Source organism: Streptomyces sp. NBC_01429, from assembly GCF_036231945.1.
GTDB lineage: Bacteria > Actinomycetota > Actinomycetes > Streptomycetales > Streptomycetaceae > Streptomyces.
In genome coordinates this window covers 1,552,291-1,609,961 of sequence record NZ_CP109599.1, presented here as the reverse complement: position 1 = coordinate 1,609,961, position 57,671 = coordinate 1,552,291, and the positions used below count along the sequence as shown (strand labels likewise).

General features: G+C 71.1%; 45 protein-coding genes and 1 pseudogene (2 of these 46 only partly in view). 27 read left to right on the top strand and 19 right to left on the bottom strand.

What is annotated here, in order from left to right; genetic code table 11:
• Positions 1-303: the 3' portion of a tyrosine-type recombinase/integrase gene (locus OG627_RS06640; RefSeq protein WP_329062385.1), read on the top strand. The gene continues 870 nt to the left of window position 1, outside the view; the window shows 303 of its 1,173 coding nt (coding positions 871-1,173); its start codon lies beyond the left edge, outside the window; its stop codon occupies positions 301-303.
• A 136-nt stretch (positions 304-439) separates the two neighbouring features.
• On the opposite strand, the gene OG627_RS06635 is transcribed toward OG627_RS06640, so the two are convergent.
• Positions 440-1,969, bottom strand: coding sequence for a helix-turn-helix domain-containing protein (locus OG627_RS06635; protein WP_329062383.1), 1,530 nt, complete (start codon positions 1,967-1,969; stop codon positions 440-442).
• A gap of 476 nt (positions 1,970-2,445) precedes the next feature.
• On the opposite strand from OG627_RS06635, the gene acnA reads away from it, so the two are divergent.
• The 5 genes and pseudogenes from acnA to OG627_RS06610 all read left to right on the top strand — a co-directional run bounded on the left by acnA (position 2,446) and on the right by OG627_RS06610 (position 6,638).
• Entirely contained in the window at positions 2,446-5,160 is a 2,715-nt protein-coding gene (gene acnA, locus OG627_RS06630) for an aconitate hydratase AcnA (protein WP_329062381.1), read from the top strand.
• A 192-nt stretch (positions 5,161-5,352) separates the two neighbouring features.
• The gene (locus OG627_RS06625; RefSeq protein WP_329062379.1) at positions 5,353-5,622 is read left to right on the top strand and encodes a hypothetical protein; all 270 of its coding nucleotides are present in this window, start codon (positions 5,353-5,355) and stop codon (positions 5,620-5,622) included.
• A pseudogene (locus OG627_RS06620) lies at positions 5,615-5,935 on the top strand (DUF6879 family protein); the annotation flags it as partial. The gene OG627_RS06625 and the pseudogene OG627_RS06620, both read left to right, overlap by 8 nt.
• Positions 5,936-5,981: 46 nt before the next feature.
• The gene (locus OG627_RS06615; RefSeq protein ID WP_329062377.1) at positions 5,982-6,242 is read left to right on the top strand and encodes a DUF6879 family protein; all 261 of its coding nucleotides are present in this window, start codon (positions 5,982-5,984) and stop codon (positions 6,240-6,242) included.
• Positions 6,243-6,389: 147 nt separating this feature from the next.
• Positions 6,390-6,638, top strand: a complete 249-nt coding sequence (locus tag OG627_RS06610; RefSeq protein WP_329062375.1) for a hypothetical protein — start codon at positions 6,390-6,392, stop codon at positions 6,636-6,638.
• Between the two features lie 78 nt (positions 6,639-6,716).
• Here the strand turns inward: OG627_RS06610 and OG627_RS06605 are convergent, their stop codons facing one another.
• Positions 6,717-10,583 carry a GH92 family glycosyl hydrolase gene (locus tag OG627_RS06605; protein WP_329062373.1) on the bottom strand — a complete coding sequence of 1,289 codons (3,867 nt, stop codon included), beginning with the start codon at positions 10,581-10,583 and terminating at the stop codon, positions 6,717-6,719.
• 495 nt (positions 10,584-11,078) lie between these two features.
• On the opposite strand from OG627_RS06605, the gene ngcE reads away from it, so the two are divergent.
• From ngcE to OG627_RS06560, 9 genes are all read left to right on the top strand, one after another.
• Positions 11,079-12,524, top strand: a complete 1,446-nt coding sequence (gene ngcE / locus OG627_RS06600) for an N-acetylglucosamine/diacetylchitobiose ABC transporter substrate-binding protein (RefSeq protein ID WP_329062371.1) — start codon at positions 11,079-11,081, stop codon at positions 12,522-12,524.
• 112 nt (positions 12,525-12,636) lie between these two features.
• The gene (locus tag OG627_RS06595; protein WP_329062368.1) at positions 12,637-13,560 is read left to right on the top strand and encodes a carbohydrate ABC transporter permease; all 924 of its coding nucleotides are present in this window, start codon (positions 12,637-12,639) and stop codon (positions 13,558-13,560) included.
• Positions 13,560-14,495, top strand: a complete 936-nt coding sequence (locus tag OG627_RS06590) for a carbohydrate ABC transporter permease (protein ID WP_329062366.1) — start codon at positions 13,560-13,562, stop codon at positions 14,493-14,495. The genes OG627_RS06595 and OG627_RS06590 overlap by 1 nt, the downstream gene beginning before the upstream one ends.
• A 259-nt stretch (positions 14,496-14,754) precedes the next feature.
• Positions 14,755-15,954: an ROK family transcriptional regulator gene (locus OG627_RS06585; RefSeq protein ID WP_329062364.1), complete on the top strand. Its 1,200-nt coding sequence runs from the start codon at positions 14,755-14,757 to the stop codon at positions 15,952-15,954.
• A gap of 133 nt (positions 15,955-16,087) precedes the next feature.
• On the top strand, positions 16,088-17,188 hold the full coding sequence (locus OG627_RS06580; protein ID WP_329072431.1) for a sugar ABC transporter substrate-binding protein: 1,101 nt from the start codon (positions 16,088-16,090) through the stop codon (positions 17,186-17,188).
• Positions 17,189-17,526: 338 nt separating this feature from the next.
• Positions 17,527-18,315, top strand: a complete 789-nt coding sequence (locus OG627_RS06575) for an ATP-binding cassette domain-containing protein (protein ID WP_329062362.1) — start codon at positions 17,527-17,529, stop codon at positions 18,313-18,315.
• Entirely contained in the window at positions 18,312-19,643 is a 1,332-nt protein-coding gene (locus OG627_RS06570) for a sugar ABC transporter permease (protein WP_443073423.1), read from the top strand. Before OG627_RS06575 ends, OG627_RS06570 begins: the two co-directional genes overlap by 4 nt.
• A gap of 275 nt (positions 19,644-19,918) precedes the next feature.
• Positions 19,919-21,826 carry a 1-deoxy-D-xylulose-5-phosphate synthase gene (gene dxs, locus OG627_RS06565; RefSeq protein ID WP_329072427.1) on the top strand — a complete coding sequence of 636 codons (1,908 nt, stop codon included), beginning with the start codon at positions 19,919-19,921 and terminating at the stop codon, positions 21,824-21,826.
• Positions 21,827-21,986: 160 nt separating this feature from the next.
• Positions 21,987-23,507: an amino acid permease gene (locus OG627_RS06560; protein ID WP_329062360.1), complete on the top strand. Its 1,521-nt coding sequence runs from the start codon at positions 21,987-21,989 to the stop codon at positions 23,505-23,507.
• Here the strand turns inward: OG627_RS06560 and OG627_RS06555 are convergent.
• The gene (locus OG627_RS06555; protein WP_329072425.1) at positions 23,504-23,887 is read right to left on the bottom strand and encodes an NTP pyrophosphohydrolase; all 384 of its coding nucleotides are present in this window, start codon (positions 23,885-23,887) and stop codon (positions 23,504-23,506) included. The two genes, OG627_RS06560 and OG627_RS06555, sit on opposite strands and share 4 nt — an antisense overlap.
• A 96-nt stretch (positions 23,888-23,983) precedes the next feature.
• On the opposite strand from OG627_RS06555, the gene OG627_RS06550 reads away from it, so the two are divergent.
• On the top strand, positions 23,984-25,039 hold the full coding sequence (locus OG627_RS06550) for a hypothetical protein (RefSeq protein ID WP_329062358.1): 1,056 nt from the start codon (positions 23,984-23,986) through the stop codon (positions 25,037-25,039).
• A 58-nt stretch (positions 25,040-25,097) separates the two neighbouring features.
• On the opposite strand, the gene OG627_RS06545 is transcribed toward OG627_RS06550, so the two are convergent.
• From OG627_RS06545 to OG627_RS06525, 5 genes are all read right to left on the bottom strand, one after another.
• Entirely contained in the window at positions 25,098-27,233 is a 2,136-nt protein-coding gene (locus OG627_RS06545) for a 3-hydroxyacyl-CoA dehydrogenase NAD-binding domain-containing protein (protein ID WP_329062355.1), read from the bottom strand.
• Positions 27,230-28,450, bottom strand: a complete 1,221-nt coding sequence (locus tag OG627_RS06540) for a thiolase family protein (RefSeq protein WP_329062354.1) — start codon at positions 28,448-28,450, stop codon at positions 27,230-27,232. Before OG627_RS06540 ends, OG627_RS06545 begins: the two co-directional genes overlap by 4 nt.
• Positions 28,451-28,594: 144 nt before the next feature.
• Positions 28,595-29,875 carry a ribonuclease D gene (locus tag OG627_RS06535; RefSeq protein ID WP_329062353.1) on the bottom strand — a complete coding sequence of 427 codons (1,281 nt, stop codon included), beginning with the start codon at positions 29,873-29,875 and terminating at the stop codon, positions 28,595-28,597.
• Between the two features lie 76 nt (positions 29,876-29,951).
• On the bottom strand, positions 29,952-30,611 hold the full coding sequence (locus OG627_RS06530) for a helix-turn-helix transcriptional regulator (protein ID WP_329062352.1): 660 nt from the start codon (positions 30,609-30,611) through the stop codon (positions 29,952-29,954).
• 261 nt (positions 30,612-30,872) lie between these two features.
• The gene (locus OG627_RS06525) at positions 30,873-31,562 is read right to left on the bottom strand and encodes a DUF3000 domain-containing protein (protein WP_329062350.1); all 690 of its coding nucleotides are present in this window, start codon (positions 31,560-31,562) and stop codon (positions 30,873-30,875) included.
• Between the two features lie 91 nt (positions 31,563-31,653).
• Here OG627_RS06525 and hemE point away from each other — a divergent pair, with 91 nt between their 5' ends.
• On the top strand, positions 31,654-32,718 hold the full coding sequence (gene hemE, locus OG627_RS06520) for a uroporphyrinogen decarboxylase (protein ID WP_329062348.1): 1,065 nt from the start codon (positions 31,654-31,656) through the stop codon (positions 32,716-32,718).
• 16 nt (positions 32,719-32,734) lie between these two features.
• On the opposite strand, the gene OG627_RS06515 is transcribed toward hemE, so the two are convergent.
• Both OG627_RS06515 and OG627_RS06510 read right to left on the bottom strand, forming a co-directional pair.
• Positions 32,735-34,111 (bottom strand): FAD-dependent oxidoreductase, encoded by a 1,377-nt coding sequence (locus tag OG627_RS06515; protein WP_329062346.1) that lies wholly within the window; start codon positions 34,109-34,111, stop codon positions 32,735-32,737.
• 68 nt (positions 34,112-34,179) lie between these two features.
• Positions 34,180-35,175, bottom strand: a complete 996-nt coding sequence (locus OG627_RS06510; RefSeq protein WP_329062344.1) for a DUF4349 domain-containing protein — start codon at positions 35,173-35,175, stop codon at positions 34,180-34,182.
• Between the two features lie 157 nt (positions 35,176-35,332).
• On the opposite strand from OG627_RS06510, the gene hemG reads away from it, so the two are divergent.
• The 3 genes from hemG (at position 35,333) to OG627_RS06495 (ending at position 39,489) form a co-directional block, all read left to right on the top strand.
• Positions 35,333-36,781 carry a protoporphyrinogen oxidase gene (hemG, locus tag OG627_RS06505; RefSeq protein ID WP_443073422.1) on the top strand — a complete coding sequence of 483 codons (1,449 nt, stop codon included), beginning with the start codon at positions 35,333-35,335 and terminating at the stop codon, positions 36,779-36,781.
• Positions 36,782-36,785: 4 nt separating this feature from the next.
• On the top strand, positions 36,786-37,502 hold the full coding sequence (gene hemQ, locus OG627_RS06500) for a hydrogen peroxide-dependent heme synthase (protein ID WP_329062340.1): 717 nt from the start codon (positions 36,786-36,788) through the stop codon (positions 37,500-37,502).
• Positions 37,503-37,926: 424 nt separating this feature from the next.
• Entirely contained in the window at positions 37,927-39,489 is a 1,563-nt protein-coding gene (locus tag OG627_RS06495) for a glycosyltransferase family 39 protein (RefSeq protein WP_329062339.1), read from the top strand.
• Here OG627_RS06495 and OG627_RS06490 read toward each other — a convergent pair.
• From OG627_RS06490 to OG627_RS06480, 3 genes are all read right to left on the bottom strand, one after another.
• Positions 39,437-41,098 carry an alpha/beta hydrolase gene (locus OG627_RS06490; protein ID WP_329062337.1) on the bottom strand — a complete coding sequence of 554 codons (1,662 nt, stop codon included), beginning with the start codon at positions 41,096-41,098 and terminating at the stop codon, positions 39,437-39,439. The genes OG627_RS06495 and OG627_RS06490 overlap by 53 nt on opposite strands.
• 233 nt (positions 41,099-41,331) lie before the next feature.
• Positions 41,332-42,693, bottom strand: a complete 1,362-nt coding sequence (locus OG627_RS06485; RefSeq protein WP_329062335.1) for a DUF692 domain-containing protein — start codon at positions 42,691-42,693, stop codon at positions 41,332-41,334.
• Between the two features lie 206 nt (positions 42,694-42,899).
• The gene (locus tag OG627_RS06480) at positions 42,900-43,691 is read right to left on the bottom strand and encodes a DUF4142 domain-containing protein (RefSeq protein ID WP_329062333.1); all 792 of its coding nucleotides are present in this window, start codon (positions 43,689-43,691) and stop codon (positions 42,900-42,902) included.
• Positions 43,692-44,067: 376 nt separating this feature from the next.
• Here OG627_RS06480 and OG627_RS06475 point away from each other — a divergent pair, with 376 nt between their 5' ends.
• Positions 44,068-47,991: a non-ribosomal peptide synthetase gene (locus OG627_RS06475; protein ID WP_329062331.1), complete on the top strand. Its 3,924-nt coding sequence runs from the start codon at positions 44,068-44,070 to the stop codon at positions 47,989-47,991.
• Between the two features lie 64 nt (positions 47,992-48,055).
• Positions 48,056-48,922, top strand: a complete 867-nt coding sequence (locus OG627_RS06470; RefSeq protein WP_329062329.1) for a TauD/TfdA dioxygenase family protein — start codon at positions 48,056-48,058, stop codon at positions 48,920-48,922.
• On the opposite strand, the gene OG627_RS06465 is transcribed toward OG627_RS06470, so the two are convergent.
• On the bottom strand, positions 48,919-49,668 hold the full coding sequence (locus tag OG627_RS06465) for a peptidyl-tRNA hydrolase (RefSeq protein WP_329062327.1): 750 nt from the start codon (positions 49,666-49,668) through the stop codon (positions 48,919-48,921). The genes OG627_RS06470 and OG627_RS06465 overlap by 4 nt on opposite strands.
• Before the next feature lie 95 nt (positions 49,669-49,763).
• Here OG627_RS06465 and OG627_RS06460 point away from each other — a divergent pair, with 95 nt between their 5' ends.
• Both OG627_RS06460 and OG627_RS06455 read left to right on the top strand, forming a co-directional pair.
• Positions 49,764-50,432 carry an AIM24 family protein gene (locus OG627_RS06460; RefSeq protein ID WP_329062325.1) on the top strand — a complete coding sequence of 223 codons (669 nt, stop codon included), beginning with the start codon at positions 49,764-49,766 and terminating at the stop codon, positions 50,430-50,432.
• A 98-nt stretch (positions 50,433-50,530) separates the two neighbouring features.
• Positions 50,531-50,743, top strand: a complete 213-nt coding sequence (locus OG627_RS06455) for a hypothetical protein (protein ID WP_329062322.1) — start codon at positions 50,531-50,533, stop codon at positions 50,741-50,743.
• A gap of 20 nt (positions 50,744-50,763) precedes the next feature.
• On the opposite strand, the gene OG627_RS06450 is transcribed toward OG627_RS06455, so the two are convergent.
• The 5 genes from OG627_RS06450 to zapE form a co-directional block, all read right to left on the bottom strand.
• Positions 50,764-51,642: a polysaccharide deacetylase family protein gene (locus tag OG627_RS06450; RefSeq protein ID WP_329062320.1), complete on the bottom strand. Its 879-nt coding sequence runs from the start codon at positions 51,640-51,642 to the stop codon at positions 50,764-50,766.
• A gap of 67 nt (positions 51,643-51,709) precedes the next feature.
• A complete protein-coding gene (locus OG627_RS06445; RefSeq protein ID WP_329072423.1) occupies positions 51,710-52,585 on the bottom strand; it encodes a PPK2 family polyphosphate kinase in 876 nt (291 codons plus the stop codon).
• Between the two features lie 186 nt (positions 52,586-52,771).
• Positions 52,772-54,139, bottom strand: a complete 1,368-nt coding sequence (locus OG627_RS06440) for an alkaline phosphatase PhoX (protein WP_329062319.1) — start codon at positions 54,137-54,139, stop codon at positions 52,772-52,774.
• A 197-nt stretch (positions 54,140-54,336) separates the two neighbouring features.
• Complete coding sequence (locus tag OG627_RS06435) at positions 54,337-54,762, bottom strand: OsmC family protein (RefSeq protein ID WP_329062317.1); 426 nt, start codon at positions 54,760-54,762, stop codon at positions 54,337-54,339.
• A gap of 104 nt (positions 54,763-54,866) precedes the next feature.
• Positions 54,867-55,967, bottom strand: coding sequence for a cell division protein ZapE (gene zapE / locus OG627_RS06430; protein WP_329062314.1), 1,101 nt, complete (start codon positions 55,965-55,967; stop codon positions 54,867-54,869).
• A gap of 37 nt (positions 55,968-56,004) precedes the next feature.
• Here zapE and OG627_RS06425 point away from each other — a divergent pair, with 37 nt between their 5' ends.
• The 3 genes from OG627_RS06425 to murC form a co-directional block, all read left to right on the top strand.
• Positions 56,005-56,778, top strand: a complete 774-nt coding sequence (locus tag OG627_RS06425; RefSeq protein WP_329062312.1) for a pyrimidine reductase family protein — start codon at positions 56,005-56,007, stop codon at positions 56,776-56,778.
• A gap of 181 nt (positions 56,779-56,959) precedes the next feature.
• Positions 56,960-57,430, top strand: a complete 471-nt coding sequence (locus OG627_RS06420; RefSeq protein WP_329062310.1) for an indole-3-glycerol phosphate synthase — start codon at positions 56,960-56,962, stop codon at positions 57,428-57,430.
• A gap of 58 nt (positions 57,431-57,488) precedes the next feature.
• A protein-coding gene (gene murC / locus OG627_RS06415; RefSeq protein WP_329062308.1) for a UDP-N-acetylmuramate--L-alanine ligase crosses the window boundary here: on the top strand, positions 57,489-57,671 show its beginning. The gene runs 1,233 nt beyond the window's last position; the window shows 183 of its 1,416 coding nt (coding positions 1-183); the start codon lies at positions 57,489-57,491; the stop codon falls past the right edge of the window.

The window sequence follows — 57,671 nt, the reverse complement described above, 5'->3', positions numbered from 1 at the left end:
ATCAACCGGAACTACTTCAACTCCTACGTGTGGAAGCCCGCTTTGGCCACGGCCGGTGTGATCGCCGCGCTGGAGGAGGGCAGCGCCGACGGCGCTCGCGTGTGGGAGCCGTCCCGGGAACACGGCTTCCACGCCCTGCGCCACTTCTTCGCCTCCGAGGAGTTGGAGGCCGGCGAATCGGTCGTCTCCCTGGCACGCTGGCTGGGCCACTCCGACCCCGGGTTCACACTGCGGAAGTACTCCCACTTCCTGCCCCGCGCAGGCGCACGAGGTAGCGCCGCCATCGACGCGATCTTCGCGTAGCCGCGACCGGTCCGCTGGGAGCGTGGCTCGTAGCCCGGCGCAGGCCCAAAGTCCCAGAGAAGTCCCAGACATGCCGCCGCACCCCTCCCTGACCCGCTAAATAGCAGGTCAGACGGGGTGCGGCGGCATCTTCGTGTCAAATGTCCCGGAAGATCTCGATCTGCGCGCCCACCGAGTTCAGGCGCTCCGCCAGGTCCTCGTACCCCCGGTTGATGACATAGACGTTCCGCAGTACGGACGTCCCCTCCGCCGCCATCATCGCCAGCAGCACGACCACGGCGGGCCGCAGCGCGGGCGGGCACATCATTTCGGCCGCGCGCCAGCGGGTGGGGCCCTCGACCAGGACGCGGTGGGGGTCGAGGAGTTGGAGGCGGCCGCCGAGGCGGTTGAGGTCGGTGAGGTAGATGGCGCGGTTGTCGTAGACCCAGTCGTGGATCAGCGTCTGCCCCTGCGCCACCGCCGCGATCGCCGCGAAGAACGGCACGTTGTCGATGTTCAGCCCGGGGAACGGCATCGGGTGGATCTTGTCGATCGGCGCTTCCAGCTTGGACGGCCGTACGGTCAGATCGACCAGCCGCGTACGGCCGTTGTCGGCGCAGTACTCGGTCGTACGGTCGTGGTCGAGCCCCATCTCCTCCAGGACCGCCAGCTCGATCTCCAGGAACTCGATCGGCACGCGGCGGATGGTCAGCTGGGACTCGGTCACCACGGCGGCGGCGATCAGGCTCATCGCCTCGACCGGGTCCTCGGAGGGGGAGTAGTCGACGTCGACATCGATGGAGGGCACGCCGTGCACGGTCAGGGTGGTCGTGCCGATGCCGTCGACCCGTACCCCCAGCGCTTCGAGGAAGAAGCACAGGTCCTGCACCATGTAGTTGGACGAGGCGTTGCGGATGACGGTCGTGCCGTCGTGGCGGGCGGCGGCCAGCAGCGCGTTCTCGGTGACGGTGTCGCCGCGCTCGGTCAGCACGATGGGGCGGTCCGGCGAGATCGAGCGGTCGACCTGGGCGTGGTAGAGGCCCTCGGTCGCCGCGATGTCCAGACCGAAGCGGCGCAGCGCGATCATGTGCGGCTCGATGGTGCGCGTGCCGAGGTCGCAACCGCCCGCGTACGGCAGCCGGAAGGTGTCCATCCGGTGCAGCAGCGGACCGAGGAACATGATGATCGAGCGGGTACGGCGGGCCGCCTCCGCGTCGATGGCCTCCATGTCCAGCTCGGCGGGCGGCACGATCTCCAGGTCCACGCCGTCGTTGATCCAGCGCGTGCGTACGCCGATGGAGCCCAGCACCTCCAGCAGCCGGAAGACCTCCTCGATCCGCGCGACCCGGCGCAGTACCGTACGGCCCTTGTTGAGCAGCGAGCCGCACAACAGCGCCACGCAGGCGTTCTTGCTCGTCTTGACGTCGATGGACCCGGAGAGCCGGCGTCCGCCGACGACCCGCAGATGCATGGGCCCGGCGTAACCGAGCGACACGATCTCACTGTCGAGCGCCTCACCGATGCGCGCGATCATCTCAAGGCTGATGTTCTGGTTGCCGCGCTCGATACGGTTCACGGCGCTCTGGCTGGTGGCCAGCGCCTCGGCGAGTTGACTCTGCGTCCAGCCCCGATGCTGACGGGCGTCGCGGATGAGCTTGCCGATGCGTGCGAGGTAGTCGTCTTCCATGGCGTCAGATTATCTCATCGATGAGATAAGGGCCTTGCTGGGGTGGGCCGTCGGTGTGTCGCCACCGCCGCCCGTCCATCCGATCGTCGGTGCCCGAAGTCGCCTCGGCAATCGCCGCGCGGCCGAACGGGCGAAGCGGTGGCGCCGCTCCGGCGCTCGCGGACCTGTCGGCCGAGCCTCTCGGTCGAACCGGTTGGCCGAAACTTGTCGGCCGGACCTGTCGGTCGGACCTGTCGGTCGAGCCTGTCGGCCATCGGGGCATCGATCGGCCGCCGGGGGCGCGGCGCGACCGGGCCCGGGCATGACCGGGAAGCGGTCATGTACTAGAGTTATCTCGACATCGAGATATCTGCCGAGGGCGTACCGCGGCCGCCAATCGGTAAGGGTTACCTAACTAAGCCTTACCTTAGCGGATCGGCGAGGAGCCGTGGCGGCAGCATGACGTAGGTACGCGCACATTGATGAAGGAGACTGTCGTGTCGGCGAACAGCTTCGACGCCCGCAGCACGCTGCGCGTGGGCGACGAGTCGTACGAAATCTTCAAGCTGGACAAGGTCGAGGGCTCCGCGCGCCTCCCTTACAGCCTGAAGGTGCTGCTGGAGAACCTGCTCCGTACCGAGGACGGCGCGAACATCACCGCCGACCACATCCGCTCCGTCGGCTCCTGGGACTCCCAGGCCCAGCCGAGCCAGGAGATCCAGTTCACGCCGGCCCGCGTGATCATGCAGGACTTCACCGGTGTGCCCTGTGTGGTGGACCTCGCGACCATGCGTGAGGCCGTCAAGGAGCTCGGTGGCGACCCGGCGAAGATCAACCCGCTGGCCCCGGCCGAGCTGGTCATCGACCACTCCGTGATCGCCGACAAGTTCGGCACGCACGAGGCGTTCGCCCAGAACGTCGAGCTGGAGTACGGCCGCAACCGCGAGCGCTACCAGTTCCTGCGCTGGGGCCAGACCGCCTTCGACGAGTTCAAGGTCGTCCCGCCCGGCACCGGCATCGTCCACCAGGTCAACATCGAGCACCTGGCCCGTACGGTCATGGTCCGGGGCGGCCAGGCGTACCCCGACACCCTCGTCGGCACCGACTCGCACACCACCATGGTCAACGGCCTGGGCGTGCTGGGCTGGGGCGTCGGCGGCATCGAGGCCGAGGCCGCGATGCTCGGCCAGCCGGTCTCCATGCTCATCCCGCGCGTCGTCGGCTTCAAGCTGACCGGCGAGCTGCCGGCCGGCACCACCGCCACCGACCTGGTCCTCACGATCACCGAGATGCTGCGCAAGCACGGCGTCGTCGGCAAGTTCGTCGAGTTCTACGGTGAGGGCGTCGCCGCGACCTCCCTCGCCAACCGCGCCACCATCGGCAACATGTCGCCGGAGTTCGGCTCCACCGCCGCGATCTTCCCGATCGACGACGAGACGCTGAAGTACCTGCGCCTGACCGGCCGCAGCGACCAGCAGGTCGCCCTGGTCGAGGCGTACGCCAAGGAGCAGGGCCTCTGGCTCGACCCGGCCGCCGAGCCCGACTTCTCGGAGAAGCTGGAGCTGGACCTCTCCACGGTCGTCCCCTCCATCGCCGGCCCGAAGCGCCCGCAGGACCGCATCATCCTGGCCGAGGCCAAGACGAAGTTCGCCGAGGACGTACGCAACTACGTCTCCGAGGACGAGGAGGCGGGCAAGGAGTCCTTCCCGGCTTCCGACGCCCCCGCCTCCACCAACGGCGTGCCGACCCGCCCGACGCTCGTCACGGCCCCCGACGGCTCGACGTACGAGATCGACCACGGCGCCGTCACCGTCGCCGCGATCACCTCCTGCACCAACACCTCGAACCCCTACGTCATGGTCGCCGCCGCGCTCGTGGCGAAGAAGGCGGTCGAGAAGGGCCTGACCCGCAAGCCGTGGGTCAAGACCACGCTCGCCCCGGGCTCGAAGGTCGTCACCGACTACTTCGACAAGGCGGGCCTCACCCCGTACCTCGACAAGGTCGGCTTCAACCTCGTCGGCTACGGTTGCACCACCTGCATCGGCAACTCGGGCCCGCTGCCCGAGGAGGTCTCCAAGGCCGTCAACGAGCACGACCTCGCCGTCACCTCGGTGCTCTCCGGCAACCGTAACTTCGAGGGCCGGATCAACCCCGACGTCAAGATGAACTACCTGGCGTCCCCGCCGCTGGTCGTCGCGTACGCCCTCGCCGGCTCCATGAAGGTGGACATCACCAAGGACGCCCTGGGCGTCGACCAGGACGGCAAGCCGGTCTACCTCCAGGACATCTGGCCCACCGAGGCCGAGGTCAACGACGTCGTGGCCAACGCCATCGGCGAGGACATGTTCAACAAGTCCTACGCCGACGTCTTCGCGGGTGACGCCCAGTGGCAGGCGCTGCCGATCCCCACCGGCAACACCTTCGAGTGGGACCCGCAGTCCACCTACGTCCGCAAGCCCCCGTACTTCGAGGGCATGACGATGGAGACCAGCCCGGTCGAGGACATCGCCGGCGCCCGCGTCCTGGCGAAGCTGGGCGACTCGGTCACCACCGACCACATCTCCCCGGCCGGTGCCATCAAGGCCGACACCCCGGCGGGCAAGTACCTCAACGAGCACGGCGTCGAGCGCCGCGACTTCAACTCGTACGGTTCGAGGCGCGGCAACCACGAGGTCATGATCCGTGGCACCTTCGCCAACATCCGCCTGCGCAACCAGATCGCGCCGGGCACCGAGGGCGGCTACACCCGCGACTTCACGCTCCCGGACGCCCCGGTCGCCTTCATCTACGACGCCTCCCAGAACTACCAGGCCGCCGGCACCCCGTTGGTCGTCCTGGCGGGCAAGGAGTACGGCTCGGGCTCGTCCCGCGACTGGGCCGCGAAGGGCACCGCGCTGCTCGGCGTCAAGGCCGTCATCGCCGAGTCGTACGAGCGCATCCACCGCTCGAACCTCATCGGCATGGGCGTCCTCCCGCTCCAGTACCCGGAGGGCGCCTCGGCCCAGGCCCTCGGCCTGACCGGCGAGGAGACCTTCTCCTTCACCGGCGTCACCGAGCTGAACAACGGCACCACCCCGCGCACGGTCAAGGTCACCACCGACACCGGCGTGGAGTTCGACGCGGTCGTCCGCATCGACACCCCGGGCGAGGCGGACTACTACCGCAACGGCGGGATCATGCAGTACGTGCTGCGCAGCCTGATCCGCAAGTAGCCGCGCGGGCAGGACGCAGGACGCTGAACGGCTGAGGGCCGTGTTCCGTACGTACGCGTACGGCACACGGCCCTCAGCCGTGCGCGGGCCCCGGTTGGCGGGAACTTGCCCCCGCCGTGCGTTGCTCTGTGTAATCAACCGCATATACAATGGACACCGGTTGTGTGCTCAACCAATTGAGTGGAGGCAGCGATGGAGCGTGCCTGGGAGGCCGACCCGTCGGCGTTATTCTCCCGTCGGCTGGGGAAGTCGGCGAAGGAATTGGGGAATTCCGACGGAAAAGACGAGTGCCCGGACATCTGGCAGCTGGACAACGGCGATATCGCCGTGATCGGCAGGGATCTCACCTCCCACTACGCGCCCCGGCTGCCGGAGGGCGTTGCTCTCGCGCCGGACGAACGGCTCGTCGTCATTCCCGGGAACATGCTCAGCGCGGCGAAACCGGACATCGCCGATGCTTGACCTGCGCGCGCCGGCTCTCCTCGCCGGGCAGGGTGAGAGGCTCGTACGAGAGGTCTACAAGCGGGAATTCCGGGAGCGGGACGCGGCGATCCACGACCGGGCTTCGTGGAAACTGGAGCGACGGCAGCATTTCGAGGAACAGGGCAGTCCCAGCCGTGACGCACTCTCCCGGGGGGACTGGGCGGAATCACTGCGACTCATGGAAGAGCGGCGCGAGAATATTCGCGCCGCCGCACGCGAGGACGAGCGCCGCAACTCCGTATTCCACCGGGTCAGGGTGGTCGAGCAGCCGCTGACGCCGTATCTGCAATGGGAGCTGAACTCGCTGCGCCAGCAGGCAGAATGCGGAATGCGGGTCCGTGTGGTCGGCGCCGGTGGTGACCCCGTCGGAGGGCGACGGCCCCCTCCCGGAACTGATCGTTCTCGGCGGAGACGTGCTGTACGAGGTGCTCTACACCGAGTCCGGCGTCCCGGACGGTGCGATCCGCCATACCGATCCCGAAGTGATCGGCGGCTGGGAAAGCTACATCAAGGAACTCTACCGGGTGGGTGAGGACGTGATGAGCTATTTCGACCGCGAGGTGGCGCACCTTCCTCCTCCGGCGACGAAGGCGGATTAGGCGATCAGCGAGTCCAGTAGCGGCGAGAACTACTCCGACAGGTCGCGGAACGACCTGTCGGGGGCTTCCCGTGATGTCGCACAGGCCGGAATCGTCACCGGAGGAATTCACTTCCATGGGCACCACCCGCAGGGTGAGGGAGGATTCATGAGCCTCACACCACGGCAACTCCATCGGCTGGCCGCCACGGCCCACCGGGAGCTGGGCGAGAGCTGGGAGGAGGCGCAGGCCCTGGACGGCCTCGCGGCCGCCCGGCTCGACGACGACCCGGCCGCGGCGCTGCGCCACTGGACGCGGGCGCTGCGGCTGCTCGACGGCTACGACGACCCCCGGGCGGCGGCCGCGCGCGAGCGCGTCGAGCGGGGGCTGGCGCAGGCTGAGGCGCCCCCCGGATGATCGTACGGAGAGGGCGGGGCACCGGTGTCGTCCGGTGCCCCGCCCCCCGTAACCGTTCGGGACCTGCCTACCGCTGACCTACCGCAGCAGCTCCACCTCCGCCAGGGTCGCCGGGGCGTCGCTCACCAGGCGGTAGTTGGCGTACGTACCGGGCTTGGCGATCGTGAAGGCGCGGGTCTGGCTGTCCCAGGTGAAGGACTCCTGGGAGCGGGTGTCCAGCGTCTTCCAGGATGTGCCGTCGGCCGAGCCCTCCAGCCTCCAGCCCGTCGGCGCCCGGTCCGCCGTCCCCGAGGTCAGGGTGTACTGGACCGCCCTGGTCGCCGAGGCGACCGGCAGGTCGACCGATTCGACCGGTGCCCGGGTCGCGGCCGAGTCGTCGAAGAGGGCTCCGGGGCCCGTCAGGGCGTCCGTACGGGGTGAGGGGACCTTGTCGTCCTGGGTGAGGGAGACGGGGCCCGCCTTCTTGCCCGTGCCCCACGACGAGGGGGCCGGACCCATCGCGAACTCCAGCCGGCCGCCGCGCGCCAGCACGTCGTGCGGGAGCGCGGTGGAGTTCCAGGACTTGCCGTTGACCTTGAGGCCCTGCACGTAGATGTTCCGCGCGCTGTTCTTGGGCGCCTTGATCTCCAGCGTGCGTCCGTTGTCCATGCGGACGGTCGCCTTCGTGAAGAGGGGCGAACCGATCGCGTACTCACCGCTGCCCATCACCAGCGGGTAGAAGCCGAGCGCGGAGAAGAGGTACCAGCCGGACATCTCGCCGTTGTCCTCGTCGCCCGGGTAGCCCTGGCCGATCTCGCTGCCGACATAGAGGCGGCTCAGCACCTCGCGTACCTTCTCCTGGGTCTTCCACGGCTGCCCGGCCGCGTCGTACATGTACGGGATGTGGTGGGACGGCTGGTTGGAGTGGCCGTACATGCCCATCCGTACGTCGCGGGCCTCCGTCATCTCGTGGATGACCGAGCCGTACGAGCCCTTGAACTCGGCCGTGGCCGTCTCGGGCGTCGAGAAGAAGGTGTCCAGCTTCTTCGCCAGCCCCGCCGTCCCGCCGTACAGGTTGGCCAGTCCCCGGCTGTCCTGGACCGCCGTGAACGCGTATCCCCAGCCGTTCGTCTCGGTGAAGTCGTAGCCCCACACCCTCGGGTCGAACTTCTCCGAGTCCACCCGCCAGTCGCCCTTCGTGTCGCGGCCCTGGAAGAAGTCGGCCTTCTCGTCGAAGAGGGAGACGTAGTTCCGGGCCCGGTTGAGGAAGTACGCGGACTCCTCCTCGTAACGCGCCTTGTCCCTTTTGTTCTTGGTCTTCTTGGCCAGCTGCTCGCCCATCCGCGCGATGCCGTAGTCGTTGAGGTATCCCTCCAGCGACCACGACAGGCCCTCGTGGGTGGCGGTGGAGGCGTAGCCGGTGAAGGTCGAGGTCTCCATGCCCTTGCGGCCGACGCCCGAACGCGGCGCGACCACCGTGGCGTTCTTCACCGCAGCCTCGTACGCGGCCTTCGCGTCGAAGTCGACGCCCTTGACGTACGCGTCGGCGAAGGCGACGTCCGAGCTGGTGCCGGTCATCAGGTCGGCGTAGCCGGGGGAGGACCAGCGCGAGGTCCAGCCGCCGTCCTTGAACTGCTGGACGAAGCCGTCCACCAGTTTGCCCGCCTTCTTCGGCGTGAGGAGGGAGTACGCGGGCCAGGTCGTGCGGTACGTGTCCCAGAAACCGTTGTTGACGTAGACCTCACCGTCGACGATCTTCGCGCCCGTCCGCGTCGGGGTGTCGGGTCCGGTCTGCGGGGAGAAGGGGCTGGCGTACTGCTGCTTCGGGCGGGCCTTCGTACCGGTGTTCTCGAAGCCGGAGTTGGGATACAGGTAGAGCCGGTAGAGGTTGGAGTAGAGCGTGGTCAGCTGGTCCTGGGTGGCCCCCTCGACCCGCACCCTGCCCAGGATGTCGTCCCAGGCGCGCTGGGCGCGGTTCTCGACCTGCTCGAAGCGGGTGGCGGCCGGGATCTCGTCGGCGAGGTTCTTCTTCGCCTGGTCGAGACCGATCAGCGAGGTCGCCAGCCGCAGGGTGACGGTGCGGTTCTTGCCCGCGTCGAAGCGCAGATAGCCGGTGACGTCCGCCCCGCCGCCCCCGCTCAGCTTGCCGCTCGCGGTGACGGGCGCGTCGAAGACGCCGTATACGAAAAGGCGCGTCGCGCCGGTGGACAGTCCGCTCTTGACGTCCGAGTAGCCGCTGAAGGAGCGGGTCGCCGGATCGAGGGTCAGACCGCCCGCGTTGGAGATGTTGTCGAAGATCATGCTGGCGTTGTCATCCGGATAGGTGACACGCACCATCGCCGCGTGATCGGTCGGGGCCATCTCGGTCTTGAGGCCGTTCTCGAAGGTCACACCGTAGTAGTGCGGCCTGGCCGTCTCGTTCTCGTGCCGGAAGGGCAGCGCCCTGGCCGTACGGGAGGCGTCGGGCGTTCCCGCGGCCGTCGAGGGCATCAGCTGGAAGGTCTGCCGGTCGCCCATCCAGGGGCTCGGCTCGTGGCTGGCGCTGAACGCCTGCACGGTGGGCAGGTTGTCGGCGTTGTTGGCGCGGCTGTACTCGTACAGCCAGCTGTTGGAACCGGCGTTGGTCACCGGCGTCCAGAAGTTGAACCCGTTGGGCACCGCGGTCGCGGGGAAGTTGTTGCCGCGCGAGAAGGAGCCGCTGGAGTTGGTGCCCCGGGTGGTGGAGGCGTAGTCCGAGAGGTGCGCCAGCGGCTTCTCCACCGGCTTCGGCTTCAGGCTGATGTCGTCGATCCAGCCCTGGAAGGACGCGGGCCCCTTGCGCGAGTCGTACGCCACCAGGATCCGGGCCACGGTCTTGCCGGCCGCGACCGCGCCGATCCGGGCGTCGACCTGGTTCCACTGGTTGACGTAGAGCCGCTTGGCGTCGCCCTGTCCCTGCGGAGTGAGCGCTCCGCCGTGCGCGTCGGTGGCCTTGAGGCCGCTCAGATAGGTGCCGTCGGTGAAGGCGAGGTCCACGGCCACGTTCGTGGCGGGGTAGGTGAGATCGGCCTCGGGCTGCGCCGGGAGCGCGGGGTAGATCCGGTACGAGAGCGCCGTGTCGGGACGCACCGGCAGATCGACGTCGAAGACCTTGTTGTACGAGTACGCGCGCCCGGCCGGCTCGTGCGTGCCCGCGTACTTCAGGGCGTTCCTGCCCGTGAACCCGGCACCGGACTTGGCGGTCGGGGAGCCGGTGGGGCCGCGGTCGGTCTGGGTGCGCATGTCGCGGGGCGCCGGGGTGCTCGTATCGCCGTCGGAGAACTGCACATCGGCCAGTTGGGTCGCGTCGGTGGCGCCGTTGTTCGCGGTGATGTCCAGCCGGTAGTGCGGGTAGGCCGCGGCGGCCGACGCGGCCACGTCGTAGGACTTGGTCTGGAAGCGCTGCCCGAAGGTCTCGCCCGTCCTGTGGTCCAGGTCCTTCCACTCCTTGCCGTCCACCGAGCCCTGGAGCGTCCAGTCCCGGGGGTCGCGCTCCGGGTGGTCGTTCGCCGAGGTCAGGGCGTACGTGACGACCTTGGCCGGTCCGTCGAGGTCGAACTCGACCCAGCCGGTGGGCCGGAAGGCGAGCCATTTGGTGGACGGCTCGACATCGACCAGATTCTCCTTGGTCTCACCGCCGGACGTGTTCTCGTCGCTGGCGCGCAGTTCCACCACACGGTCGGTGATATTGCCCGGAATTCCACTGCTGAAGCCGCCGTCGACACCGGATGCCCGCTTCTCTCCACCGGGCCCCACTTCGACGGTATTGCGCCAGTCCGGCTGGGGATCGTCCTCCTCGAAAGACGAAATGAATTCCTTTTGTGGCGGACGGGGTTGAGCGGGCTGTGCTATAGCGGCGGATTGGGCTGTCACGACGAGCAGTGAGGCAGCCGCCACCAGGGCGGCCGTATGCCATTGTCTGCTCCGGGTTCCGGTTCTCTGCTGCATGGCGAGCTTTTCCTCCTGCTTACCCAGTTGGACAACGTTGTCAAACGAGAAGCGCAGGGTCCAGTAGGAGCCAAGTGGCGATTGGTGTCAAGGGTGTTGACGCGACGGCGTGTCCGGAATGTATCGCCCGGGAGTGATTGACATGATCGAATGACAGCAGGACCGGCTCAGATATCCACGAGGTCTCAACTAGGGAAAGACTGCCGCCCAAACCTGCTTTCGATCTTGCTCAGTCGGCGGGAAGTGGACTATACCTGTCGGCGTCCGCCCCGGGCGGTCCGGAAGGCCCGGCGGACGCTCCGTGCGGGGGGACGGAGGACGGCGGGGAGGGCTCTGCCCGAGCGCGCCGGGCATTATCCGGACACATCGATCCTGCACGGCAATCCGGCACGACCAGCTTCATTCTGACCGCGGTGGCGGGGGCCCTTCTCCTCAAGTGAGAAGGACGGGTGACCGGTACACCGCCTGAGTCCTGAAGAAGGCGAGGACTTGAGCATGGGATCCACCTCCGCTCGGCACGACGGGGGCCTCGGCCGTCGAGATGTGATCAAGCGGTCCGCCGCGATCGGGCTGATCACCGTTCCCACCATGAGCTTCCTGGCCTCGTGCGCCAGCAGCGACAGCGGTGGCGGCGAGAAGGCCGAGAAGGGCGAGAAGTCCGCGAAGAACCCGCTCGGGGTGAACAAGAGCGCACCGCTCGACTTCGTCCTGTTCGACGGCGGGTTCGGCACGGAGTACGCCACCGACGCCGTCAAGCAGTACGAGAAGGCGTTCCCCGGGGCGAAGGTGACGTTCACCCCGACGCAGAAGATCCAGACCGAGCTTCAGCCGCGCTTCAACGGCGGCACCCCGCCCGACCTGATCGACAACTCGGGCGCCGAACAGATGGACATGGGCGTCCTCGCCGGCAAGAAGCAGCTCGCCGACTTCACCGCGCTGATGGACGCCCCCTCCTACGACGACCCGGCCAAGAAGGTCCGCGACACGCTGCGCCCCGGGGTCCTCGAAATGGGCCGGCTCGACGGCGACCCGGTGTGGATCATGTACTACGCGTACACGGTCTACGGCGTCTGGTACTCGCAGACCGCGCTGGACAAGCTCGACGCGCAGTACCCCGAGGACTGGGACGCGATGCTGGCCCTGTGCGCGAAGGCCAAGAAGAAGGGCATCGCGGGCTGGACGTACGCGGGCAAGTACCCGTACTACCTGCCCTTCTCGCTCTACCCGTTCATCGGCAAGATCGGTGGCCGCGAGGTCCTCGACTCCATCGACAACCTGGAGCCGAACGCCTGGAAGCACCCGGCGGTCAAGGCCGCCTTCGAGGCGTACTACGAGCTGTTCCAGAAGGGCTACATCCTCAAGGGCACCCCGGGGCTCGACCACATCCAGTCGCAGACGGCGTGGACCGAGGGCAAGGCGCTGTTCATCCCGAACGGTTCGTGGGTGGAGAACGAGGCGGCCAAGACGACGCCCGAGGACTTCCAGATGAAGGTGTCGGCGCCCTCCGGCCTCGACAGCTCCGACAAGCTGCCGTTCGGCACGATCTGGGCGTCGGGAGGCGAGCCGTTCATCGTGCCTGCCAACGCCAAGAACCCCGAAGGCGGCATGGAGCAGCTGCGCATCATGCTGAGCGAGGAGTCCTCGAAGAACTTCACCTCCAAGGTGAAGTCCCTCAGCGCCTTCAACGGCGGTACGGACGGACTCACCCTCTCCACCGCGCTCCAGGCGGGCGTCGACGCGCTCGCCAAGGCCGGTGACAACGTGCTCAACCCGCGCCTCCAGGACTGGTACGTGGCCCTCCAGAAGGAGAAGATCGGCTCGGGCGCGCTCGGCGAGATGATGGCCGGCCGCATGACGCCCGCGGAAGCCGTCAAGAAGTGCCAGGAGTTCGCGGACGCCGCGGCCAAGGACGACTCGATCAAGCACTACAAGCACCAGTAGGCGCTGCGGACACAGTGACCGGGAGCCCCGCCGGGGCTTCCGGTTCCGGCCCGTCCGACGGGCCGCCCCATGGCAGTACGGCGGCTTTCGCCGGAGATTCGGGGTCGGAGACATGCAACACGGCAAGTACCGGTTCATCGTGGGCTTCCTGATCGGCCCGCTGGCGCTCTACGCGCTGTTCGTCATATGGCCGTTCGTCCAGTCCATCTACTACTCGTTCACGAACTGGACCGGACTCAGCCCGGACTTCACGATGGTCGGTTTCGACAACTACAGCCGGATGCTCGACGACAGCACCTTCTGGAGCGCCCTGCGGCACAGCCTGGCCTTCGCGCTGCTGCTGCCGGTGGTGGTGCTCGGGCTCGCGCTGTTCTTCGCGTTCATGCTGAACGTCGGCGGGCGCCGGCGGAAGGGCGCGGCGGTCGCCGGGGTACGGGGCTCCGGCTTCTACAAGATCGTGTACTTCTTCCCGCAGGTGCTGTCGATCGCGATCGTCGCGCTGCTCTTCCAGTTCGCGTACAACCCGAACAGCGGCGCCATCAACTCCGCGCTCTCGGCGGTCGGTCTGGGGAGCGTGCAGCCGATCTGGCTGGGCGATCCGAAGCTGGCGCTGTGGTGTGTGATGGCCGTGCTGGTCTGGTCCACGACCGGCTTCTTCGTGGTGCTGTTCTCGGCGGGCATGGCCTCCATCCCCAAGGACTTCTACGAGGCGGCGCTGCTGGACGGCGCGAGCCGGGTGACCACCTTCTTCCGGATCACCCTGCCGCTGCTCTGGGACACCGTGCAGTCCGGCTGGGTCTACATGGGCATCCTGGCCCTGGGCGCGGAGTCGTTCGCGGTCGTCCAGATCATGACCGTGGGGCCCGGCGGTCCCGCGGAATCCACCAATGTTCTGACGTTGCTCGTCTACCAGAAGGCGTTCCGTGACGGTCAGGCCGGTTATGCGACCACGATCGGTGTCGCCCTCCTCGTCGTCACGCTGGCCTTCGCGGCCATCGTGATGCGGCTGGGCCGACGCGAGCGGCTGGAGTACTGATGAAGACCACCGACACCCCTCCGCCCGCCGACACCCCGCCGACGGCCGGCACGGTCACGGTCCGGCCCGCCGCGCCCCCGGCGCCCGCGCCGCCCGCCGCGGAGTCGCGCGGCGGCGGCGTACTCAACGTCTTCTCGCACGGCGTGCTGGTGATCTGGGCCCTGCTGGTCACCCTGCCGCTGCTGTGGGCCGTCATGACGTCCTTCAAGGACGACCGGTCCATCTTCACCTCGCCCTGGGCGCTTCCGGACAAGCTCCACTTCGAGAACTGGTCGCGTGCCTGGACCCAGGCGCACATGAGCGACTACTTCCTCAACACCATCCTGGTGGTGGCCGGTTCACTGTTCGGGACCCTGCTGCTCGGCTCGATGGCCGCCTACGTACTGGCGCGCTTCGAGTTCCCCGGCAACCGCTTCATCTACTACCTGTTCATCGGCGGGATGAGTTTCCCGATCATCCTCGCGCTGGTGCCGCTGTTCTTCGTGATGAAGAACGTGGGTCTGCTGAACACCTTCCACGGCCTGATCCTGGTCTACATCGCCTACTCGCTGCCGTTCACGGTCTTCTTCCTGACCTCGTTCTTCCGGACGCTGCCCACCTCGATCGCGGAGGCGGCCCTCATCGACGGCGCCTCGCACACCCGGACGTTCTTCCAGGTGATGCTGCCGATGGCCAAGCCGGGGCTGATCAGCGTGGGCATCTTCAACTTCCTCGGGCAGTGGAACCAGTACCTGCTGCCGACGGTGCTGAACACGGACGCGGACCACAAGGTGCTCTCCCAGGGGCTGGTGCAGCTCGCGGTCAGCCAGGGGTACAAGGGCGACTGGTCCGGGCTCTTCGCCGGGCTGGTGATGGCCATGCTCCCGGTCCTCGCCGCGTACATCGTCTTCCAGCGGCAGGTCGTGGCGGGCCTGACGGCGGGGGCGCTGAAGTAGCCGGCCGTCCCGCCGGACATCCCGCGAAACCGCTCGTCGGCCCCGGCCGGCGGGCGGTTTTGTCATGGTCCGTGCCCGGCCGGAGCGATGGCGTGAACCGCGCTCATCCGTACGCGTACTCGCTCAAGGTCTTGACGGGAAGCTGACCGAAAGGCTGAGCTTAGGGTTCACAAGTTGGAGATACGTCGGGGTCTCATCGTGGCGGCCCCGGCCGGGGACGGTGGTCGCGCCGTCCGCCAAGGGCAGGAGTGGATGATTCGTGGAGACTCCAGGGTCGCAGTCTTCGCTGCACCGGGCCAACCTCGAACGGGTCGTACGCGCGGTGCGTATGGCCGGTTCCCTCACCCAGGCGGAGATCGCCAGGTCCACGGGACTGTCGGCGGCCACGGTCTCCAATATCGTCCGTGAGCTGAAGGACGGCGGAACGGTCCAGGTCACGCCCACCTCGGCGGGCGGACGGCGGGCCCGCAGCGTCTCGCTGAGCGGGGACGCCGGCATCGTCGTCGGGGTGGACTTCGGCCATACGCATCTACGGGTGGCGGTCGGCAACCTCGCCCACCAGGTGCTCGCGGAGGAGTCGGAGCCGCTCGACGTGGACGCCTCGTCCGCCCAGGGCTTCGGCCGGGCCGAGGAACTGGTCGAGCGGCTGATCGTGACCACCGGCGTCAGCCGTCAGAAGGTGATCGGTGTCGGGCTCGGCGTCCCGGGCCCGATCGACGTCGAGTCGGGCACGCTCGGCTCCACCTCGATCCTGCCGGGCTGGTCCGGGATCAACCCCGGCGACGAGCTGGCCGGGCGCCTCGGCGTGCCGGTGTACGTGGACAACGACGCCAACCTCGGCGCGCTGGGCGAGCTGGTCTGGGGCAGCGGGCGCGGCGTCCAGGACCTCGCCTACATCAAGGTCGCCAGCGGCGTCGGCGCCGGGCTGGTGATCGCCGGCCAGATCTACCGGGGACCCGGCGGCACGGCGGGCGAGATCGGCCACATCACGCTGGACGAGTCGGGTCCGGTGTGCCGCTGCGGCAACCGGGGCTGCCTGGAGACCTTCGCTGCGGCCCGCTACGTCCTGCCGCTGCTGCGCTCCAACCACGGGCCGGACCTGACCATGGAACGGGTCGTCCAGCTCGCCAGGGAGGGCGACCCGGGCTGCCGCCGGGTGATCGCCGACGTCGGCCGCCATGTCGGCAGCGGGGTGGCCAATCTGTGCAACCTGCTCAACCCCAGCCGGGTGGTGCTCGGCGGAGACCTCGCGGAGGCCGGTGAGCTGGTGCTCGCGCCGATACGGGAGTCGGTCGCCCGGTACTCGATCCCGAGCGCGGCCCGGCAGCTGTCGGTGCTGCCCGGGGCGCTGGGCGGCCGGGCGGAGGTGCTCGGCGCGCTGGCTCTCGTACTGAGCGAGATGGGGGATTCCACCCTGTTGGAGAGCGCCCTCCCCACCGGGCTTCCTGCCTTCACTTAGATAACGAATGGCACCGTTGTCATCTCGTTAAGGATTTACTCCTTGACGCTGGCCCTGTGGCCGAGTTGACTTCCTGCCACCTCGGCCGCAACGACGCGGCCTCGTCAGGGAGGTTTTTGAAGTGAACGCAACGATGCGTCGCGCCGCCGTGGCCACGGCCGCAACAGCGATGGCCGTTTCCCTCGCCGCCTGTGGCAGCGCGAAGGAATCCGGTGACAAGGCCGAAGCGTCCAAGTCGGACAGCAAGGGCCCGATCACGGTCGGCCTGCTTCTCCCGGAGAACCAGACAGCCCGGTACGAGAAGTTCGACAAGCCGCTGATCGAGAAGAAGGTCAGCGAGCTGACCGACGGCACCGGCAAGGTCGTCTACGCCAACGCCAAGCAGGACGCGACGACCCAGAACCAGCAGGTCGACACGATGATCACCAACAAGGTGAGCGTCCTGATGATCGACGCGGTCGACGCCAAGGCGATCAGGGGCTCGGTCCAGAAGGCCAAGGAGGCGGGCATACCCGTCGTCGCCTACGACCGGCTCGCCGAAGGCCCCATCGACGCGTACACCTCCTTCGACAACGAAGAGGTCGGCCGGGTCCAGGGCAAGGCCCTCCTCGAAGAGCTGGGCGACAAGGCCAAGTCCGGCGACATCGTCATGATGAACGGCGCCGTCACCGACCCGAACGCAGCCCTGTTCAAGAAGGGCGCGCACTCCGCCCTCGACGGCAAGGTGAACATCGGGAAGGAGTACGACACCAAGGAGTGGAAGCCGGACAACGCCAACGCCAACATGGAAGGCGCCATCTCCGCGCTGGGCAAGAACAAGATCATCGGTGTCTACTCGGCCAACGACGGCATGGCGGGCGGCATCGTCACCGCGCTCAAGGGCGCGGGCTACGCCAAGCTTCCGCCGGTCACCGGACAGGACGCCGAGCTGGCCGGTGTGCAGCGCATCGTCAACGGCGAGCAGTTCATGAGCGTCTACAAGTCGTACCCGCAGGAGGCCGAGATCGGCGCCGAGATGGCCGTCGCGCTCGCCAAGGGCGAGAAGCTCGACTCCATCGCCAAGGACAGCGTCGACAGCGACTCCGTCAAGGGCATCCCCACCGTGCTCGTCCCGGTCGTCTCCCTGACCAAGGACAACATCAACGAGACGGTCATCAAGGACGGCTTCTACACCGTCGGCGAGATCTGCAGCGGCAAGTTCAAGACCGCCTGCGACAAGATCGGCCTCAAGTAGCACCGCGCGGCGGTGCGCGCCCCAGCGGGCGGACACCGCCGCCGGGCCGGCCAGGCCCGTCCGGGCCCGCGCTCCGCGAGGAGGCGGCCCCGGGCCCGCCCCGGCCGGCCCCGTCCCGGTGAAGCCCGTCCGGCACCCCGCCCGTCCACGCCCCGCAGCTGGGGCGGGGTGCCGGACGCACGACAGGCCCCGCCCGGACCGCCCGCGCCGACCACGCGGAAGCGGACGGACGGGACCCGCCCACCGCCGCACCGGGCACCCTTGCCCTCCCGTTCTCTTCTGCTCGACCTCCGCGCCACCCCCGGCGCGGCATCCCCGCCGGTCAGGCGGCGAAGGAGATGGTTCACGTGACCGCTACGCCCGTGCTGGCGTTGCGAGGGGTCTCCAAGCGATTCGGTGCCGTCCAGGCGCTCACCGATGTAGAGCTTGAGGTCCACCCCGGTGAGGTGGTCGCCCTCGTCGGCGACAACGGCGCCGGTAAATCCACGCTGGTGAAGACCATCGCCGGCGTACACCCCATCGATGACGGAGTCATCGAGTGGGAAGGCGGCCCCGTCACGGTCGGCCGCCCGCAGGACGCCCAGGGACTGGGCATCGCGACCGTCTACCAGGACCTCGCGCTCTGCGACAACCTCGATGTCGTCGGCAACCTCTACCTCGGCCGCGAACTGCGCAGCTGGGGCGTGCTCGACGAGGTCGAGATGGAGCGCCGCTCGCGCGAGCTGCTCACCACCCTGTCGATCCGGATCCCGAGCGTCCGGATCCCGATCGCCTCGCTCTCCGGCGGCCAGCGCCAGACCGTGGCCATCGCCCGGTCCATGCTCGGCGAGCCCAAGCTCGTCATCCTCGACGAGCCGACGGCCGCGCTGGGCGTCGAGCAGACCGCCCAGGTGCTCGACCTGGTCGAGCGGCTGCGGGAACGCGGTCTCGCCGTACTCCTCATCAGCCACAACATGGCCGACGTCAAGGCCGTCGCCGACAAGGTGGCGGTGCTCAGGCTCGGCCGCAACAACGGTGTCTTCGATGTCGCGGGCACCAGCCAGGAAGAGATCATCGCCGCCATCACCGGTGCCACGGACAACGCCGTGACCCGCCGCGCGTCGCGCACTGTGGAGGTTCAGAAGTGAGTACGGACAAGTCCTCCACGCCGCTGGACGAGGCCGGCAAGGCCACCGGGGCCAAGGACGGGGAAGTCCCCGCCCCGGTCGACGCGCCGCCCGCCGCCGCGGGCGCGGTCACCGTGGTCGACCCCCGGCTGCTCGTGCGCGAGCAGGGGTTCGCGGGCTACGTCTCCGAGTTCCGGCGCAAGATACGCGGGGGCGACCTGGGCGCCATCCCGGTCGTCATCGGCCTGATCGTCATCTGGGGCATCTTCCAGAGCCTCAACTCGAACTTCCTCACCGCGGGCAACCTCTCCGACATCTCCGTGGCGATGGTCGGCACCGGCATGATCGCCGTCGGTATCGTCTTCGTCCTGCTGCTCGGTGAGATCGACCTGTCCGTCGGCTCGGTCAGCGGTGTCTCCGGCGCGATCGTCGCCGTACTGAGCGTCACCCACGGCGTGAACGAGTGGCTGGCGGTGCTGATCGCGATCGTCAGCGGCACCGTCATCGGCGCGATCCACGGCTTCTTCTTCGCCCGGGTCGGCGCGCCCGCCTTCGCCGTCACCCTGGCCGGACTGCTGTTCTGGTCCGGCTTCATGCTCCAGATCCTCGGTGACAACGGCACCATCAACCTGGACTCCGACGGCATCGTCGTCAAGCTCACCAGCTACTACTTCACCGACGTCGCCGCCGCCTACGGCCTCGCCGTCGTCGCCGTCGTGGTGTTCTTCCTGACGACCTTCCTGGAGAACCGCCGCCGGCAGGTGCTCGGCGTCCCGTCCAGGCCGCTCAACGAGATCGTGCTCCGTACGGCCCTGCTCGCGGTCCTGGCCTTCGCCGTGGCGATCGTCTACAACCAGTACAAGGGGCTGCCGCTCGCGGTCGTCATCTTCCTGGCGATGCTCGTCGTGACCGACTTCGTACTGCGCCGCACCGCGTACGGCCGCAAGGTCTTCGCGCTCGGCGGCAGCGTCGAGGCGTCCCGCCGCGCCGGTATCAACGTCACCCTGGTACGGATCTCGGTCTTCGCGATCGCCGGTACGTTCGCCTCCATCGGCGGTCTCTTCATCGCCTCGAAGATCGCCTCGGCCAACCAGAGCGCGGGCGCCGGTGAGCTGCTGATGAACGCCATCGCGGCGGCCGTCATCGGCGGTACGAGCCTCTTCGGCGGCCGCGGCCGCACCTGGAACGCGCTGCTCGGTGTGCTGGTGATCATCTCGATCCAGTACGGTCTCGCCCTCCAGGGCGTCGCCTCCGCGGTCCAGAACATGATCACCGGCGCGGTGCTGCTGGCCACCGTCCTGATCGACGCCGTCACCCGGAAGACCCAGAAGACCGCCGGCCGCGCCTGAGCGCTCCGCCGCGGTTCTCCGGACCGGCCGGCCGTGCCCGGCACCCCTTCACCGGGGTGTCGGGCACGGCCGCGTCCCGAGAGGCGTCAATATGACGTACATACCGCCGAACGGGTGACGTACAACGCACAGCCCGCCGTCCACCCGCGCGAGTGGAACATTAGACTCGGCGGATCGGCAGGCTCGACCAGTTCCAAATGCAGCAAGGAGGCACAGTGACGCAGGTGCCGCGCGAAGCGCGTCGGGCAGGGACGGCGACCGGCGACGAGGGGGAGTTGCTGACCCGGATCCAGGGACCGCGCGACCTGGACCGGCTCGGACCGGAGCAGCTGGAGCAGCTGGCCGGGGAGATCCGGTCCTTTCTCGTGGACGCGGTCTCCAAGACCGGCGGCCACCTCGGCCCCAATCTGGGTGTCGTCGAGCTGACCATCGCCCTGCACCGGGTCTTCGAGTCCCCGAAGGACAAGGTCCTCTTCGACACGGGCCATCAGTCGTACGTGCACAAGCTGCTCACCGGCCGTCAGGACTTCTCCCGGCTCAAGAGCAAGGGCGGACTCTCGGGATACCCGTCCCGCGCCGAGTCCGACCACGACATCATCGAGAACTCGCACGCCTCGACGGTCCTCGGCTGGGCGGACGGCCTCGCCAAGGCCAACGAGGTCCTGGCCAAGGACGACCACGTGGTCGCGGTGATCGGTGACGGCGCGCTCACCGGCGGCATGGCCTGGGAGGCGCTGAACAACATCGCCGCCGCCAAGGACCGTCCGCTCGTCATCGTCGTCAACGACAACGAGCGCTCGTACGCGCCGACCATCGGCGGCCTCGCGAACCACCTCTCGACCCTGCGCACCACCGACGGGTACGAACGCTTCCTGGCCCGCGGCAAGGACCTCCTGGAGCGCACCCCCGTCGTCGGCAAGCCCCTCTACGGCACCCTGCACGGCGCCAAGAAGGGCCTGAAGGACTTCATCGCCCCGCAGGGCATGTTCGAGGACCTCGGCCTGAAGTACGTCGGCCCCATCGACGGCCACGACCTGGAGGCCCTGGAGTCCGCGCTGCTGCGCGCCAAGGGCTTCGGCGGCCCGGTCATCGTGCACTGCATCACGGAGAAGGGCCGCGGCTACCAGCCCGCCCTCCAGGACGACGCCGACCGCTTCCACGCCGTCGGCAAGATCCACCCCGACACCGGTCTGCCCATCGCCTCCTCGGGCGTCGACTGGACCTCGGTGTTCGGCGAGGAGATGGTCAAGCTCGGCGAGGAGCGCGCGGACATCGTCGCCATCACGGCGGCCATGCTCCAGCCGGTCGGCCTCGACAAGTTCGCGAAGGCGTTCCCCGACCGGGTGTACGACGTCGGGATCGCGGAGCAGCACGCCGCGGTCTCCGCCGCCGGCCTCGCCACCGGCGGGGTGCACCCCGTCTTCGCCGTCTACGCGACCTTCCTCAACCGCGCCTTCGACCAGGTGCTGATGGACGTCGCCCTGCACCGCTGCGGCGTCACGTTCGTCCTGGACCGGGCCGGGATCACCGGTACCGACGGCGCCTCGCACAACGGCATGTGGGACATGTCGATCCTCCAGTGCGTGCCCGGCCTGCGGATCGCCGCCCCGCGCGACGCCGATCAGGTACGGGCCCAGCTGCGCGAGGCCGTCGCGGTCGAGGACGCCCCGACCGTGGTCCGCTTCTCCAAGGGCGCGGTCGGCCCCGCCGTACCCGCCGTCGCCAAGGCCGGCGGCATGGACGTGCTGCGCAGGACCGAGGACGGCACGGCGGACGTGCTGCTGGTCTCCGTCGGCGCGCTCGCCCCGATGTGCCTCGACATCGCCGGTCTGCTCGACAAACAGGGCATCACGACGACCGTCGTCGACCCGCGCTGGGTCAAACCGGTCGACGAGGCGCTCGCCCCGCTCGCCGAGCGGCACCGGGTCGTCGTCACCGTCGAGGACAACAGCAGGGTCGGCGGGGTCGGCTCCGCCGTCGCCCAGGCGCTGCGCGACGCCGGGGTCGACGTACCGCTGCGCGACTTCGGCATTCCGCCCCGCTTCCTCGACCACGCCTCCCGCAAGGAGGTCATGGCCGAGATCGGGCTGACCGCCCCCGACATCGCGCGCCAGGTCACCGGCCTGGTCGCGAAGCTGGACGGCCGGCTGGCCGACGCGCCCGCCGAGGTCGCCCGCGACTGAGCCGACGGGCGCTGTCCGCCGGACCGCCGATGGGCCGTTCGAACCTCCCTGTACGGGTGGTCCGAACGGCCCATCCGTGTGACATACGGCGTTATCGGGTACGAGGGGTCGGCAAGCCTCTCGATCATTGCCGGATGAACGCGCATACGGAGGTACGCCGGTGACTACGCAGCAGGGTTCGGGACCGGCCGGAAACGGCATCTTCCGCACCAAGAACGTGGAGCAGTCGATCCGGGACACCGAGGATCCCGAGCACGCGCTCAGAAAGTCCCTCTCCGCCCTCGACCTGACGGTCTTCGGCGTCGGGGTGATCATCGGGACCGGCATCTTCGTGCTGACCGGTGTGGTGGCCAAACAGACGGCGGGCCCGGCCACCGCGCTCGCCTTCATCGTCGCCGGGGTCGTCTGCGCACTGGCCGCCCTGTGCTACGCCGAGTTCGCCTCGACCGTGCCGGTCGCCGGATCCGCGTACACCTTCTCGTACGCCTCGCTCGGTGAGCTGCCCGCCTGGATCATCGGCTGGGACCTGGTGCTGGAGCTGGCGCTCGGCTGCGCGGTGGTGGCGGTCGGCTGGTCCGGCTATGTGCGCTCCCTCATGGGCAACGCCGGGCTGAGTCTGCCGGACTCCCTCTCCGGCACCCAGAACGGCACGTTCGGCTTCGATCTCCTCGCCTTCCTCCTCGTCCTGATCCTGACCGCGATCCTCGTCGTCGGGGTGAAGCTCTCCTCGCGGATCACCGCCGTCATCGTGGGCGTCAAGGTCACCGTGGTACTGCTGGTGATCATCGTCGGCGCGTTCTTCATCAACGGCGCCAACTACAAGCCGTTCATCCCGCCGTCCCAGGAGACCGCCGGCGGCGGGGGACTGAGCGCGCCGATCATCCAGCTGATGGCCGGATTCACCCCCAGCGACTTCGGCGTCATGGGCATCTTCACCGCCGCCGCCGTGGTCTTCTTCGCCTTCATCGGCTTCGACATCGTCGCCACCGCGGCCGAGGAGACCATCAACCCGCAGCGCGACGTGCCCCGCGGCATCCTCGGCTCGCTGCTCATCTGCACCGTGCTGTACGTCGCCGTCTCGCTCGTCGTCACCGGCATGCAGCACTACACCGAGCTGTCCGTGGACGCCCCGCTCGCCGACGCCTTCAAAGCGGTCGGCCATCCGTTCTGGGCCGGGCTGATCAGCTTCGGCGCGGCCGTCGGCCTCACCTCGGTCTGCATGATCCTGCTGCTCGGCCAGACCCGCGTGTTCTTCGCGATGAGCCGCGACGGACTGCTGCCGAGGACCTTCTCCCGGGTCCACCCGAGGTTTTCCACGCCCTACCGCTCGACCATCCTGCTGGGCGTGATCGTGGCGATCGTCGCGGGCTTCACCTCCATCGAGGAACTCGCCGAACTGGTCAACATCGGCACGCTCTTCGCCTTCGTCGTCGTCGCGCTCGGCGTCATCATCCTGCGCAGGACACGCCCCGACCTGCCGCGCTCGTTCCGTACCCCGCTGGTGCCGTTCGTGCCGATCGCGTCCGTGCTCGCGTCCCTGTGGCTGATGCTCAACCTGCCCGCCGAGACCTGGCTGCGCTTCGGCATCTGGATGGTCATCGGCTTCGTCGTGTACTTCCTGTACGGACGCCGGCACAGCCGCCTCGACCGGTCCTCGGCCTCCCCGGCCGACAAGCCCTAGGAGGGCAGCGGGCGGCGGCGTACGGTCCTGGGCCCCGCGCACAGCGCACCGTGCGCCGTCACGCGCCGGCGCAGCTCGCGGTCGGCCGTGACGACCAGGCACGGGACGCCGTCCGCCGCCGCCCTTCCGGCCAGCTCGGTGATCAGGTCGTCGCCGCTGCCGTCCGCCGCCTCGACCCGCACCCCCGCCACCGGCGCCACGTCCCGGGCCGCGCCCTCCACCACCAACACCACCTCGACGGGCCCCGGATGGCCGGACACGCCCTCGGCGGCGTACGCCACCAGGGCGTCGCGCAGCCGCTCGGTGGCACCCTGCCGGTCGCGCCACCAGCCGTCCGGGACGGAACCGACCACATTCGCCGCGTCGACGATCAACCGCATCAGCACACCGGCAGCCTGCCACAGCGAACCGCGCCGGACCCTCCGCGTACTATCGTGGCTGAGTTTCCGGCGGATCGGAAAGGCGGCCAGCAGGCCATGACATCGCTCCCCGCGACCACCGGCTGGCTGCTGCGTGGCAAGGACGGCAGGCTCACGGCGTACGCGCCGACGGCCGGCGGCGTGCTGCGCTGGACCGAGCTGCGCGCGGGCGGCCCGGACTGGACGGGCCCCGAACTCCTCGCGGCCGAGGGGCTGCTGCCGCATCTGGCCATCGCCCGCGGCGCCGAGGGCTTCGTGCATCTGCTCGCGGTACGGAAGCGGCCACGGGCCGACGGCACCGAGGACACCGATCTCGTGCACGCCATCCAGTTCCAGACGGGCCGGCCGCTGCGCGACTGGTTCTCGCTCGGCAATCCGCACGGCAAGGACCACGAGAAGGGCGCCGCCATCGGTCTGCCGTCCATCATCGTGGACGACACCGACTCCGTACAGCTCTTCGTGCGGAACGCGAACGGCGCACTCTCCGTCAAGCGGCAGGCGGCCACCGGCCGTTGGAAGCCCTGGGGCGGCGCCAACCCCAAGGGGAAGTCGCTCACCGGCGAGACCGCCGCCGCCCTCACCGACCACGGTCTGGTCGATTTGCTGGTCCCGGCGGGCGACGCCCTCGTGCGCTGGTTCCGCGGCAAGTCCGACTCCGCGCTGGTGCGTTCCGACGACGAACCGGTGGCCCGCGCCGAGTCCGGCACCCTCGTCGCCGAGCGCACCGGCCCCGGCCGGCTCACCCACTTCTGGCGCGACGCCGAGGACGGCGCGGTCCGCGCCTGGCGGCCCGGGACCGAGCCCGTCCCGCTCGGCGGCCGAGGCATAGGCCCGCTGGCCGTGCTCCGCACCCCCGTCGACGGCCACGACTGCGTGATCCTGGCCCAGTGCGGCACCGACGGCCGCCCCAGCATCGCCGCCTACCCGACGGAGGACGAGGCCGCGGGCCTCAACTGGACCCGCATCGGCGACCGGTGCACGGGCGCGCCCGCGCTGGCCCTGGACGGCACCGGCCGCGTGGTCCTGGCCGCGATGGGCGAGGACGGCGCCCTGCGGGTGGCCCGCCAGAAGGCGGAGCCGGGCCTCGCGCTGGAGGCGTGGACCCGGATCTGAGAACGGGCCGTACGGAGAGATCCCCGTACGGCCCGTCCCCCGTCACCGGTCGGTACACCTACGCCGGAACGGAGGCCACACCCGGCGCCAGGAACGGCTTGCCGTTCACCCGCTCCGAGACGCCCTCACGGTCCAGATACGGCGTGACGCCGCCCAGGTGGAAGGGCCAGCCCGCCCCGGTGATCAGACACAGATCGATGTCCTGCGCCTCCGCGACGACGCCCTCGTCCAGCATCAGACCGATCTCCTGCGCCACCGCGTCCAGCACCCGGTCCCGGGTCTGCTCCTCGGTCAGCACGGTGTCGCCCTGCTTCAGCAGCGCCGCGACCTCCGGGTCCAGCTCCGGCTTCGCAGCGTTGTCGGCGGCATACACGTAGAAGCCGCGCTTGCCGGCCTTCACCACCGCCGCGAGGTTCTCGGAGACGGTGAAGCGGTCCGGGAACGCGCCGTGCAGCGTCTCGGAGACATGCAGCCCGATCGCGGGACCGACCAGCTCCAGCAGGACCAGCGGCGACATCGGCAGTCCGAGCGGTTCCACCGCGCGCTCCGCGACCTCGACCGGGGTGCCCTCGTCGATGACGTTCTGGATCTCGCCCATGAAGCGGGTGAGGATGCGGTTGACGACGAACGCCGGGGCGTCCTTCACCAGCACCGCCGTCTTGCGCAGCTTCTTCGCCACCCCGAACGCCGTGGCCAGCGCCGCGTCGTCGGTCAGCTCACCGCGCACGATCTCCAGCAGCGGCAGGATCGCGACCGGGTTGAAGAAGTGGAAGCCGACGACCCGCTCGGGGTTCTTCAGCTTCGACGCCATCTCGGAGACCGACAGCGACGAGGTGTTGGTCGCGAGGATCGCGTGCGCCGGGGCGACCGCCTCCACCTCGGCGAACACCTGCTGCTTGACGCCCATCTCCTCGAAGACGGCCTCGATGATGAAGTCGGCGTCCCCGAATCCCTCGGCCTTGTCCAGCACGCCCGAGACCAGGCCCTTGAGCCGGTTGGCCTTGTCCTGGTTGATCCGGGACTTCAGCAGCAGCTTGTCGATCTCGCCGTGGACATAGCCCACGCCCTTGTCGATCCGGTCCTGGTCGATGTCGGTCAGCACGACCGGCACCTCAAGACGGCGCAGGAACAGCAGCGCCAGCTGCGAGGCCATCAGCCCCGCGCCCACGACACCCACCTTGGTGACCGGACGGGCCAGCGACTTGTCCGGGGCACCGGCCGGCCGCTTGGCGCGCTTCTGCACCAGGTTGAAGGCGTAGATCCCGGAGCGCAGCTCGCCGCCCATGATCAGGTCCGCCAGCGCCCGGTCCTCCGCGTCGAAGCCCGCCTGGAGGTCACCGTCCTTCGCCGCCTCGATGATCTCCAGCGCGCGGTAGGCGGCCGGAGCCGCGCCGTGCACCTTGGAGTCCGCGATGAACCGGCCGCGCGCGACGGCCTGGTCCCACGCCTCGCCCCGGTCGACCTCGGGGCGCTCGACCGCCACCTCGCCCTTCAGTACGGACGCGGTCCAGATCAGCGACTGCTCCAGGAAGTCAGCGCCCTCGAAGAGCGCGTCAGCGATCCCCAGGTCATAGACCTGACCGCCCTTGAGCTGCTTGTTCTGGTTGAGCGAGTTCTCGATGACGACCGTCACCGCGCGGTCGGCGCCGATCAGGTTCGGCAGCAGCGCGCAGCCGCCCCAGCCCGGGACGAGCCCGAGGAAGACCTCGGGCAGCGAGAACGCGGGCAGGGCCGCCGAGACCGTGCGGTACGTGCAGTGCAGCCCGACCTCGACACCGCCGCCCATCGCCGCGCCGTTGTAGTACGCGAAGGTCGGCACGGCCAGCGAGGCGATGCGCTTGAAGACCTCGTGGCCGCCCCTGCCGATCGCGAGCGCGTCCTCGTGGCGCTTCAGCAGCTCCACGCCCTTGAGGTCGGCGCCGACGGCGAAGATGAACGGCTTGCCGGTGATTCCGACACCCACGATCGTGCCCTCGGACGCCTCCCGCTCGACCTGGTCGAGCGCCGCGTCGAGATGGGCCAGCGACTGCGGGCCGAAGGTGGTGGGTTTCTTGTGGTCGAACCCGTTGTCCAGCGTGATGAGCGCGAACCTGCCCGCGTTCGCCGGGAGTTCGAAGTGGCGCACGTGCGCCTGGGTGACGACCTCGCCGGGGAACAGCTCGGCCGCGCCCTTCAGGAGTTCCGCTGTGCTCACTTGTCGCCTCCGTCGAAGTGCGGGTTCTCCCAGATGACCGTCGCGCCCATGCCGAAGCCGACGCACATCGTCGTCAGCCCGTAACGGACCTGCGGCTGTGCCTCGAACTGCCGCGCCAGCTGGGTCATCAGCCGGACGCCGGAGGAGGCCAGCGGGTGGCCGAAGGCGATCGCGCCGCCGTACTGGTTGACGCGCTCGTCGTCGTCCGCGATGCCGTAGTGGTCGAGGAAGGCGAGCACCTGCACGGCGAACGCCTCGTTGACCTCGAAGAGACCGATGTCGGAGATCGAGAGCCCCGCCTTGGCGAGGGCCTTCTCGGTCGCGGGGATCGGCCCGTACCCCATCACCTCGGGCTCGACGCCCGCGAAGGCGTACGAGACCAGCCGCATCCTGACCGGCAGCCCCTGCTCGCGGGCGAAGTCCTCGGCGGCGATCAGCGAGGCGGTGGCGCCGTCGTTGAGCCCCGCCGCGTTGCCCGCGGTGACCCGGCCGTGCGGCCGGAAGGGCGTCTTGAGGCCGGCCAGCGTCTCCAGCGTCGTACCGGGCCGCATGGGCTCGTCGGCGGTGGCCAGGCCCCAGCCGGTCTCGCCGGCCTCCGGGCTGGTGCGGCGGATCGAGATCGGCACCAGGTCCTGCTGGATCGAGCCGTTGGCGTACGCCTTGGCGGCCTTCTCCTGCGAGCGCACCGCGTACTCGTCGGCGCGCGCCTTCGTCAGCCGCGGGAAGCGGTCGTGCAGGTTCTCGGCCGTCATGCCCATGAACAGCGCGGAGTCGTCCACGAGCTTCTCGGAGACGAACCGCGGGTTCGGGTCGACGCCCTCGCCCATCGGGTGGCGGCCCATGTGCTCGACACCGCCTGCCACGACGATGTCGTACGCGCCGAACGCGATCGACCCCGCGGTGCTGGTGACGGCGGTCAGCGCGCCGGCGCACATGCGGTCGATCGAGTACCCGGGCACGGACTGGGGCAGCCCCGCGAGGATGCCCGCGGTCCGCCCCAGCGTGAGCCCCTGGTCACCGATCTGGGTGGTGGCGGCGATGGCGACCTCGTCGATCCGGGCGGGGTCGAGGTCCGGGTTGCGGCGCAGCAGCTCCCGGATCGCCTTCACGACGAGATCGTCGGCCCGGGTCTCGTGGTACATGCCCTTCGGGCCCGCCTTGCCGAACGGGGTGCGGACGCCGTCGACGAAGACGACATCCCTGACGGTACGAGGCACGATGGCTCTCCTCCAGGGTGCGGGGTGGCACTGCGGTGCGCTTCCGCCCCCATGCTACTTGCGAGTAACCAACCTGCCCAGTCCCCTTCGGTTTTTGTGCTCCCGCCCTGCCCGCCCAGCCCCGCCCGGTCCGCCCGACGCGCCCTAGGCGGACGCGGAGGCCGACAGCGCGCGCGTCAGCAGCGGCGCCACCTGCTCCACCTGCCAGGCCCGCGCCCCGTGCGCGGCCAGGGCCGCCTCGACGCTCTCCACCGTCCGCTCGTGCGGCGGCTCCCAGCAGACGCGGCGGACGGTGTCCGGGGTGATCAGGTTCTCCTGCGGCATGTTGAGCCGCTCGGCGAGCGCCGAGACCGCCGCACGGGCGGCGGACAGCCGGGCCGCCGCCTCCGGGTCCTTGTCGGCCCAGGAACGGGGCGGGGGCGGACCCGAGAAGGGCTGGCCCGGCTGGGGCAGCTCGTTGTCCGGCAGCTCCTTCGCCCGGTCGACCGCCGCCTGCCACTGCTCCAGCTGACGTCTTCCCATCCGGTGGCCGAAGCCCGGCAGCCCGGTCAGCGCGTGCACGTTCGCGGGCAGGGCGAGCGACGCCTCGACGATCGCGGTGTCGCTCAGCACCTTTCCGGGGGAGACGTCGCGCCGCTGCGCGACCTTGTCGCGGGTGGTCCACAGCTCCCGTACGACGGCCATCTGACGCCGGCGGCGCACCTTGTGCATCCCGGACGTACGGCGCCAGGGGTCCTTGCGCGGCGGCGCGGGCGGGGCCGAGGCGATCGCGTCGAACTCCTGGCGGGCCCAGTCCAGCTTGCCCTGGCGGTCCAGCTCCTTCTCCAGCGCGTCCCGCAGGTCGACGAGCAGCTCCACGTCGAGCGCGGCGTACCGCAGCCAGGGCTCGGGGAGCGGCCGGGTCGACCAGTCGACGGCGGAGTGGCCCTTCTCCAGGGCGTACCCGAGGACGTTCTCGACCATCGCGCCGAGGCCGACCCGGGGGAAGCCCGCCAGCCGGCCGGCCAGCTCCGTGTCGAACAGCCGGGTGGGGATCATGCCTATTTCGCGCAGGCAGGGCAGGTCCTGGGTGGCGGCGTGCAGGATCCACTCGGTGTCGGCGAGCACCTCGCCGAGGCCGGAGAGGTCGGGGCAGCCCACCGGGTCGATCAGCGCCGTCCCGGCGCCCGCGCGGCGCAGCTGGACGAGGTAGGCGCGCTGTCCGTACCGGTAGCCGGACGCGCGCTCCGCGTCGACGGCGACGGGTCCGGTGCCCGCGGCGAAGGCCGCGATCACTTCCGCGAGCGCCTCGTCGGTGGCGATCACGGGCGGAATGCCCTCGCGGGGCTCCAGCAAGGGGATCGGCGCCGATTCGACGTCGTCCGGGGGAGCGCCCCCGGTGGTTCGCAGTGCTGGCTCTGCTGCGGTGTCTTGGGCGTCGGTCACCGGTCAAGGGTATCTGTGAACGGACGGCGCCCGTCGACGGAACGTTCCGTCGACGGGCGCCGGGGGCGAGAAGTGGTCAGTGGATGATTCCGGTTCGGAGGGCCACGGCGACCATTCCGGCCCGGTCGCCCGTGCCGAGCTTGCGCGCGATCCGGGCGAGGTGGCTCTTGACGGTGAGTGCGGACAGGCCCATCGAGACTCCGATGGCCTTGTTGGACTGCCCCTCAGCGACGAGCCGGAGCACCTCGACCTCGCGGCCGGACAGCTCGCGGTAGCCACCGGGGTGGCTCGGGGCGCCGGGCGGGCGGCGGTGCATGCGCTGTCCCGGGCCCAGGGGGGCGGCGCCGGGGCGGCCGGGGTGGCCGATGTTCGTACGGGTTCCGGTTACCACGTAGCCCTTGACGCCGCCCGCGAGGGCGTTGCGCACCGCGCCGATGTCGTCGGCCGCGGAGAGGGCGAGGCCGTTGGGCCAGCCCGCGGCGCGGGTCTCGGACAGCAGGGTCAGCCCGGAACCGTCGGGCAGGTGGACGTCGGCAACGCAGATGTCGCGCGGGTTGCCGACGCGGGGGCGGGCCTCCGCGATGGACGACGCCTCGATGACGTCCCGTACTCCGAGGGCCCACAGGTGGCGGGTGACGGTGGAGCGGACGCGGGGGTCGGCCACGACGACCATGGCCGTCGGCTTGTTCGGGCGGTAGGCGACCAGGCTTGCGGGCTGCTCAAGGAGAACGGACACCAGGCCTCCTGGGGAAGGTGCGGGACGGAGCCGGCTGCCGGGATGGGGATGAAGCCGGGGCGAACCGTGCTGGAAGGGTCATTGACCTCTTCGGCAGCAATCCCGCTCGCCTTTAGAGAATGATCACGAATTGATGAGTAACAATTCGGGCAATTCGGATACGTGATCGATCATCCTACGAGTGGCCCCACTCCGGGCCCCGCCGGGATGCCCGGTGCGGGACCGGTGCGGGACCGGTGCGGGACCGGTGATGAGGGGCCGTCAGGGCACCTGTGGGCCGCGCCGCTGCGGCAGCGACACCACGCCCGCGCCCGTTCCGGTCTCGCCGGGGCCCGGCGCCGTGCCGGCGGAGAGCGGCGGCAGTCCCGCGATCTGGCAGAGCAGATCGCACCAGGCCGCCAGGTGCGCCGCCGAGTCGGGCACCCCGCCCAGCCCCTCGCGCGGAGTCCAGGACGCCCGGATCTCGATCTGGGTCGCCGGTCTGCGCTCGGCGAGTCCCCCGAAATAGTGTGATCCGGCGCGGGTGACGGTGCCGCTGGCCTCCCCGTAGGACAGCCCGCGCGCCTCCAGCGCGCCCGTCAGCCAGGACCAGCACACCTCGGGCAGCAGCGGGTCGGCGGCCATCTCCGGCTCCAGCTCCGCCCGTACGAGCGTGACCAGCCGGAAGGTGCCCTGCCAGGCGTCGTGGCCCGAGGGGTCGTGCAGCAGGATGAGCCGGCCGTCGGCGAGGTCGTCCTCGCCCTCCACGACCGCCGCCTCCAGGGCGTACGCGTACGGCGCCAGCCGCTTCGGCGGCGGGGTCGGGTCGATCTCGATCTCCGGGCGCAGCCGCGCCGCCCGCAAGGTCTCGACCGCCGAACGGAACGCGGGCGGGACGGAATCACCCTCCTTGCCGCCTGTTCCCTCGGTGCCGTTGGAATGATCGGAAAACTGTCCCTGAGCCGCAGCCATGCGGGGAAGAGTAGGCGGAACCCGCGCCGCGCGCAGGGAGGGACACCCGGGCCGGGGCCGCGGCTTCCGCGTGCGTGCGAAGATTCTCGGCGTGAGTGCCATTGACCGCCCTTCGGGCCAGCAGACGAAGACGTACGAATCGGCCTTTATGAAGGCGTGCAGGCGCGAACCCGTGCCGCACACGCCGGTCTGGTTCATGCGGCAGGCGGGGCGCTCGCTGCCGGAGTACCTGAAGGTGCGCGAAGGGATTCCGATGCTGGAGTCCTGCATGCGGCCCGAGCTGGTCGCCGAGATCACGCTCCAGCCGGTACGGCGTCACAAGGTCGACGCCGCGATCTACTTCAGCGACATCGTCGTCCCGCTCAAGGCGATCGGCCTCGACCTCGACATCAAGCCCGGCGTCGGACCCGTCGTCGCCGAGCCCATCCGCACCCGCGCGGACCTGGCCCGGCTGCGCGACCTCACCCCCGACGACGTCTGGTACGTCACCGAGGCGATGGGCCTGCTCACCGCCGAACTGGGTCAGACCCCGCTCATCGGCTTCGCCGGCGCGCCGTTCACGCTCGCCAGCTACCTCGTGGAGGGCGGCCCGTCCCGCAACCACGAGCACACCAAGGCCATGATGTACGGCGACCCGCAGCTCTGGGCCGACCTGCTGGACCGGCTCGCCGACATCACCGCCGCCTTCCTCAAGGTCCAGATCGAGGCGGGCGCGAGCGCCGTCCAGCTGTTCGACTCCTGGGTGGGCGCGCTGGCCCCCGCCGACTACCGCCGCTCCGTCCAGCCCGCCTCGGCGAAGGTCTTCGACGCGGTCGCCGCGTACGGCGTGCCGCGCATCCACTTCGGCGTCGGTACGGGCGAGCTGCTCGGCGCCATGGGCGAGGCGGGCGCGGACGTCGTCGGCGTCGACTGGCGCGTCCCGCTCGACGAGGCCGCCCGCAGGGTCGGCCCCGGCAAGGCCCTCCAGGGCAACCTGGACCCGGCCGTGCTCTTCGCCCCGCCGTCGGTCGTGGAGACCAAGGCCGACGAGGTGCTCCGGGCGGCGGCCGGTCTTGAGGGCCACGTCTTCAACCTCGGCCACGGCGTGCTGCCCAGCATGGACCCGGACGCGCTGTCGCGGCTGGTGGCGTACGTGCACGAGCGCACGGCCCGCTGAGCCGCCGGGGCAGGACCTACACCCCCGCCGCGCGCACCGCAGTCACGGCCTTGCGCGCGGCGACCAGGACCGGGTCCCAGACCGGGGAGAAGGGCGGGGCGTAGCCCAGGTCCAGAGTCGTCATCCGCTCCACGGTCATCCCCGCGGTCAGCGCCACCGCCGCGATGTCCACCCGCTTCGCCGCGCCCTCGCGGCCGACGATCTGGACCCCCAGCAGCCGGCCCGTACGGCGCTCCGCGAGCATCTTGACCGTCATCGGCGCCGCCCCCGGGTAGTAGCCCGCGCTGTTGGTGGACTCGATCGTCGCCGTCACGTACTGGAGCCCCGCCCGCCGGGCGTCCCGCTCGCGCAGCCCCGTACGGGCGATCTCCAGCTCGCAGACCTTGCTGACCGCCGTGCCGACCACGCCGGGGAACGTGGCGTAGCCGCCGCCCGCGTTCGCGCCGATGATCTGGCCGTGCTTGTTGGCGTGCGTCCCCAGCGCGATGTGCCGGTGCGTGCCCGAGACCAGGTCGAGGACCTCCACGCAGTCGCCGCCCGCCCAGATGTTCCCGTGACCGCGCACCCGCAGGGACAGATCGGTCAGCAGCCCGCCGTGCGCCCCCAGCGGCAGCCCGGCGGCGCCCGCGAGGTCCGTCTCCGGCTCGACGCCGATCCCGAGCACGACCACGTCCGCCGGATACTCGCCGCCCTCGGTGACCACGGCCCGCACCCGGCCGTCCGCGCCGGTGCGGATCGCGGTGACCGCCGCGCCGCCCACCGTCGTGATGCCCAGCCCGTCCATCGCCTCGTGGACCAGCCGCCCCATGTCCGGATCGAGCGTGGCCATCGGCTGTTCGCCCCGGTGCAGGACGGTGACCTCGTAGCCGCGCTTCAGCAGCGCCTCCGCCATCTCGACCCCGATGTAGCCCGCGCCGACGACCACCGCGCGCCTGCCCGCCGTGCGCGCGAGGGTGTCCAGCAGCGCCTGGCCGTCGTCCAGCGTCTGCACCCCGTGCACGCCCGGCGCGTCGATCCCGGGCAGCGCGGGCCGCACCGGACGGGCGCCCGTCGCGACGACCAGCTTGTCGAACCCCGTCCAGCTCTCGGAGCCGTCGGAGAGATCACGGGCCCGTACCCGCTGTCCGGGAATGTCCAGCTCCACGACCTCCGTGCGCATGCGCAGATCAATGGCTCGTTCTCGATGCTCCCGAGGGGTGCGCGCGATCAGCGCGGCACGCTCCGGAACGTCCCCGCCCACCCAGTAGGGGATGCCGCAGGCGGAGTACGAGGTGAAGTGGCCGCGCTCGAACGCGACGATCTCCAGCTCCTCGGGCCCCCGCGCCCTGCGGGCCTGCGACGCGGCGGACATCCCCGCCGCGTCGCCCCCGACGACCACCATGCGCTCCGCCATCGCGTGTCCCTCCGGACGTGCTCACTCGCTCGTGTGTCTCGCGGGGCACGCTACGCGGGCGCGGCGGATCAGTCCTGCGCGCGTCCCTCCTCCACGGGTGTCTCCACGGGCGCTCCCACGGGCGTTCCCACGGACGCCGGGGCCGCCACCGGGGTCCGGGCCGCCGTCACGGCCGCGGTCCGGAACCGGGGGAGCCGGCCGCGCACCAGCCGCCACAGCAGATGGAGCACCGCGAACACGGCGAGGAACGGCACCACAGCGCCGATCACCACTCCGATCCAGCGCAACGTGGCGACCAGCGCGTCCCAGCCCCCGCCGAGCGCGTCCAGGAACCCCGGGTCGTCGTCCTTCTTCTCCGCCACCTCCACCGGCGCCTCGGAGAGCCGCAGGGTGATCGTGGCCAGGGTGGTGCGGTCCTTGAGGGACGCCTGCCGGGCGAGCAGCGACTCCAGCTCCGCCTGACGCGTACTCAACTCGCCCTCCAGCGCCACCACATCACTGAGCTGGGTGGCCTGCTCCATCAACTCCCGCACCCGCGCCACACTCGCCCGCTGCGAGGCGACCCGGCTGTTCACGTCGACCACCTGGTCGGTGACGTCCTTGGCGCTCGACTTGCGCGCCACCAGCTTTCCGGTGCCCGCGAGTTCGGCGAGGACCGCGTCGTACGCGTCCTGCGGGACCCGGAGCACGACGGTCGACATCACCTGGTCGTCCTCGACCCGCTCGGTGGTCTCGTTCTGCACCAGCCCCCCGGCGTTCTCGGCCGCGGTCCGCGCCGTGCCCAACGCCTTCTGGGCGCTCTTGACCTGGACGGTCAGCTCGGCCGTACGGATCACATGCGTCCCGGCCGACGTGGGTGTCCTGGTGTCCGCCGCCTTCCCCTTGCCGCCCGGCGCCCCGGTCGCGGCGTCCTGCGCACCGCCGCCCTCGTACCCCTGCGCGCCGTCGGCCGCCCTCGCGGCGCTCTTGTTCCCGCCCGTGTCCGACGCCCCGCCCGCGCTGCACCCCGCGAGCGCGAGCGAGACGGTGAGAAGTGCTGCCGCTACCGCCGGCATCGCACGCATGATCGGCCCCCCTGAAACATGTGGAACGTGTGGTGTGGTGCCGGTTCGACGTACGGGACGGGTGGGCGGGTTGCCGTTTTCCGGTTCCGAAGCGGTCACGACCCGGACTCGGAACGGGGATGCGGGGGACCGCGGGGCGTTTGAGAGAGTGGGGGCCATGGAGTCGTCGAGCGCACAGCACGTGGATACGCGTCCCGGCCATGTCGTCGTCATCGGGGGCGGCATCGCCGGTCTCGCCGCCGCGCACCGGCTGCTGGGCACCGGGGTACGGGTGACGCTGCTGGAGGCCACCGACCGGCTCGGCGGAAAGCTGCGCACGGGCGAGATCGAGGGCGTCCCCGTCGACCTCGGCGCCGAGTCGATGCTCGCGCGCCGGCCCGAGGCCGTCGAGCTGGCCGGGGCCGTCGGGCTCGGCGCGCTGCTCCAGCCGCCGACCGCGACCACCGCCTCGGTCTGGACGCGCGGCGCGCTGCGGCCCATGCCCAAGGGCCATGTGATGGGCGTACCGGGCGACCCCGCCGCACTCGCCGGGCTGCTCTCCGACGAGGGGCTCGCCCGGATCGCCGGGGAACCCGGACTGCCGCCCACCGAGGTCGGTGACGACGTCTCGGTCGGTGGCCATGTGGCGCGCCGGCTCGGCCGCGAGGTCGTCGACCGGCTGGTGGAGCCGCTGCTCGGCGGGGTCTACGCGGGCGACGCGTACCGCCTGTCCATGCGGGCGGCCGTACCGCAGCTCTTCGACGCCGTAAAAACCCATGACTCCCTGCTCGCCGCCGTCCGCGACGTCCAGGCGAAGGCCGCCCGCAACCCCGGCACCGGCGCCGTCTTCGCCGGGATCGAGGGCGGCGTGGGCCGGCTGCCCGGCGCCGTCGCCGACGCCGTGCGGGCGGGCGGCGGCGACATCCTCCTGGAGACGCCCGTACTCGGCCTGAGCCGCGCCTCCGACGGCTGGCGCGTGCGCACCGACCGGCGGGTGCTGAGCGCCGACGGGGTGATCCTCGCGACCCCCGCCTGGTCCGCCTCCGTGCTGCTCTCCGAGGAGTCCCCGGCCGCCGCCGCCGAACTCGCCGAGGTCGAGTACGCCTCGATGGCGCTGATCACCATGGCCTTCCGCCAGGACGACCTCGGCGCCGCGCTGCCCGGGGGCAGCGGCTTCCTCGTACCGCCGGTCGACGGCCGCACCATCAAGGCGGCGACCTTCTCCACCCGCAAGTGGGGCTGGGTCGCGGACGCCGCGCCCGGCCTCTTCGTGCTGCGCACCTCCGTCGGCCGCTACGGCGAGGAGGAGCAACTCCAGCGCGAGGACGGCGAACTGGTCGACGTCTCCCTGACCGACCTGGGGGACGCGTTCGGGCTCGCCGCCAAGCCGGTGGCCACCGAGGTGACCCGGTGGACCGACGGCCTGCCGCAGTACCCCGTCGGCCACCCCGACCGGGTCGCGCGGGTCCGCGGGGCCGTCGCGGCGCTGCCCGGTCTGCGGGTCTGCGGCGCGGCCTACGACGGCGTCGGCATCCCTGCCTGTGTCGCGAGCGCCCGGCGCGCGGCGGACGAGATCATCGCCACGTCGACCCTGGCGCGGGGCACCGGCCGGGGCGCGGGAGAATAGCCGTATGACTGCTGCTCCAGAGAAGACCCCGAACGCGGGCAAGAAGGCCAAGGACCTCAACGAGGTCATCCGCTACACGCTGTGGTCCGTCTTCAAACTGCGCGAGGTGCTGCCCGAGGACCGGTCCGGCTACGCGGACGAGGTCCAGGAGCTGTTCGACCAGCTCGCCGCCAAGGACATCACCGTACGCGGCACGTACGACGTGTCCGGGCTGCGCGCCGACGCCGACGTCATGATCTGGTGGCACGCGGAGACCGCGGACGAACTCCAGGACGCGTACAACCGGTTCCGGCGCACCCGGCTCGGCCGCGCGCTGGAGCCCGTCTGGTCGAACATGGCGCTGCACCGCCCCGCCGAGTTCAACAAGTCGCACGTGCCGGCCTTCCTGGCCGACGAGACGCCCCGCGACTATGTCAGCGTCTACCCCTTCGTCCGCTCCTACGACTGGTACCTGCTCCCCGACGAGGACCGGCGCAAGATGCTCGCGGACCACGGGAAGATGGCCAGGGGTTACCCGGACGTACGGGCCAACACTGTGGCATCCTTCTCGCTCGGCGACTACGAGTGGATCCTGGCCTTCGAGGCCGACGAGCTGTACCGGATCGTCGACCTGATGCGTCATCTGCGCGCCTCCCAGGCGCGGCTGTACGTTCGGGAAGAGGTGCCGTTCTACACCGGCCGCCGCAAGTCGGTGGCGGATCTGGTGGCCGGGCTCGCGTAGCCCGGACATGACGTGGCCGGGCCCGCGGAGACGCGGACCCGGCCATTCCACCCGGAAGATCAGACGACCGGCGGCAGTCTCCTGCTGCGCGCACGGCCGTCCAGCGACACCGGGTTCGGCTCCGGGTTCCCATCGGCCGCTGACCTGCGGAAACGCGGTGAATCGCGGGGAAGGATCTCTTCCTTCCCCGCTCCCGCCCGTTCCGCCGCGATCGCGGCCGATGGAACCCGGGTCGGTGCTCCCGAGGGAGCACACCACGGCCATCGGGGAACAGGCGGGACGGTGGGCGCGGGGCGCGGGGGGTAGGGTCGCTGCGGCGCTCGCGCCGGGTCGCCCGCACAACGGCCGGTCCGGAAGCACTCGTTCCTGTCCGCCGGCCGCTCGCTCCGGTCCGCAACTCCACCCCGAGGGTCTGTACCGGTTCATGATCTCCCACATAGCCCAGCACCGGCGCGGTCTGCTCGTCCGGCTGATACCGATGGTGTGGACCCTCGCCCTCGGCCTGTGGGGACTGTCCCGGCAGCACAGCGTGTGGCGGGACGAGGCCGCGACCTGGCAGGTGGCCCGGCGGTCCACCGCCGATATCTGGCACATGCTGGCGCAGATCGACGCCGTGCACGGGCTCTACTACCTGCTGATGCGCGGACTTTTCCTGGGGTTCGGGCCCGGCACCACGACTCTGCGGCTGCCCTCCGTGCTGGCGATGGCGGTGGCGGCGGCCTGTGTGGCGGCCATCGGCCACCGGCTGGCCGGGGCCTGGGCGGGCCTGGGGGGTGGGCTGGCGTTCGGGCTGCTGCCCGCCGTGCAGTTCTATCTCCAGGAGGGCCGGCCGTACGCGCTGGTCACGGCCGGGGCCGGGATCTCGACGCTGCTGCTGGTGACGGTGCTCGCCGACGGGCGCGGCCGGGCGGCGCGCTGGGTCGGGTACGGCTCCGCGGTCCTGCTGTGCGGGCTGCTGAACTGGCTGTCGCTGCTGATCCTGCCCGCGCACCTGGCCACCCTCCTCTGGTCGCGGGCCGGGCGGGAGGTGTGGACGCGCTGGGCGGCGGCGTCGGCCGCAGCCGTGGCGGGCGTGCTGCCGCTGATCCTGTTCAGCGGGGGCCAGTCCGAGCAGGTGTCCTGGATACCGCCGCTGACCTGGCACATGATGATCGGCCCCGCGGTCCTGCTGACGATCGGCGGCCTCGGGGCCCTGCTGGAGCGGCCGCGCGGCGGCCGGCTGTCGGTGGCGGCCGTCGGGCTGCCCCTGCTGGCGGTGCCGCAGATCTGCCTGATCGGTCTCTCGCTGGTCCGGCCGCTGTTCCTGGACCGGTACGTCGCGTTCAGCCTGCTCGGTCTGGCGCTGCTGATCGGGGTGGCGCTGGGCGTGGCGGTGCGGGCGGCCGCGCCGCGGTTCCCGAGGGCGTCCGCATGGCTGCTCCCCGTGGTCGTCGCCGTGGCCATGGTGGCCCTGCTGCCGCAGTCACTGGCCAAGCGGTCCCCGTCGAGCCGGGTGGACGACGTCCTGGCGGTGGCGTCGGACGTGCGGCGGCTGAAGGGGACCGGGGCCGCGGTGCTCTTCGTACCGGCGGCGCGCCGCGACACCAAGTCGGTCTCCCCCGACGCCTTCACCGGCCTGCGGGACATAGCGCTGACGGCGACCCCGGAGGCGTCGGGGACGCTGAAGGGCGTGGAGGCCGAGCCCGCCTCGATCCGGGCCGCGATGCTGACTCATCGGCGGATACTGCTGGTCTCGGACGCGGCGACGGTGGCGAAGCCGGTGTCGGGACGGCGGGACAGGGCGAAGCTCTCCGTACTGAGGGAGCACTTCACGGTGGTGGCGGACGAGCAGGTACGCGGCCGGCGGGTGACGGTGTACGAACGGCACGGACCCGCCCGCCCCCACACCCTGCGGAACCGGGGCGGCGGGGACGGACGGGTCGTCGGCCGGTCGCTCAGACGCGCGGCGCCGGACCGAGCCCTCTGTGCGGGTCGGCGCTCTTGCTGACCCGTTCGAGCGAGACCGGGTTCGGTTCCGGGTGGGGCGCGCACTCCGCGTGCCGCACCGGCGCCTTTCCGAGCAGCAGGTAGTCCTCCAGATAGGTGTCGATACAGGCGTTGGAGCCGCCGGCGACCCCGTGTGTCCCCGCGTCCCTCTCGGTCACCAGCACCGCGCCCGCCAGCCGCCGCTGAAGCTCCAGGGCACCGGCGTACGGGGTCGCCGCGTCCCGTTCCGCCGCCAGGATCAGGATCGGGGGCAGCTCGCCCGGCAGGGTGCCGACGTCGAGCGGGGTCTGCCGGGGCGCGGGCCAGTAGGCGCACGGCAGATTCATGAAGGCGTTGTCCCAGGTCTCGAACGGCGCGGTGCGCGCGAGTTCGGTGTTGTCACGGTCCCAGATCCGCCAGTCCGTCGGCCACGGCGCGTCGTTGCACTCGACGGCGGTGTACACGGCGTTGCCGTTCTCGCTGTCGGCGGCGGCCTCGGGCCGGGGCGTGGCCTGCTCGATCAGCGGCTTGGGGTTGCCCTTGACGTACTCGGAGAGCGCGGTGGCGCGGATCGCCCAGTAGTCGTCGTAGTAACCGGCGGAGAGCATCACGCCCTGGAGCTGACCGGGCCCGACCTTCCCGCCGGCCGGCTCGTGGGTGACCCCGGCGCGCATCTTCTCGTAGTTCTTCCGCACCTCTTCGATGTCGCCGCCCAGGTGGTACGTCCTGTCGTGCTTGGCGATCCAGGTGAGGAAGTCCGTCCAGCGCCGCTCGAACGCGGCCGACTGATCGAGGTTGTTGCGGTACCAGATCTGCCGGGGATCGGGGTCGACCGCCGAGTCGAAGACCATCCGGCGTACGTGGGACGGGAAGAGCGTCGCGTACAGCGCGCCGAAGTAGGTGCCGTACGAGGCGCCGAGATACGTCAGCTTCTGCTCGCCGAGGGCGGCGCGCAGCACGTCCAGATCGCGGGCGTTGTTGAGCGAGTTGTAGTGCGGGAGCGCCGCCCCCGCGTGGTCGGCGCAGCCCTGCGCGTACGCCTTGGCCTCCGCGATCCGCTCGCGCTTGTACGACTCGGAGGGGTGCACCGGGGCCTGGGTGGGGGCCTTCAGGGTGTCCGCCGGGTCCTCGCAGGAGAGCGGCGCCGAGCGGCCGACCCCGCGCGGCGCGTAGCCCACGATGTCGTACGCCCCGGCGATCCGCTTCCACTCGGGCAGCTCGGCTGCCAGCGGGAAGTACATGCTGGAGGCGCCGGGGCCACCGGGGTTGAAGACCAGCGCGCCCTGCCGCTCCCCGGCCGGACCGCTCGCCGCGACGCGGCTGACGGTGAGGGAGATCTTCCGGCCGTCGGGCTCCGCGTAGTCGAGGGGGACCTCGACGGTGCCGCAGGTGACGGGGGCGGGCAGCGACTCGGCCTCGGGACAGGCACCGAACGCGATCCCGGCCCTACCGGCCCGCTCGGCCGCGCGGGCCACACCCCGGGTCTCGTGGGCGCGGGCCCGCACGGCGCCGTACAGGTCCGCGGCCGAACCGGCCCCGGCGGTCGCGCCGTCCGCGGGGGCGGCGACGAGCCCCGACAGGACCAGGGAGCCGAGGGCGGTCAGAGCCCCGCACTTCACAACTGCTCTCATCGCGTTCCCTTCGTGCGTGCGGTTGTGGGATCAACCGCAGAACAGAGGGTCGGCAGCGCACGGGGACGAAGCAAGGACCGGTGGACGGTGTCGGGGCCAATGACCCCTATGCGCCCGGCGGTCACGCCGGGGCGCGTCCCGGCGCGTCACGAGCACGCCGGTGCGGAGCGCGCGGGACGAGAGGGCTGTGGCCGCGTGGAGCGCCAGTACGGCGACATCGTCGACGGGAGGTGTCACCTTCCCGCGAGCGCGGCACGCGCCACCCGGACGAGACGGGTCGCCCGGCGGGGCGGTCGCGCTCCGGCGCGCTCCTGCCACCACAGGGACAGGCGCCGCCGGGCCGCGTGGCTCTCGGGATGCCCGGCGACCAGGAGGTGTTCGGCGAAGTCGAGCGCGTCGCGGCGGTAACCGGCGCGCATGGGGCGGCTCGCGGCGTAGCCGAGGAACGCCGAGCGGTAGCCGGCGCCGAGGATCTCCGGCAGCTCGGGGGCGACCTTGGCGACGACACCGGCGCGCTTCACGGAGAGGGCGCGGCTCTGGACCCGCAGCCGCCTGCGGTCGAACCCCTCGGGGACGGGCGTACCGGCGACCAGGGCGGAGAGCAGGGACGTCTCGGCGAGGGCGAGGCGCTGGCGGGCGGGGTCGGTGGAGCCGTCCTCGCCGTCCTCACTGACTTCGCCTTCGCCGTCGGCCGCGCCCTCGGCGGGCACCGCCTCCGTACGGGCGGCACGCGCCGCGCCCTTCGCCTCCGTCATCCGGATCGTCTCGCGGATGGCCGTCAGCTCCCCGGCCAGCTCCGCCGCGGGCGGGAAGTCGTCGTCGCGCTCCAGCAGCACCCCCGGCGGGTCCACCCGCGAGCGCAGCTCCGCCAGCACGTCGAGGACGGGCCGGGACACCGGGTGGGCGTGCGTGTCGTGCCAGACGCCGTCGCGCTCGACCCCGCCCGCGACATGGACGTACGCGATGGCCTCGACCGGCAGCTCGTCCAGCGCCCGGGCCGGGTCCTCGCCCCGGTTCACGTGGTTGGTGTGCAGGTTGGCCACATCGATGAGCAGCCGGACACCGGTGCGTTCCACCAGCTCCGCCAGGAAGCGGCCCTCGCTCATCTCCTCGTCCGGCCAGGAGATCAGGGCGGCGATGTTCTCCACCGCCAGCGGCACGGGCAGCGAGTCCTGGGCGATCCGCACGTTCTCGCAGAGCACCCGCAGCGCGTCCCGGGTGCGCGGCACCGGCAGCAGATGTCCGGCCTCGATCAGCGGCGAAGCGGTGCGCTCACCGCCCGCCCGTACGAACGCGATGTGCTCGGTGACCAGCGGCGAACCGAGCGCCTCGGCCCGCTCCGCCAGATCCGCCAGCCGTCGCGCGTCCGGCCGGTCCGCGCCGCCGAGCCCCAGCGAGACCCCGTGCGGGACGACCGTGACGCCGCGTTCGCGCAGCCGTACCAGCGAGTCGGGCAGCCGGTCGGGACAGAGGTTCTCCGCGACGGCCTCGACCCAGTCGATACCGGGCAGCGACTCCACCGCGCCGGCGATCTCCGGCCGCCACCCGATGCCGACTCCCAGCCGTGCCGTACTCCCGCGCGGTGTGCCGTTCATCGCTTCCCCCCAGCCGTCCGTCAGCCGTCCGTATGCAGTGGCTATGGCCCAGCCGGGCGCTCCTGAACCCGGGAAGGGCGACGTTCAGAGGTCGATTTGAGGTTTCTCCCGCGCGCGGCCGAGCCCGTGAACGGCTGATCCCTCCCCCCTGGACCAGGGGAGAGGGATCAGCCGCGGGGACGTGCGTGAACGTCAGCGCGCGCCCATCACGGGGAGGGCGTCGGCGCCTCCTCCGGGTCGGGCCGGTTGGTGTTGATCGCCGTCGGCGCGCCGGGCTGCGTCGAGGGCTCGGAGGTGAACGTCTCGTTCCCGGTCGGCTCGACGGGCACGGCGGCCGGCGGCAGGTTGCCGTTGGGCGCCGGCGGGCCGCTCGGGCTCGCGGTCAGGGTGCCGGCGGCCTCGTTGGCGAGGGCGTCGAAGTCGACCTTGCCGGTGGCCTCCAGCATGGTGATGTGGTCGAGCACGGTGACGTTGGCGTCACTCGCCAGCTGCCGGATCAGTTCGTTCCTGGTGGTGTGCCGGACCAGCGCGATGGCCGAGAAGACCTTGCCGTGCGCGTTGCGCAGCAGATTCGCGAACTTCCGTTCGTACTCGTCGCCCTGTGCCTCCGACAGCTCCCGCAGCCAGCCCTGCTGCTGTTCGGTCGGCTGGTTCGGCAGCTCGACCCCGAGTTTCGCGGCCACGGAGATGGCACGCTTGTCCAGGTCGGTGTGTCCGACGACCAGGTGGTCACCGCAGTCCTTGATCGCCTGGCTGGGCGCCCGGTCGATCGCCTGCTGTCCGGCCGGCAGCTCCCAGAGCCCGGCCAGCCGTACCTTCACCAGCAGATCGCGATCGGACGCGGTCAGCGGCCCCCACTGGGTCGAGACCGTCGACGCGGCGATGTTCGCCTGCCCGGTCCCGGAGCGATCGGCGTACGACCACACGGGGAAGGCCAACGCCGCGACTGTCGCGACCAATGCCGCGATGATGAGCGCCGTACCGTTGATGCGTCGCAACAATGTGCTGCCTCCCGAACCGAATTGTGACACCGCTGAATCAACCACTGGGCCGACCGGCCGTTCAACCTACGTGGCGGTACAGGGAGATACGTACGGGAGGGCGGGAGCGTTCAGTCCCGTGGCGCCGGATGATCACCGGCCCTCCTGACCGGCCCCGGCGCGCTCTCCCGGTCACCCCTGCCCGGCCTCTCCGCGACAGCCCGGATCCGGCCAACTCGGCGTTCCGCGGGCGAGTTGTGCCCCGAGTGGCCATTGACACGGTGAAAACCTCAGGCCAAATATTGTCCTCGCTCTCCCCGCCTTCCCCGCTCTCCTCCCTCACCGCACGGATCCGATCGTTCACAGCACGGATGAGAGGACGCCCTTGTCGGCGATGACCACCCCCCGCGGCCCGTCGGACGACCCCCAGGACGCCGAACAGCTCCTCCCGCTGTCCTTCGGACAGCAGCGGCTGTGGGCCATCTCCCAGTCGGAGGACGCCAGCACGGCGTACAACTGCCTGATGGCCTTCCGCGTGCGCGGGCCACTGGACCGCGCGACCCTGTCCCGGGCCCTGGCCGCGGTGGCCGACCGGCAGGAGTCGCTGCGGACCCGGTTCGCCCGCGTCGGCGGCGAGGCCCGGCAGCGGATCGACCCACCGGGATCCGGGTTCGCCCTGACCGTGGTCGACCTGAGCGACGCGGCCGATCCGGAGGCACGCCTCGCCGGCCTGCAACGCCAGGAGCGGGAAACCCCCTTCGACCTGGCCCGCGGACCGCTGGCCCGGGGCCGGCTGGCCCTCCTCGGCCCCGCGCACCACGCGCTCCTGGTGACGGTGCACCACACCGTCTTCGACGGGACGTCCGTGGAGATCATGATGCGTGATCTCGGCGCCAGCTACGCGGGCCTGCGGCGCGGCGCGGCCGACCCGCTGCCCCCGCTCCCCACCCCGTTCGCCGCCCACACCCGCCGCCATCTGGACTGGGCCGAGGGCGACGAGGCCGAGGCCCAGACCCGCTACTGGCGGGAAGCCCTGGCCGGCGCCCCGCCGCTGCTCGCCCTGCCCACGGACCGGCCGCGTCCGCCCGAGCAGAGCTACGCCGGCGGCCGGGTCGCGGTCCGCCTCGACCCCTCGGTCACCTCGGACCTGCGGGCGCTGGCCCACGGCGAGGGGGCCACGCTGTTCACCGCCCTGCTGACCGGCTGGTACACCCTCCTGCACCGCCTCACCGGCGAGGAGGACCTCGTCGTCGGCGTCCCCGTGTCCGGCCGCACCGGCCCCGACGCCGCCGACGTGATCGGCTTCTTCGTCAACTCCCTCGCCCTGCGCGTCGACCTCTCCGGCGGCCTGAGCGGCACCGAGGCGCTGCGCCGGGTCCACACGTCCCTGCGGGCGGCCCTGAACCATCAGCAGCTGCCGCTGGAACGGGTGGTGAGCGCGGTCAACCCGCCGCGCAGCCCGGCCCACACCCCGCTCTTCCAGACGATGCTGTCGTGGGGCGTGGTCTCCTACAAGGGCATGCTGGAGCTGCCCGACGCCGACGTCGAGCCGCTGGAGTTCGGCGGCGGATCGGCCATGTTCGACCTGGCCCTCTCCCTGGCGAGGGAGGACGGCGGCGTCAGCGGCTACCTGGACTACCCCGACGCGCTGTTCGACGAGGAGACGGCCCACGCGTACATCCGCTACCTGATACGCCTGCTGGCGCAGCTCGCCGCCGATCCCGGCCGGAGCATCGACGACCTCGAACTGCTCGACGAGGACGAACGCCGCGGGCTGCTGGCCGAAGGCCGCGGCCGGATCACCCCCGAGCCCGCCGCCGGCCCGCTCGACCGCTTCCGCGAGCAGGTCCGGGTACGGCCCGACGCCCCCGCCGTGGTGGGCGGCGGTACGGAGCTGACCTACGCCGCCCTCGACCGGCGCGCCAACCGGCTCGCCCACGCCCTCATCGCCCGGGGCGTGCGGCCCGGCCAGGTCGTCGGCCTGCACTGCGGACGCTCCGCGGAGTTCCTGGTGGGCATCTGGGGCGTGCTGAAGGCGGGCGCCGGATACCTTCCGCTGGATCCCGGCCAGCCCGCCGGACGGCTGCGCGTCATCGTGGAGGAGGCCGCCCCCGCCGTGATCCTCAGCGACCGCGCGGCACCGCCCGGCCCCTGGCCGTCGTTGCGGGAGGTGGAGGCCGAGGCGGCGTGCGAGGAGCCGCCCGGCGTCACGAGCCGCCCCTCCGATCTCGCCTACGTGATCTACACCTCGGGCTCCACGGGGCGCCCCAAGGGCGTGGCCGTCACCCATGGCAACGTCGCCAACCTGATCGGCACCTGGCTGGCCCGCCACGACGCCATCCCCGGCGAGGCGTCCTCCGCGTGGGCGAGCTTCGGTTTCGACGCCTCCGTCCACGAACTCTTCCTCCCCCTCACCACGGGCGCCGTGCTGCACCTGGTCCCCGAGGACCTGCGCGGCGACCCCGGGGCGCTGATGGGCTGGCTGCGCGAGCACCGGATCGTGCACGCCTGGCTGCCCGCGGCGTATGTCACGTGGATCGACGAGGACCCCGCGTCCCGGCTGGCGGGACTGGCGCTGCGGCAGCTCGCCACGGGCGCTGAGCCCCTGCCCGAGAAGGCGCTGCACCGGATGCGCGAGGTCCTGCCGGAGCTGTCCGTCCGCTACGTGTACGGGCCGACCGAGACCACCGTCTACAGCATCACCTACGACGATCCCCGGGCCCTGGACAGGCGCTGCCCGATCGGCCGCCCCGTGGACAACACCCGTATCTACCTGCTGGACCGGCGCGGCGCCCCCGTACCGCCCGGTGTCGCGGGGGAGGTGTTCATCGGCGGCGCCGGCGTGGCACGGGGATACCTGAACCGGCCCGAGCTGACCGACGAGCGCTTCCTGCCCGACCCCTTCCTCCCCGGTGAACGGGTCTACCGCACCGGAGACCTGGCACGCCGGCTCCGCGACGGGAACTACGCGTTCGCCGGCCGCCTCGACGACCAGGTCAAGCTGCGCGGCTTCCGTATCGAGCCCGGGGAGGTCGCCGCCGCTCTGCGCGAGCTGCCCGGCGTCACCGAGGCCGTCGTGCTCGCCGACCGCGACCCGGCCGGGGAACCGCGCCTCGTGGCGGGCATCGGCCGCACCGAGGGGCCCGCCCGGGGGTCCCACGAGTGGCGCGCCGCGCTGGCCGACCGCCTGCCGGACTACATGATCCCCTCGCTGTTCGCCGAGTTCCCGCGACTGCCGCTCAACCGCAGCGGCAAGCTGGACCGCCGGGCCCTGCTGGAGCGGGCCAGGGAGGCGCTGCCCGCCCAGGTCAACACCCACGCCCCCCGCGACCGCGTCGAGATGTCGCTGTACCGGATCTGGCGGCAGGTACTGGTGCATCCCGGCATCGGCATCACGGACGACTTCTTCGCGGTCGGCGGCACCTCCCTGGCGGCCATCAAGGTCTCCCACCTCGTCCACGAGCACTTCGGCACGGCCCTGCCGATCCGCGACATCCTCCAGCACCCCACGATCGAACGGCTCGCGGCGCGCCTTCGCACGAGGACACCGGCGGAGACGGACGAGGCGCTGATCGAGTTCCGCCCGGCGCGCGACGGCCGGCGCGTGGTGTGTGTCCATCCCGCCGGCGGCACGGCGTTCTGCTACCTGCCGCTGGCCACGGCTCTGCCGGAGGAGACCGGCGTCCAGGGAGTGCAGGCGCCGGGGATCAACGCCGGTGAGCGTCCGCTGCCGTCGGTGGAGGCCATGGCGGAGCACTACCTGTCGCTCGTACGGCCCGGCCCCGACGAGTCCCTGGTGCTGGTCGGGCTCTCCTTCGGCGGCCTGGTCGCGCACGAGATGGGACGCAGGCTCGCCCGGGCCGGCCACCGGCGTACCGCCGTGGTCCTGCTCGACACGCACGGCACCGACGACACGGCCGGGCGCGCGGACTTCGAGCCGGTCGGTGCGGCGGAGTTCCGCGAGAAACTCGTCCGCTTCAACGGCATGTACCCCGGCATAGACGACGCGCAGATCGACCGGTACTTCCAGATCTACAACCACCACCGCGTCGCGGCCCGCGACCACACGCCCGGCCCGACGGACGCCCCGCTGCTGCTCGTACAGGCCGAATCGGACGCGCCCGACCCCGACGAGGCGGCCGCGGCGGACGAGGAACTGCGCGGCTTCTGGCACCGGCGGGCCCGCGGCGGCCTCACCGTCGAGCGGGTCAAGGGCGGCCACTGGGATGTGCTGGAAGGCGAGAGCGTCCCGTTCATCGCCGATCTGATCACCGGCCGGTTCGAACGACTCGACGCCACGCCCCCGCCAACGGCATGACCAGGCGTGCCCGCCGCACGCCCCCCTGTCCGACCGTGCCGGAACGACCACCCAGGAGTACGCGATGGAGCCCTACGAGCTGGACGCGCTGAAGGCCATCACCACCAGGCCGCCGCGAGACTACCGGGAGATCTCCGTGGCTCCCGTGACGCCCGTCATCGGCGCCGAGGTCTCCGGAGTCGACCTCGCCCGGATCACCGACACGCAACTGGCCGAGATCGGGACCGCCTTCCTCGACCACCACGTCCTGGTCTTCCGCGACCAGGAGATCACCGTGGACGACCACAAGCGCTTCGCCGGCCACTTCGGCGACCTGCGCCCGGTCAACCCTCCGCCGGAGGGCGACCCGTACGTCCTGGAGATCAGGACCAGCCCGGCGGCCGGCAACGTCGCGGGCAACGCCTGGCACGCCGACGGCACGGCGGACGCCGAACCCTCCCTCGGCTCGATGCTGTACATCACCGAGACGCCGGAGGGCGACAGCGGGGGTGACACCCTGTTCGCCAACATGCACCTGGCGTACGAGATGCTGTCACCCACGATGCGCGGCCTCCTCGACGGTCTGACCGGCATCCACGACGGGAAGCACAGCTTCCGCGGCTACACGGTGCCGCCGAACTACGAGATACCGGTCAACGAACACCCGGTGGTGGTGCGCCACCCCGAGACCGGCCGTCCGATCCTCTACGTCAACCAGGCGTACACCGCGAGGATCCCCCAGCTCTCCGAGGACGAGAGCGACGCGCTGCTGCGGATGCTGTTCACCGTCGTCGCGCAGCGCCCGATGCTCACCTGCCGCGTCCGCTGGACCCCGCGGACGCTGGTCTTCTGGGACAACCGCTGCGTCCAGCACCACGCGACCTACGACTACTACCCGCACACGCGCTACGGCAGGCGCATCGCGATCAACGGCGGCCCGCTGAAAGCCTAGGGAGCCGCGGGCGACCGCCACTCGGCCGCGACCGTGAGCCCGGGGGCGATCTCCGTGAAGCCCGCGTCCCGCACCAACGGCACCTCGCTGGAGATGAGTCGGCGCCAGTGCGCCGGGGACGCGGTGCGTACGGCGAGGGGGAAGCCCGCCGCACGCCACGCCTCGCGTTCCTTGTCCGGCAGTTCCCACCACAGGAGTTGGGCGCCGTGTCCCACCTGCGCCATGGCTTTGCCCGCCGTCATGCCGAGGTCGGGGCTCAGCCACAGGACCGGGACGTCGGGGGCGGGGGCGGGCGGCGGCTCGGGGTCGTCGAGTTCGGTGCCGGAGACCTGGAGCTTGGCCAGCTCCTTGGGCCAGCCGTCGAGCGGGACGGGCGGGAAGACGCGTACCTCCGCGGCGGACGACGTCTCCGTGTCCGCGCCCGTGCCGCTCAGCGTGAGGCCGGGGAGCGCGGTCGCGCGGCGCCACTCCGCGCCGCGCGCCCGCCGTACCACCTTGCGGATCCGGGCGTCCTGCCACTCCCGGATCGCGCGGGCCCATTCACCCTCGGTCTCGCCCTCGCCCAGCGACCGCTCGTCGGAGAGCATCGCGAGCACGGCGCGGGCCGCCGTCTCCAGCGCGTCGGTGCGGGCCGGGGGAGCGGGCTTCTCGATCCGTACGACCAGGGGCAGCACGAACTGCGGTGCCTCGTCACGGGTGGTCCCTTCGGACCGGGAAGGGCTGTCGGTGGTGCTGTCGCTGCTCACGCGTCCAGTCTGCCAGCCGCCGTATCCCCGCTTCGCGGCGGAAACCTCGGAAGACTCCTTGGCCGGAGCGGGGTCCCCGGGTGACGATGCTCGCTATGAAGAGCGATCTTTTCTCCTCGGAGTACCTGGCGCAGCCCGCCACCGCCCCCGGGATGACACTCCAGAACTCCAAATCGATCAAGTACGCCGTCAGCGGCGAGATGTACGCGCGGCAGGGATCCATGATCGCCTTCCGCGGAAATCTCCAGTTCGAGCGCAAGGGCCAGGGCATCGGCGGTCTGCTCAAGCGCGCCGTGACCGGCGAGGGCCTGCCGCTGATGGCGGTGCGGGGCCAGGGAGAGGTGTGGTTCGCGCAGGAGGCGGCGAACTGTTTCATCGTCGATCTGGAGCAGGGCGACGCGCTCACCATCAACGGCCGCAACGTGCTCTGCTTCGACCCGACCCTCTCCTACGAGATAAAGACGGTGAAGGGCGCGGGCATGGCGGGCGGCGGCCTGTTCAACAGCCTCTTCACCGGCTACGGCAAGCTCGGCGTGATCTGCGAGGGCACCCCCATAGTGATCCCGGTCACCGCGCAGGCCCCGGTGTACGTGGACACGGACGCGGTCGTCGGCTGGAGCGCGCAGCTCGCCACCTCGCTGCACCGTTCGCAGTCCGTGGGCTCGATGATCCGCGGCGGCTCGGGCGAGGCCGTCCAGCTCATGCTCCAGGGCGAGGGCTTCGTGATCATCAGGCCGAGCGAGGCCACCCCCACCGAGCACTGATCCGGTCCGCGCCGGCGGGCGACCGGCGGGGGCGGCGGGCACCGGGGCCGCGCCGCCCGCCGCCGTCCCGCGCGGCGCGGCTGAGTACGCTCTCGGACATGACCGAGGAGAGCGCGACCGAGAAGAGCGCGACCGAGGGGACCGTCGCCGGGCCGGGCGCGGCCGACGAGGCCGCCGGGACCGCCGGGGCCGCGTACGCCGACTGCGTGCTGTGCCGGAAGCCCACCGAGCACCTGGCGACGGTCAGGGGCGCGACGCTCTGTCCCGTCTGCGCGTGGCAGGAGGCCCAGCGGACGGCCTGTTCGGGCTGACCGCCGCCGCCCGCCGGGCCTCAGTGCTTCATCAGCTCGGAGACCTTGACGAAGCGGTACCCCCGCTTGCGCAGCTCGGGAACGATCTGCCGTACGGCGTCCTCCGTCACCGGCGCCGCGCTGCGCGTGCAGTGCATCACCACCAGTGAGCCCGGCTTCACCCCGGTCAGCACCTCCCGCGCGACCGCCTCCGCGTCCGTCGCGAAGGCGTCGCCGCTGATGACGTCCCACTGCACCGCCGTGACCTTGGCCGGGGCGAGGGCGCGGCGCGCCTTGTCGTCGTAACAGCCGCCGGGGAAGCGGAAGTACGGCACGACGTTGTGCGCCCCGGCCTTCTGGAACGCCGTGAAGGCCCGCTGGACGTCCGAGGCCATGCTCTCCTCGCCGACGACCGGCAGCCCGTAGCAGTCGGCGGTGAAGGCGTAGTGGCTGTAGGAGTGGTTGGCGATCTCGAAGAGCGGATCGTTGCCGATCTCCTTCGCCTGCGTCGGGTACTCCTCGGCCCACCGCCCGGTCATGAAGACGGTGGCGGGTACGTCGAGCCGGCGCAGCAGGGCGATCAGCGACGGATTGTCGAACCGCTCGCCGCTCGCCGCCCGGGGGCCCTGATCGGCCGTCATATCGGCGTCGAAGGTGAGCGCCACGGTCTTTCCCGCCGCCGCGCCGCCGCGTTCGAAGACCGGCGTCAGTCCGCCCGCCGCGGGGGCCAGGGTCGGCGGCCCCTTCACCGCAGTGCCCCGGCTCCCGGCACCGGAGGAGGGGGAGGCGGAGGCGGAGGCGGCCGCGGAACGGGCGGCGGCGGGATCGGCGGCCGAGGGCTTCCCGTCGCCGTCACCGCATCCGGTGAGGGCGACGCTCAGCACGGCGAGAGCGGCGAGAACGCGCACATATCTGGTCACGCACGGAAAATATATGATGATCTACCCGGAAGGGGTGCGCGGCGCTCGCTCGATCACAAGATGACGCCTACGCCCCCTCCAACAGCCTCTTGCGGCTCTTCTCAAGATCGAAGCCTCCCGCGGGGTACGAGGGTGCCAGAGCCTCCAGATGCTCCAGCAGCAGGGTGCCGATCGCCCAGTTCCGGTACCACTTGCGGTCCGCCGGGACCAGGTACCAGGGCGCCGCGTCGGTGGAGCAGCGGCGCAGGGCCAGCTCGTAGGCCGCCTGGTACTCCGGCCACAGCGCGCGGTCGTCGAGGTCCGCCGTGCTGAACTTCCAGTGCTTGTCCGGATTGTCGAGGCGGGCCAGCAGCCGGTCGCGCTGCTCCTCGTACCCGAGGTGCAGAAAGACCTTCACGAGGGTCACGCCGTCATCGGCCAGCTCCTGCTCGAAGCGGTTGATCCGCTCGTAGCGGTGGCCCAGCTCCCGGTGGGACGCCAGCTCGCGGACGCGGCCGACCAGGACGTCCTCGTAGTGCGAACGGTCGAAGATCCCGATCTCGCCCGGCTCGGGGAGCGCCCGCCTGATCCGCCAGAGGAAGTCGTGCTTCCGCTCCTCCGCCGTCGGTGCCTTGAAGGCCCGCACGCGACAGCCGGACGGATTGAACAGCCTGATCACATGCTTGATCGTGCCGCCCTTGCCGCTGGTGTCCGTTCCCTGGAGGACCAGCAGCACCCGGCGCCGGTCACCGGTGGTGCTGGCCGCGTAGAGCCGCTCCTGGAGCCCGGCGAGCCGCTCCGCCGACCGGGCGACCGCCTCCAGCGCCGCCGCCTTGTCCCGCGGCGTGCCGGGACCGCCCGGGGTGGCCCGGGTGTCGTACGAGGCGAGGTCGGGGCGGGTGCCGCCGGGGACGCGCAGCAGCTCACGCAGGCCGGGCGACGGCTCACGCCGCTCCGCCGCCACCCGGTCCGCCTTCTTGCCCTGCTTACCGCCGTCCTGCTGGGCGCCGGCCTTCTTCGTCCTCTTCTTGTCGTTGTCGCTCTTGCCGGACTTCTTCTTGTCGGAGCTGGCCACCGCGCGCACCTTCCCGTCGCTTCCTTCGAGGGTGCGGCGGATCGGCCGGTACGGCGACCGCTGGCGGGACCGCCGTCAGTGCCAGGGGCCGGTCACGGCGAAGGTCGTCCCCGGGTGGTAGCAGTTCACGTACATGGTCCGGCCGTCGGGCGAGAAGGTCACCCCGGCGAACTCGCCCCACTCCGGCTCCTCCGGCGTCCCCACGTTCTGCGCGCCCCGCGCCATCGGGTACACCTCGCCCCGCCGGGTCACGCCGAAGACGTACTGCGCGCCGCCCCCGTCCTCGCAGACCATCAGGCCGCCGCTCGGCGCCAGGCAGATGTTGTCGGGGGACTCGCCCGGCAGGTCGATGTCCGTGTCCGGGCCGAAGACGATCACCAGGGTGAGCCGGCGCCGCCGCGGCTCGTACTTCCACACCTGGCCGTAGTGGTCCGCCGCCGAGCCCTCCGAGCGGTGCGCGAAGCTGGAGACGAAGTAGACGCAGCCCTCGCCCCAGTAGCAGCCCTCCAGCTTCTGGGCATGGGTGATGCCCTTCGGGCCGAAGTCCTGGTACCGGATGGGGGTCCCGTCCGCGAGCGGGTCCGGTACGGGCACCCACTCGATACGGTCGAACGACGCGCCCGGCTCCTGGATGGTCGAGAGATCCGGCACCCCCGGCACCCGCATCGCCTCCAGCGCGCCGCCCGCGCGCAGCGACCCGAGGCCGCCGCGCGGCTTCTCCGGCAGGAAGCGGTAGAAGAGGCCGAACGGGTGGTCGAACGCGTCCTCGGTCTCGTACACGATGCCGCTGTCCGGGTCGATCGCGATCGCCTCGTGCTGGAAGCGGCCCATGGCGGTCAGCGGTACGGCCCCGGTGCGGTGCGGATCGGCGCCGTCCACCTCGAAGATGAAGCCGTGGTCCTTGGTGTACCCGTTGGTACCCGCCCGGTCCTCGGTCTCCTCGCAGGTCAGCCAGGTGCCCCAGGGGGTCGGGCCGCCCGCGCAGTTGACGGCGGTGCCCGCGATGGCCACGCGCTCGCCGAGGACATCGCCGCGCCCGTCGAGTTCGAGCGCCGTACAGCCGCCCTTGCCCATCGGGTCGTAGGTCAGTCCGGGAACGACAGGTACGGCGATCGGGGCGGTGACCCGGTTCTCGTGGTTGCGTACGAGGTGCACCCGGCCCCGGCGGCCCGCGAACGCGGCCATGCCGTCGTGGTTGCTGGGGACCCGGCCCTCTCCCGAGAGGAGCGGGTCGCCCTCTCTGGAGAGCACCTTGTAACGGAAGCCCCGGGGCAGGTCGAGCAGCCCGTCGGGGTCGGTGACCAGCGGCCCGTAGCCGCCGCCGCCCGTTCGCGGGGCGGCGGCGCTGGACCCGGCGAACAGCTCGGAGACGGCCCCGGTGAAGGCGATTCCGGCGGCGGTCGCACCGGTGCGGGCGAGGATCTGACGTCGTGTCGCTGACATGAGGCAACTCCCTGCTGGCGGACAGGAGACGTGACCCGCACGTGTCTAGCACGTCACACAGGACGCGTGAACCAGGCGGGTCACCAGGAGCCTCTGGTGTCGCGTGGGGCGACCGCAACGGGCCGCCCACCCGATCCGGCCGGATCCGGTGGGCGGCCCGTCGTCGTCCCCGGGAGGCCGTCCCGGTGACCGGAGGGTCAGGCGAGGGACGCGCTCAGGGTGATGTTCGTACCGGTGAGCGCCTGGCTGACCGGGCAGTTCGCCTTCGCGTCCTGGGCCGCCTTCTCGAAGCCGGCCGCGTCCAGCCCCGGCACCTCGCCGCGCACCGTGAGGTGGATGCCCGTGATGCCGGTGCCCGGCTGGAAGGTGACCTCCGCCTGGGTGGTCAGCCGGGTCGGCGGGGTGCCGCCGGTGGCCAGGCCGTTGGACAGGGCCATCGAGAAGCAGCTGGAGTGCGCGGCGGCGATCAGCTCCTCCGGGCTGGTCTTCCCGTTCGCGGTCTCCGCGCGGGAGGGCCAGGAGACCGCCTGGTCGGGGATGCCGGAGGAGTCGAAGGTGACGGTGCCGGTGCCCTTGAGGAGGTCGCCCTCCCAGACGGTGTGTGCCTGACGCGTGGTGGCCATGATGAACCCTTCTTCCTGCTGCTCGAACGGGTGACGGGGGTCATGAGGGGGTCGCGCGGTGTCTCCGCCGGCCCGTGCGCGGGCCCGCGGGTACGGCACCGAACCTACTGGGCTATCAGCCCCTTCGCGTCCCGCGCCAGCGCCGTCAGCCGGGAGATCGCCCGGAAGTACTTCTTCCGATAGCCGCCGTTCAGCATCTCTTCGCTGAACAGCCGGTCGAACGGCAGTCCGGAGGCCAGGACGGGCACCTCCCGGTCGTACAGCCGGTCCGCGAGGACGACGAGCCGCAGCGCCGTCGACTGGTCGGGCACCGCCGTGACGTCCGTGAGGCAGACGGCCCGCACCCCGTCCGTGAGCGCCCCGTACCGGCTCGGATGGACGGAGGCCAGGTGTTCGAGGAGCCCGGGGAAGTCGTCCAGGCTGGCGCCCTCGGTGGCGTACGCGGCCTTGGTCACCTGCTCGTCGGAGTACGGCGGCGGAGCCTCCGGCAGCCCCCGGTGCCGGTAGTCCTCGCCGTCGATGCGCAGGGGCCGGAACCGCGACGAGAGCCCCTGTATCTCGCGCAGGAAGTCGGCGGCGGCGAACCGGCCCTCGCCGAGCTTGCCCGGCAGCGTGTTGGAGGTCGCGGCCAGCGCCACACCGGCGTCCACGAGCTTGCCGAGGAGCGTGGAGACGAGGACGGTGTCGCCCGGGTCGTCCAGCTCGAATTCGTCGATGCACAGCAGCCGGTGGCCGCCGAGCGTGCTCACCGTCTGCTGGAAGCCCAGCGCCCCCACCAGGTTGGTCAGCTCGACAAATGTGCCGAAAGCTTTCTCCTCAGGGGCGGCCGGGGTCGCGTGCCACAGCGACGCCAGCAGGTGGGTCTTGCCGACCCCGTACCCGCCGTCCAGGTACACCCCGCGCGGCCCGGTGGGCGGCTGCGGCTTCCTGGCGAACCAGCGCCGCGGGCCGCTCCCGGACCCGGCGGCCGGACGCGCCGCGCCGAGCCCGGCCGCGAAGGCGCTCAGGACGGTGACGGCCTCGGACTGGCTGGGCTGGTTCGGGTCGGGTACGTACGTGTCGAACCGTACGGAGTCGAAGCGCGGCGGCGGGACCATTTCGGCGACCAGCCGCTCGGCCGGGACGCGCGGCTCACGTGCGCAGAGGGAGAGCGGGGCCGCTTCGGTCAGGGGGGTGCGGCCGGAGGCGGCGGTGGATGACGACACAGTTCATCACTCTATGCGCCGTGCCAGACTGCTTCACATGCGACGCCTGTTCCCTGTGACCGATCAGACACCCTCCGCCGCTGATCGCGAATGGACGCTCGACGAACTGGCGGACGCGTACGCCTACCCGGCCCCGGACGGCGGGAACGGGGTGTGGCTGCGCGCCAACATGGTCTCCACGCTGGACGGCGCCGCCCAGCACGACGGCCGCTCGCAGTTCCTCTCCTCCGCCGCCGACATGCGGATCTTCGGCACCTTGCGGGGGCTGGCCGACGCCGTGGTGGTGGGCGCGGAAACGGTTCGTCTGGAGGGGTACCGGCCGGCCCGCGCCCGGGACGCCTTCGCCGGGCGGCGGGCGGCGGCCGGCCAGCGGCCCGCGCCGGTGATCGCCGTGGTCAGCGCGAGCCTGGACCTGGACTTCGCCGCCCCGCTGTTCGGCGAAGCGCTGGTCCCCACCCTCGTCCTGACCGGCGCGGCGGCGCCCCCCGAGCGGATCCGCGCGGCGCGGCGGGCGGGCGCGGAGGTGGCGATCGCCGGGGACGGGCCCGGCGTCGACCCCGTACGCGCCCTGCGGGCCCTGGCCGGCCTCGGCCTGACGAGGCTGCTCGCCGAGGGCGGGCCCCGGCTGCTGGGCCAGTTCGTGGCGGCGGGTGTCCTGGACGAGATGTGCCTGACGGTGTCGCCGACCCTGACCGCCGGCTCCGCGCAGCGCATCGCGGGCGGCCCGGCCCCCGCCGTGCCCGAGCGGTTCACGCTGGCCTCGCTCCTGGAGCAGGACGGGTTCCTCTTCACCCGGTACCGCCGCGGCTGAGGGCCACCGCCCCTGAGGACCGTTGCGTCCGGCGATCGGCCGTCTCGTCCGGCAATCAGCGGAATTTGCCGTTCCGGTTAGCTTCCTGTGGGCAGACTTAATTCCAGAGACCCCGTGCGGGCACGGGGAAGGATGGTTTCAGCAGGGGCCGGACGGCCCCTGAAGCGGAAGGGCGCGTGCCGTGTTCACAAGCGTATTGATGATCGAGAAGCCGCTGTCGCCGGAGGACGTCGAATTCGTCACCACCCTGCACGGCGACGAGACGGTCTCCTTCGTCGTACTCATGCAGCCCCGGGGCGACCAGGCCGATCTGCTGCTGCGCGCCATCGACGACGTCGCGGTCGGGGAGCTGCGGGACGCCGCGCGGGAGGGCGACGAGCCGGAGGGCGGCCAGGCCAGACAGCCGGCGGAACTGGCCCTCAACCACTCGCTGGCCGAACTGCGCGCCCAGGGCACCGAGGCCACCGGGCTGGTCGTCGAGGATCATCCGCTCGACCGGCTCAAGGAGGTCGTGGACGACACCGGGGCCGATGAGGTGATCGTGCTCACCGAGCCGCACTACGTGGAGGAGTTCTTCCACCGGGACTGGGCCTCCCGGGCCCGGCACAAGGTCGGCGTACCGGTGCTCAAACTCTTCGCGCACAGCGAATAGGCTGGGGCGACGCGTAAAACCTGACGCGCGTCCCGCTCGCACCCTGGGAGAGACACGTATGGCATCCGGTACCGGTATCCCCGTCGCCATGGAACGGCCGCACTTCATCGGTATCGGCGGCGCCGGAATGTCGGGAATCGCCAAGATCCTCGCCCAGCGCGGAGCCAAGGTCGCGGGCAGCGACGCCAAGGAGTCGGAGACCGCCGAGGCGCTGCGGGCGCTGGGGGCCACCGTGCACATC

Coding starts and splice junctions, on each gene's coding strand:
- OG627_RS06635 (WP_329062383.1), bottom strand. CDS start 1,969: ATGGAAGACGACTACCTCGCACGCATCGGCAAGCTCATCCGCGACGCC.
- OG627_RS06625 (WP_329062379.1), top strand. CDS start 5,353: ATGGAGCGTGCCTGGGAGGCCGACCCGTCGGCGTTATTCTCCCGTCGG.
- OG627_RS06610 (WP_329062375.1), top strand. CDS start 6,390: ATGAGCCTCACACCACGGCAACTCCATCGGCTGGCCGCCACGGCCCAC.
- OG627_RS06605 (WP_329062373.1), bottom strand. CDS start 10,583: ATGCAGCAGAGAACCGGAACCCGGAGCAGACAATGGCATACGGCCGCC.
- ngcE (WP_329062371.1), top strand. CDS start 11,079: ATGGGATCCACCTCCGCTCGGCACGACGGGGGCCTCGGCCGTCGAGAT.
- OG627_RS06595 (WP_329062368.1), top strand. CDS start 12,637: ATGCAACACGGCAAGTACCGGTTCATCGTGGGCTTCCTGATCGGCCCG.
- OG627_RS06590 (WP_329062366.1), top strand. CDS start 13,560: ATGAAGACCACCGACACCCCTCCGCCCGCCGACACCCCGCCGACGGCC.
- OG627_RS06580 (WP_329072431.1), top strand. CDS start 16,088: ATGCGTCGCGCCGCCGTGGCCACGGCCGCAACAGCGATGGCCGTTTCC.
- OG627_RS06575 (WP_329062362.1), top strand. CDS start 17,527: ATGGTTCACGTGACCGCTACGCCCGTGCTGGCGTTGCGAGGGGTCTCC.
- OG627_RS06555 (WP_329072425.1), bottom strand. CDS start 23,887: ATGCGGTTGATCGTCGACGCGGCGAATGTGGTCGGTTCCGTCCCGGAC.
- OG627_RS06550 (WP_329062358.1), top strand. CDS start 23,984: ATGACATCGCTCCCCGCGACCACCGGCTGGCTGCTGCGTGGCAAGGAC.
- OG627_RS06525 (WP_329062350.1), bottom strand. CDS start 31,562: ATGGCTGCGGCTCAGGGACAGTTTTCCGATCATTCCAACGGCACCGAG.
- OG627_RS06515 (WP_329062346.1), bottom strand. CDS start 34,111: ATGGCGGAGCGCATGGTGGTCGTCGGGGGCGACGCGGCGGGGATGTCC.
- OG627_RS06510 (WP_329062344.1), bottom strand. CDS start 35,175: ATGCGTGCGATGCCGGCGGTAGCGGCAGCACTTCTCACCGTCTCGCTC.
- hemG (WP_443073422.1), top strand. CDS start 35,333: ATGGAGTCGTCGAGCGCACAGCACGTGGATACGCGTCCCGGCCATGTC.
- hemQ (WP_329062340.1), top strand. CDS start 36,786: ATGACTGCTGCTCCAGAGAAGACCCCGAACGCGGGCAAGAAGGCCAAG.
- OG627_RS06495 (WP_329062339.1), top strand. CDS start 37,927: ATGATCTCCCACATAGCCCAGCACCGGCGCGGTCTGCTCGTCCGGCTG.
- OG627_RS06490 (WP_329062337.1), bottom strand. CDS start 41,098: ATGAGAGCAGTTGTGAAGTGCGGGGCTCTGACCGCCCTCGGCTCCCTG.
- OG627_RS06485 (WP_329062335.1), bottom strand. CDS start 42,693: ATGAACGGCACACCGCGCGGGAGTACGGCACGGCTGGGAGTCGGCATC.
- OG627_RS06475 (WP_329062331.1), top strand. CDS start 44,068: ATGACCACCCCCCGCGGCCCGTCGGACGACCCCCAGGACGCCGAACAG.
- OG627_RS06470 (WP_329062329.1), top strand. CDS start 48,056: ATGGAGCCCTACGAGCTGGACGCGCTGAAGGCCATCACCACCAGGCCG.
- OG627_RS06460 (WP_329062325.1), top strand. CDS start 49,764: ATGAAGAGCGATCTTTTCTCCTCGGAGTACCTGGCGCAGCCCGCCACC.
- OG627_RS06455 (WP_329062322.1), top strand. CDS start 50,531: ATGACCGAGGAGAGCGCGACCGAGAAGAGCGCGACCGAGGGGACCGTC.
- OG627_RS06440 (WP_329062319.1), bottom strand. CDS start 54,139: ATGTCAGCGACACGACGTCAGATCCTCGCCCGCACCGGTGCGACCGCC.
- OG627_RS06435 (WP_329062317.1), bottom strand. CDS start 54,762: ATGGCCACCACGCGTCAGGCACACACCGTCTGGGAGGGCGACCTCCTC.
- OG627_RS06425 (WP_329062312.1), top strand. CDS start 56,005: ATGCGACGCCTGTTCCCTGTGACCGATCAGACACCCTCCGCCGCTGAT.